Consider the following 56975-nt stretch of genomic DNA (forward strand, 5'->3'; position numbering starts at 1 on the left):
TGATCCAGCTTCCGGACCGCTTCTTCCGCGCGATCGTGGACTTCGAGTTGCCGCCGGAGGGCTCCTACGCCTCCGGTATCGCCTTCCTGCCGCAGGCCCGTCGCGAGGCCGCGCGCGCCGCGTACGGCGTGGAGAAGATCGTCAAGGAAGAGGGCCTAGAGGTCCTCGGCTGGCGTGAGGTGCCGATCGACGAGTCCTCGCTCGGCGCGCTCTCCCGTGACGCGATGCCGACCTTCCGACAGATCTTCATCGGCTCCCCGCGCGGTGCGGCCGAGCAGCTGTCCGGCATGGACCTGGAGCGTCGCGCCTACGTCATCCGCAAGCGGGTCGAGCACGAGCTCGGCAAGGCTGGCTCGGGTGCGGGCACGGTCGGCAAGGAGTCGGTGTACTTCCCGAGCCTGTCCGGCCAGACCTTCGTCTACAAGGGCATGTTCACCACGCCGCAGCTGCGCGCCTTCTACCTGGACCTGCAGGACGGCCGGGTGGAATCGGCCCTCGGCATCGTGCACTCGCGCTTCTCCACCAACACCTTCCCGTCGTGGCCGCTGGCGCACCCGTTCCGCCGCGTCGCGCACAACGGTGAGATCAACACCGTCACCGGCAACGAGAACTGGATGCGCGCGCGCGAGGCGCTGCTGCGTTCGGACATCTTCGGCATCGACTCGGCGGGCAACAACCGGCTGGAGAAGATCTTCCCGGTCTGTACGCCGGGGGCGAGCGATACCGCGCGCTTCGACGAGGTGCTGGAACTGCTGCACCTCGGCGGCCGCAGCCTGCCCCACGCGGTGCTGATGATGATTCCCGAGGCGTGGGAACGCAACGAGAAGATGGACGAGCGCCGCCGCGCGTTCTACGAGTACCACTCGATGCTGATGGAGCCGTGGGACGGCCCGGCGTCGGTGTGCTTCTCCGACGGCACCGTGGTCGGCGCCGTGCTCGACCGCAACGGCCTGCGTCCCAGCCGCATCTGGGTCACCGACGACGGCCTGGTCGTGATGGCCTCCGAGGTCGGCGTGCTCGACATCGACCCGTCCAAGGTGGTGCGCAAGGTTCGACTACAACCCGGCCGCATGTTCCTGGTCGACACCTCGCAGGGCCGCATCGTCGGCGACGAGGAGCTCAAGGACCAGCTTGCGGCCGAGCACCCGTACCAGCAGTGGCTGGACGAGGGCGTCACCAAGCTAGAGGACCTGCCCGACCGCCCGCACGTGCACATGTCGCACGACCGGGTGCTGATCCGGCAGCAGATCTTCGGATACACCAACGAAGAGCTGAACCTGCTGATCTCGCCGATGGCCAAGACCGGCGGCGAAGCGCTCGGCTCGATGGGCACCGACACCCCGATCGCGGTGCTCTCGGCGCGGCCCCGGCTGCTGTTCGACTACTTCTCTCAGCTGTTCGCGCAGGTCACCAACCCGCCGCTGGACGCGATCCGGGAAGAGGTGGTGACCAGCCTGCGCCGGGCGATCGGCCCCGAGGCCGACCTGATGCACCCCGGCCCGGAGTCGTGCAAGCAGATCGCGATCGAGTCGCCGATCATCGACAACGACCAGCTGGCCAAGCTGGTGCACATCAACGACGACGGCTCCCAGCCCGAGCTGCGTTCGGTGATCGTGCGCGGCCTGTACCCGGTCGCCAAGGGCGGCAAGGGACTTCGCAAGGCGCTCAAGGCGATCAACACCCAGGTGTCGGCCGCGATCGACGGCGGCGCGCGCATCGTCGTGCTCTCCGACCGCGAGTCGAACGAGAAGCTGGCGCCCATTCCGTCGCTGCTGCTCACCGCGTCGGTGCACCACCACCTGGTCCGCGAGCGCACCCGCACCATGGTCGGCCTGGTGGTCGAGGCCGGTGATGCCCGCGAGGTGCACCACATGGCGATGCTGGTCGGCTTCGGCGCGGCCGCGATCAACCCGTACATGGCCTTCGAGACCATCGAGGACATGCTCGAGCGCGGCGCGCTCGAAATGCCGGGCAGCACCGGCGATCTGGCCGCCGACTACGCCAAGGCGGTCGTCAACTACAACAAGGCCGCGAGCAAGGGCGTGCTGAAGGTGATGTCCAAGATGGGCATCTCCACGCTGGCGTCCTACACCGGCGCGCAGCTGTTCCAGGTGATCGGTCTCTCGCAGGCACTGGCCGACGAGTACTTCACCGGGATGCGCTCGCACCTGGACGGTATCGGCCTCGACGACATCGCGGCCGACGTCGCCGAGCGGCACCGGGTCGCGTTCCTGGAGAACCGCAACGAGCGCGCGCACCGCGAGCTCGAGGTCGGCGGCGAATACCAGTGGCGGCGCGAGGGTGAGTACCACCTGTTCAACCCGGACACCGTGTTCAAGCTGCAGCACGCGACCCGCACCGGTCAGTACTCGATCTTCAAGGAGTACACCAAGCTGGTCGACGACCAGTCCGAGCGGCTGGCCTCGCTGCGCGGCCTGTTCAAGTTCAAGAAGGAGCGTGCGTCGATCTCGATCGACGAGGTCGAGCCCGCCTCGGAGATCGTCAAGCGGTTCTCCACCGGCGCGATGAGCTACGGCTCCATCTCCGCCGAGGCGCACGAGACGCTCGCGATCGCGATGAACCGCCTCGGCGGACGGTCGAACTCGGGTGAGGGCGGCGAGTCGCCCGCGCGCTTCGAGCCGGAGGAGAACGGCGACTGGCGGCGCAGCGCGATCAAGCAGGTGGCCTCCGGCCGCTTCGGTGTGACCGCGCACTACCTGACCAACTGCACCGACATCCAGATCAAGATGGCGCAGGGCGCCAAGCCCGGTGAGGGCGGCCAGCTGCCCGCGCACAAGGTGTACCCGTGGGTCGCCGAGGTGCGCCACTCCACGCCGGGCGTCGGCCTGATCTCGCCGCCGCCGCACCACGACATCTACTCGATCGAGGATCTGGCGCAGCTGATCCACGACCTGAAGAACGCGAACCCGCAGGCGCGGATTCACGTGAAACTTGTTGCCGAGCCCGGTGTCGGCACGGTCGCGGCCGGTGTGTCCAAGGCGCACGCGGACGTCGTGCTGATCTCCGGTCACGACGGCGGCACCGGTGCGTCGCCGCTCACCTCGCTCAAGCACGCGGGCGGTCCCTGGGAGCTCGGCCTGGCCGAGACCCAGCAGACGTTGCTGCTCAACGGACTTCGCGACCGCATCGTCGTGCAGGTGGACGGGCAGATGAAGACCGGCCGCGACGTGATGATCGCCGCGCTGCTCGGTGCCGAGGAATTCGGTTTCGCCACAGCGCCTCTGGTGGTGTCGGGCTGCATCATGATGCGGGTCTGCCACCTCGACACCTGCCCGGTGGGTGTCGCCACGCAGAACCCGGTGCTGCGCGAACGCTTCACCGGCAAGCCGGAATTCGTCGAGAACTTCATGCTGTTCATCGCCGAAGAGGTCCGGGAACTGCTGGCGCAGTTGGGCTTCCGCACGCTGGACGAGGCCATCGGCCGGGTCGACCTGCTCGACACCGCCAAGGCCAAGCAGCACTTCAAGGCCAACAAGCTCGACCTCTCGCCGATCCTGGACAACGTCGAGACCGCGTTCATGTACCAGGACCGGCGCTGTACCAAGACCCAGGACCACGGCCTGGACAAGGCGCTGGACCAGCAGCTGATCACGCAGAGCCGGGACGCGCTCGAGCGTGGCAAGGCGGTGAAGTTCGAAACCAAGATCACGAACGTGAACCGCACCGTCGGCACCATGCTCGGCCACGAGGTGACCAAGCTCTACGGTGGCGCCGGCCTGCCCGACGACACCATCGACATCACCTTCACCGGCTCGGCGGGCAACAGCTTCGGCGCCTTCGTGCCCGCGGGCATCACGCTGCGCGTGCAGGGTGACGCCAACGACTATGTCGGCAAGGGACTTTCCGGTGGCCACCTGGTGGTGCGCCCGTCGCTCGACGCGCCGGAGGGCTTCAAGCCGGAAGAGAACATCATCGCGGGCAACGTGATCCTGTTCGGCGCGACCAACGGGCGCGCGTTCATCAGCGGTGTGGTCGGCGAGCGGTTCGCCGTGCGCAACTCCGGCGCCACCGCGGTGGTCGAGGGCGTCGGCGATCACGGCTGCGAGTACATGACCGGCGGCCGCGTGGTCATCCTCGGCGAGACCGGCCGCAACTTCGGCGCCGGTATGTCCGGCGGCGTCGCGTTCGTCTACAACCCGAACGGCACCTTCGAGGACAAGCTCAACCCCGAGCAGGCCGATGCTGTCGAGCAGCTCTCCGGTGACGACTTCACCTGGCTGCGCGACGTCATCACCGAGCACCGCGACCAGACCGGTTCGGCGGTCGCCGACCGCATCCTGGGCGACTGGTCGCAGCAGGTGAACCACTTCGTGAAGGTCATGCCGCGCGAGTACAAGAAGGTGTTGCTCGCCATCTCCGAGGCGGAGAAGGCAGGCAAGGACGTCGACGAAGCGATCATGGAGGCGGCGCGTGGCTGACGCACAAGGTTTTTTGAAGCACACCAAGCGGGAACTGCCGGCGCGTCGTCCCGTTCCGCTGCGGTTGATGGACTGGAAAGAGGTCTACGAGCAGGGTTTCGCGCACGAGACCCTGCAGCGTCAGGCCAGCCGGTGCATGGACTGCGGTATCCCGTTCTGCCACAACGGTTGTCCGCTGGGCAACCTGATCCCTGAGTGGAACGACCTGGTCTACAAGGGGCAGTGGCGCGAGGGCATCGATCGGCTGCACGCCACCAACAACTTCCCGGAGTTCACCGGGCGGCTGTGCCCCGCTCCGTGCGAGGCGTCCTGTGTCCTCGGCATCAACCAGGACCCGGTGACGATCAAGCAGGTCGAGGTCGAGCTCATCGAGAACGCCTTCGACGAGGGCTGGGTGACCCCGGTCTACCCGACCCGGCTGACCGGTAAGCGGGTCGCCGTCGTCGGCTCCGGCCCCGCGGGACTCGCCGCGGCACAGCAGCTCACCCGTGCGGGACACACCGTGACCGTGTTCGAGCGGGCCGACCGCATCGGCGGTCTGCTGCGCTACGGCATCCCGGAATTCAAGATGGAGAAGCGCTTCATCGACCGCAGGCTGGCGCAGATGGAGGCCGAAGGCACCATCTTCAAGACCGGCGTGAACGTCGGTGTCGACATCACCGCCGAGCAGCTGCGCGAGCAGTTCGACTCGATCGTGCTGGCCGGCGGCGCGACCATCGCGCGTGACCTGCCGATCCCGGGCCGCGAGCTGGACGGCATCCACCAGGCCATGGAGTTCCTGCCGTGGGCCAACCGGGTGCAGCTCGGCGACGCCGTCACCGACGCCGACGGCCTGCCGCCCATCCACGCGAAGGGCAAGAAGGTCGTCATCATCGGTGGCGGTGACACCGGTGCGGACTGCCTCGGCACCTCGCACCGGCAGGGCGCCGAGAGCATCCACCAGTTCGAGATCATGCCGCGTCCGCCGGAGGAACGCGCCGCCTCTACTCCGTGGCCGACCTACCCGCTGATGTACCGGGTCTCCTCGGCGCACGAGGAGGGCGGCGAGCGGGTGTTCTCCGTCAACACCGAGCGCTTCGTCGGCACCGACGGCAAGGTCACCGGCCTGCAGGCGCACGAGGTGACGATGGTCAACGGCCGGTTCGAGAAGGTCGACGGCACCGACTTCACCCTCGAGGCCGATCTCGTGCTGCTCGCGATGGGCTTCACCGGTCCCGAGAAGCGTGGCCTGCTCGAAGACCTCGGCGTCGGCTACGACCAGCGCGGCAATGTCCAGCGCGACAAGGGCTGGGCGACCAACATCCCCGGCGTCTTCGTCGCGGGCGATATGGGCCGCGGCCAGTCTCTCATCGTCTGGGCCATCGCGGAGGGTCGCGCCGCGGCCGCCGCGGTGGACCGCTTCCTGGAGGGCGAGACGGCGCTGCCCGCGCCGATCACCCCCACCATGGTCGCTCAGCGATGAACTGAACCCCTCTCTTACCGGAGCGGAAAAGGCGCCTGCGGACTTCGGTCCGCGGGCGCCTTTGTTCTTTCCGGTGGATTCGACCGCAATACGACACGCGCGAGTGACGCATTCGACCGGCTATGCCGTGCACGGCATAGCCGCGGGCGCGACGGGCGCGTTCTCCAGATGATTGCCTGTTCCTGCGCAACCGTCCTTGATTTGCGCTGATCGTCAAGGGCTTTGCGGGTTGTTCCATCGAAAGTCGCGCACGTCCGTTGATATTTGCTGAGTGATTGCGGATGGGTGCATTCGGGAGAACGAGCGTTGATCAGGGGACTGGTGTCGGGATGTGGTGTGGAACTGCGGCTTTGGGCACCGGACGAAAATCGGACATCGGGCGCGGGTTGGGATGGCGCCGGGCGCGCCCGCCCTTTATTGTGATCCCCGGCGTCTTGCTGATCTTGGGATGTGGGTTCGAGACGGCGGCGTCCGGATCGATGGGTGGCTCGGGTTAACCCAGCGTGCACTGGAGAGTCACTCCTGCGGTCCAGCATTGGTGCGCAACTTGTCGGGGATGCCCACGGCGGGCATTGGTTTGGACTGGAGCGGTATGCAGTTGAAGAAGGTTGTCGCGGCTCTCGGTGCATCCGCGACGGTGTTGTCCGGCTTGGTGTTCGGCAGCGGCTCGGCGAGCGCGGAACCGGGATGCCCCAGCCTGTACGTGGTGGCGATCCCCGGCACCTGGGAGACCGGCAAGGACAAGAAGCCACAGCCCGGCATGCTGGCCGGCGTCACGAACAATCTGCCGAGGTCGGCGGAGGTCGACTACGTGACCTACGCCGCGACCGCCTTCCCTTGGGAGGGTGAGGTTTACGGCAACTCGAAGAAGGAAGCCACGGATCGGGCGCGCGGCCTGATCGCCGATATGGCCAAGCAGTGCGGCGCCACCCGGATCGCGCTCGTCGGCTACAGCCAGGGCGCGGACGCGGCGGGCGACCTCGCCGCCGAGATCGGCACCGGGACCGGCGTCGTGCCCGCCGACCGGGTCGCGGGCGTCGGCCTGATCTCCGATCCGCGTCGCTCGCCCACCGACGTCCAGGTGGGCATCCCCGCGCCCGGCGCGGGCGCGGGTGGCCCCCGGGTCGGCGGCTTCGGCTGGCTCAGCGATCGCACCCGCACCATCTGCGCGGTCGACGACCTGTACTGCGCGACCGAGCCGGACGACTTCGTCACCCGGTTCGCCGGCTTCATGGCGCAGGCCTCGGACATGAACCCGGCCAACATGTGGCGCTACCAGATCGAGGCGGGCAACATCATGACCGATCTGTTCGCCCACGGCGGCGTGCCCGCGTTGCAGGCCCAGCTCACCGACTCGGCGAACGAGCAGCGGGCCAAGGATCTGGAGCGCTTCTACAAGTCGCAGGCGCACACGCTGTACGGCAGCTACCCGGTCGGTGGCGGTCAGACCGCCACGTCCTGGATGCACAACTGGATCGCGGGCATGGCCTGATCCACGGCAACCGACGAAGGCCCACCTCCGCCGCGGAGGTGGGCCTTCGTCGTCTGAGGGTTATCCACGAATCAGCTGCTGCCCGCGGAACCGCTCGGCGGGCGGACGTGCAGGGCCCGCGGTCCCGGTTCGTTCTTGTAGATGCGCGGACCGTCACCGGGACCGTGCCTGCCCGGTCCGTTCCGGTGCTCCACCCGTGGCCCGCCCTGGTCGCCACCGGGCAGCCAACGGCGTGGGGGTGCGCTGATCTCCGCGCCGTCCTGGGCGGGCTGGGCCAGCGGGATGGCGCCGGGCTCGGGCGTCTGCGCCACGGCGTTCGCGGCGAGCGCGCCGAGCGGCAGCGCGAGCAGCGCCCCCGTCACCGCGACGCGGGCAATTCGGCGACGCAGCGGCGTCGATGTGCTACTGAGCAACGGAATTCCTCTCTCTCGAAACGGGAACCGCTGGTGTAGCGGCTCACCGGTCCCATAGAAGGTTCCGTCGCTGGGGCGCCGGTGTGACGTCCCTGCCAATCGGCTGTGAACCAGACAATCAGGACTTGATGTTGCGCGGCAGCAGATCCCACACGTGCCCGTTCTCGTTGATCGTCGCGGCGGTGCGGCGGCCGGTGCGGGAGAACAGGATTCGGGTGATCGAGCAGTAGTCGATCGGAAAGGTCAGCGGTCGTTCCAAGCCGAGTATCTGCTGTAGCAGCACATTGATCACGCCGCCGTGGGTGAAGGCGAGCACGGTGTCGGCCGGATCGGTGGCCGCCGCGATCTCGGTGACGGTGTCGAGCACCCGGGACTTGAAGGCCGGTCCGTCGATCTGCGGCGGGAAGTACCCCGCCTTGATCTGCTCGTAGATCTCGCGGAACTCGACCTTGGCGTCCTCGATCGGAATGTAGGTGGGCAGGTCGCGATCGTATTCGGCCAGATCATCGAGGATCTCGACGTCGAGCCCGAGCTTGGCCGCCGTCGGCGCCGCGGTCGCGCGGGCCCGCCGCTGCGGGCTGCTCACCACCCGCGCGATCCGATGCTGGCTCAGCGCCGCGGGCACCCGCTCCGCCTGCTCCGCCCCGACCGGGGCCAACTCCGGATCAGCCGCCCCCGCGGTGCGCACGATCCGCATCGGCTGGGCATGACGAACAAGAATCAACTGCACAGCCCCACTCTGCCGCATGCATGCCGCGTTGGCATTCGGCAGGGCGCGCGTCGGGTTGGCAGTCCGATGGCAGTCCGTGATGCGCCTAGGACATCACAGTCGGTGCCAGACTGTCTGGCATGACCGGTGCCATACTCGGTGTCATGACCGAAAAACCGTTTCCGGAGTGGCTGCGCCCGCCGGCAGGCGGTTTCGTTGCCGAAGATCTGGACCGCCTGCCCGACCTGCCACCCCATACCGAGTTGATCGACGGGAGTCTGATCTTCGTGAGCCCGCAGGCCAAGTTCCATATGCAGGTCATCAATCTGCTCAACTTCGCGTTGTATGCGTTGGTGCCCGCGCATCTGCGGGTGCGGCGGGAAATGACCGTGACTCTCGGGCATGATCAACGCCCCGAACCCGACCTCATCGTGGTCCGCGCCGACCGCGACGGTGGCCCCGACCTGACCACCTACCGAGCCGAGGACGTACTGCTCGCCATCGAGGTGGTGTCGGCGGAGTCGCGCACCCGGGACCGCGAGCGCAAGCCTCAGCTCTACGCGCAGGCCGCGATCGCGCACTTCTGGCGGGTCGAGAATGTCGACGGCCGCCCGGTGGTCTATGTCTATGAACTCGATCCGGCGACAAAGGCATACGCGCTCACCGGAATTCACCACGACCAGCTGAAGCTCACCGTCCCGTTCGACATCGACATCGATCTGACCGACGTCGACCGACTTTGACGGGATCGCTACCGCCCGTCCGCTGGTCCAGACGAAGAACGGCCCGGTTCGCGCTCGCGAACCGGGCCGTACTTGTATCGGAAACCGTTACTGCTTCTTGCGTTTCATCAGCAGATAGACGCCTAGCACGATGAGGGCGACGACGAGCAGGCAGCAGATGCCGCCGAAGAGCAGGGCACCGCCGCCACGCTTGTTCTTGCGTGCCGCGAGCTCGAGCACTTCCGGGCTCGCCCAGACGCTGTGGTCCACCAGGGTCAGGTTGGTCAGCAGGTCAAGGTACATGGTTGGACCCCATTTCGTGTCGCGGTCCCCACCCGAGCCGACGGTGCTCGGCCGCTCCGGTTCGAATCCTCAAGGGTAGCTGGCCGATTCACCCGCAGAGCGGCGTTCGCCGGATCAGCGCGGTTTCACCAGCGGGAACGGGAGTGTCTCGCGGATGCTGCGCCCGGTGATCAGCATGACCACGCGATCGACGCCGAGCCCGAGCCCGCCGGTCGGCGGCATCGCGTGTTCCAGGGCCTGCAGGAAGTCCTCGTCGAGCTCCATCGCCTCCGGATCGCCGTTGGCCGCGAGCATGGACTGCTCGGTGAGCCTGCGCCGCTGCTCGACCGGATCGGTGAGCTCGCTGTAGGCGGTGCCGAGTTCGACACCCCAGGCGACCAGGTCCCAGCGTTCGGTGACACCGGCAATGCTGCGGTGCGCACGGGTCAGCGGCGACACCGAGGTGGGGAAGTCGATGTAGAACGTCGGCGCCTCGGTGCGGGCCTCGACCAGGTGCTCATACATTTCCAGCACCACCTGGCCCGCGTCCCAGCCGTGCTGGTACGGCACCGCTGCCTTGTCGCACAGTTCGCGCAGCAGTTCGACCTCGGTGTCCGGCGTGATCTCGGTGCCGATCGCCTCGGACACCGCGCCGTGCACCGTCTTGACCGCCCAGTCGCCGGAGATGTCGACCTGCTCGAACGAGCCGTCGTCCTGCGGGCGCAACGCGACCATCGCCCCGTTGGCCGCGACCGCGGCGTTCTGGATGAGTTCGCGGCAGGCGTGCATCATCCGCTCGTAGTCGCTGTGCGCCTCGTAGGCCTCGAGGATGGTGAATTCCGGATTGTGGCTGAAGTCGACGCCCTCGTTGCGGAAGGTCCGCCCGATCTCGAAGACCTTCTCCATGCCGCCGACGCAGAGCCGCTTCAGGTAGAGCTCCGGCGCGATCCGCAGGTAGAGGTCAAGGTCGTAGGCGTTGATGTGGGTCTGGAACGGGGTGGCGTTGGCGCCGCCGTGCACCTGCTGCAGGATCGGCGTCTCCACCTCGAGGTAGCCCCAGCCGTTGAACGTGTCGCGCAGCGAGCGGACCACCGCGCTGCGTTTGGCGAGCACCTCGCGGGTCTCGGCGTTGATCGCCATGTCGACGTAGCGCTGGCGCACCCGTGCCTCGGGATCGGACAGGCCTTTCCACTTGTCCGGTAACGGGTGCAGGCATTTACCGAGCATGCGCCAGTCCGCGGCGAGCAACGAGAGCTCGCCGCGGCGGCTGCGTCCGATCTGGCCGCTGACCTCGATCAGGTCGCCGAGGTCGAAGAATTCGGTGAACTCGGCGCTGCGTTCGGCGCCGACCCGGTCGCGGTCGATCACCAGCTGGATGTCCTCGGTCCAGTCGCGCAGCACCGCGAAGATGACCCCGCCGTAGTCCCTGATGCGCAGCAACCTGCCGCACACCCGGACCGTGGTGCCGCGCGGTGACTGCCTGGCCCGCGCGACGGTGTGGGTCGGCGGGTAGGCGACCGGGTAGGCCTCGACACCGGAGGCGGTGAGCCGGTCCAGCTTGTCCATCCGCACCCGCACCTGTTCGGGCCTGCGCGGCGACAGCTCCTGGCCGTCGACCGGCTCGAGGTCGGGCGGGCTGCCGTCGGCGTGCAGCCCGGTCATGGTCGCGGGCGCCGCGCGGTGCGAACCGGTGTGGGTGATCGTGTCCGGCTCTTTCCCGAATCGCGGCAGGAAGCCCTCGGCGAGCGCGCTCGCCACCGCGACCCGCGGCAGCTGCCTGCGCTCCTCGAACAGGAAAAACCTTGGTACCCAATGGGGTTGGTATTTCACGTTGGAGCGATACAGCGCCTCCAGCTGCCACCATCGGGAAAAGAACAGCAGCACACCGCGCCACATCCGCAGCACCGGCCCGGCGCCGATCCGCCCGCCCTCCTCGAACACCGAGCGGAACACGGCGAAGTTCAGCGAGATCTTGGTGACGCCATGCTGTTCGGAGTTCAGCGCGAGCTGGGAGATCATCAGCTCCATTACGCCGTTCGGGCCGTTCGGGTCGCGGCGCATCAACTCCAGCGAGACGCCGGTGCGGCCCCACGGAACCAGCGAGAGCATGCCGAGCACACGGTCCCCCGGTTCAGGCGAGCCGACCGCAGGCTGTCCGTTGCGGGCGGTGGTGGGCTGGCGGGCGGGCTTGATGGCCTCGACGAGCAGGCAGTCCGCGTCGAGCGGGTCGCCGAGCCTGCCGAGTGCCATCGAAAAGCCGCGCTCGGTCTCGGTGTCGCGCCAGGCGTCGGCGCGGGCGAGCACGGCGGGAAATTCCTCGGCCGGGATGTCGCGGTGGCGGCGGATCCGCACGGTGATGCCGTGCTTGCGTAATCGGTTCGCGGCCTGGCGCACCGGCTTCATCTCCGGGCCCGCCAGCGAGAAGCTCCTGGTGTCCAGGATGGCTTCGTCGCCGAGCCGCAGGGCCGAGAGCCCGGCGCGCCGATAGGCCGTCGCGCCGAGTTCGCTCGCGCCCATCACCGCGGGCGCCCAACCGAATTGGTCGGCCAGTCGCAGCCAGGCGTCGATCGCCTGCGGCCAGGCCTCGCGGATGCCGATGGGGTCGCCGCTGGCCAGGCAGACCCCGAGTTCCACGCGATAGGTGACGGCCGCCTTGCCGCTCGGCGCGAACACCACCGCCTTGTCGCGGCGGGTCGCGAAGTAGCCGAGCGAGTCCTCGACATCGGAGCGTTCCAGCAGGCCGCGAATCGCGGACTCGTCGGTGCCGGTCATCGCGTTCGCCGCGCGCTGGGAGCGCAGCAGGATGATCACCGCGGCCAGCAGCGCGATGGCGCCGAACAGGCCGAGCAGGAAGTTCACGAACGAGCGTGGATGCCCGTCGAAGTGTTCGTTGTCGACCAGCACCACGGCGGTCACCCGGTACACCGCCCAGCCGAGCCGCTGCGCGCCCGGCGGCAGCGAGCCGGGGAACAACTCGATCAGACCCCAACCGACCAGGCAACCGACCGTCAGGCCGCTGACGAGCACCCCGAGCGCTCGCCAGCCCGCGCCGCGGCGCACCTTGGTGTAGAACTCGCGCCACGCCGCGATCAGCACCCCGATGATCGCGAGGTGCACGATCATCGCGACCAGTGCGTTGATGTCGCCGGTGTCGGCGAACTCCAGCCCGTCGGCCAGCGCGAAGGGCACCAGATAGCCGAGCAGCAGCCACCACGCGATGCGTTTGCGGCTGGCGAGCGCGCCCGCGAGCAGCCCGACGACCAGCGCCCACATCAGGTTCGTGTCCGGTGCGTCGAAGTAGTACTCGTCGATGTAGCGCCGCGGCACCTGCGTGAGGTAGCGCAGCGCGGGCGAAAGGCTCCACAGGAAACACGCGACCGCGAACACCCCGAGCACGAGACCCGCGATATGCGGAACCTCGGCCAGCCTGCCGTGCCCCCGATGTGGCACGGGTGGGGTCGGTCTATCCGCTGGCGGTTCGATCAGGTGTTGCCGGGCTTGCGTGGTGGTCACTGAACCAGTGTGTACGGTGCCGCCGTCCGGGTGCTCGAAGACCTACCGGGCATGTCGGTTATCGGCGCGTCGCATACGCGTGTCCATGCCCCGCACGGGGGCTGGCGTTTACCGATTCCGGGTGCAAGGTAAGGATGTATCTCATGGCAGAACCAGTCGACGTACCGATCGAGGACGAAGTCATTCGGCTAGGTCAGTTCCTCAAGCTGGCCAATCTGATCGAATCCGGCTCCGAGGCGAAGACCGTGATCGCCTCCGGCCTGGTCCGGGTCAACGACGAGGTGGAACTGCGCCGGGGCCGCCAGCTACAGATCGGCGACGTCGTCGCGCTCGCCGGACACAAGGCCAGAGTGTCGATCTGAGCCGGGCTCAGTCCTCGGCGCGCACCACGACACCGTCGTGGTCGCTGTAGAGCATGTCGCCGGGAACGAAAGTGACACCGCCGAATTCCACGGGGACGTCACGATCGCCGGTACCGGTCTGCGTGCTCTTGCGCGGGTTGGTGCCGAGCGCCTTCACCCCGATGTCGAGGGTGCGCAGGATGGCCGAGTCGCGCACCGCGCCGTTGACGATCACCCCGGCCCAGCCGTTGTCCACGCCGCGCCCGGCGATGATGTCGCCGACCAGTGCGGTGTGCACGCTCGCACCGCCGTCGACCACCAGCACCTTGCCCTGCCCCGGCTCACCGAGGGTCTGCTTGACCAGCAGGTTGTCCTGGAAGCAGCGGATGGTGGTGATCCGGCCCGCGAACGCCGCGCGGCCGCCGAACTGGATGAACTGCGTGTCGCAGCTGCGGATCTCGGGGCCGATCTCGTCGGCCAGGTCGGCAGTGGCAACAAAGTCCTGTGATTCGGTCACCGGGTTGATTTTGCCGTGTCCGCGCCACGGCGTGGCCACGACCCCCTCGGAGTGGCCGGACCCCGCGTCGTGGTTTGCCTGCGGTTCGCGGGCGCCGGCTCAGCGCACCGGCTGATCCGGGTCGCCCGCGCGGGTGGCGTGGAAGGCGGTGATCTGGGTGATCAGGTTGTGCGTGGTGTGCTGCACCGCGATCTTCACGAACGGCTCGATGGTCTTGCCGAGCGCGCGTCCGGCCAACCCGCCGGGCACCCGGTATTCGACGATCGCGTCGACGGTGCACAGCGCCTCGTCCTTGGCGTGGAACAGGAAGGTCGATTCGATCTCGAAGCCCTTGATCGACTTCACCGCGATGACCGCGTTCTCTTCCCAGCGCACCACCTCGATGCGCGATTTCAGCGAGGCGGGCCCGAGCTTGATGTGCCCGTCGAAGGCCGCGCCTACCCCGACCGTCTGCGCGCCGACCGGGGTGAAGGACTGGATGCCGTGCAGAAAACGCGGCAGGTTCTGGTAGTCGTTGATGTACGCGAACGCGGATTCCGCCGACGCGGCACAGTCTTCGACGATCTTCACTTCGGTCATGCCCGAACAGTAACCGGTTCCGTGCCCGAACGCCCGGTCAGGACCTGGTCAGGCGGTCACCGCGAGGGTGGCGGCGAGCCCGAAGGCCAGCGCCATCACCACGACTTCGAGCACGGCGCGGCGCAGCGAGGACTCGGCGCTGACCCGGTGCTCGGCGGCGCGCCGGACCCAGCCGCGCCGCCACCACCAGCCCAGCCCGAGCAGACCGAGCAGGACAACGGTTTTCGCGACCAGGATGCGGCCGTACCCGGTGTCGAACAACGGCGCGAGCCCGCCGAGCTTGATCAGTCCGTTCAGCAGACCGGTCACCGCGACGGTGACGACCAGTGGCAGCGCGAGCGCCGAATAGCGCGGCAGCGCGAGGGCCCAGGTGCCCCGGGCCCGAACCACCAGCGCGAGCGCGACCAGCAGGCCGAACCAGGCCGCCGCCGCCAGCGCGTGCACCGCGGCCAGCACCGAACCGAACGCGTGCTGGGACATGTGCCCGGTGATCGGCCGCAGTGCCAGCGTGACCGCCGCGAAGACGAGCACCAGATCGGGCGCGGCGATCTCGGTGCGCCGGAAGGCCAGCGCCGCGTAACCGGCGATCGCGCCGGCGCCGATCAGGATCGCGATGCCGACCTGGCCGCCGCTCACCTCGACCAGATAGTCGCCGAACGAGCCCGCGCCGAGCCCGCCGAGCGGCACCCCGAGCACCTCGGCCGCCTCGCACACCAGCACCGCGAACTCGGCGCCGCACCAGAAACCGGCGAGCACCGCGAGCAGCCGCCACGGCGGCGACAACTTCGCGTGCACCCTGGGCAGCGCGGCGAGCCCGAGCACCGTGGCGCCCGCGCCGTCGGCGAGCACCCGAGCCACCGCCTGCGTGGTGAAGCCCGCGGGCAGACTCAGCGCCCACGCGAGCAGCACGCCGAGCAGCCCGGCGGGCACGATCGACAGCACCGCCCACGGCGCACCCGTGGCGCCCCGTCGCGCACCGCCGATCGTCTTACCGCTCACTGCCGTGGTTTCCGGCTCCTGCCGCCGAACAGGGCGAACGCGAGCCCGCCACCGAACAGCACGACGGCGCCTGCGACGAAGACCCACAACGGCACGCCGCCGGAATCCTCATCCTCCGAATTACCGTTCTTGGCACCGGGTTTGGGGCCGGGCACCCCGTTGCCCGCCTTGCTGAGGGTGAACTGCCGCTTGCCGCTGACCGGATGACCGTCCGCGGAGGTCACCCGGTAGGCGATGGTGTACACCCCGGCGGGTCCGAGTTCGCCCACCGGCACGCTCACGGTATTGCCCTCGACCGTCGGCTCGCCCCTGGACCAGAGGTTGCCGTCCGGGCCGACCACGGTCAGCGACGGGTAGTTCGGTTGCAGTGCCTCGTTGAAGGTGATGCTGGCCCGCTCCGGGCCTGCCTCGACCGTCGCGCCGTCCTCGGGCACGCTGCCGGTCGGCGCGGAATGCGCGGCCGCGATACCCGTTGCGGCCAAGCCGAATCCGAGCAGGAACAAGCCCGCGACGAGCGCGGTGAGCAGCCGGCGCGTCACGACTGCCGCGCCCGGATCACGTTGCCGAGGCCGAGCGCGACGCCGAGCAGGCCGAGCGCCAGCCCGATACCGCCGAGCCAGCGCGCGGTGTCGTCGGAGTCGTCGACGGCCCGATCGACGCTCGCGGTGTCCACACTGTGTTCGTCGGTCGCCTTGCCCTTGGCCAGGGTGAGCGCGGGCGCGGGATGCTCGGGCTCCGCGCCGTCCGCACCCTCGGGCTGATCCCACGCGACCACCTTGCCGTCACTGTAGGTCTGCTTGGTCGGGAAGCTCACGTGCTGCTGCTTCGGCAGCGGCCCGACCGACACCGCGAACCGCTGGAACTGGCCGGGGCCGACACCCGGGTTGCCCGGATCCGCGGTCCAGGTGATCGCGGTGATCTCCGACTTGTCGTTCTTCTCGACCTTGGCCGTCCAGCCCGGAATCGGCTCGGTCCGTGCGCTTTTCAGGTTGGGGACCGAGACGGTGAGCGCGGTGGTGCTCGCGGTGTCGGATTCGGTGGGCACCCGGAAGGTGGCCACCGCGTAACTGCCCTGCTGCGCGCCCGGCGCGTCGACGGTGACATGCGCGGCGGCGCTACCGCAGGCCAGCAGCGCGAACGTGGCTGCCGCCGCGGCCGTGCCGCAGGCGCGCGAAATCGAACGGTGCATGGAAAATCCTTCTGTCCGAGGGGAGATGGTGCTGCGGGGTCAGGCAGGCACCGGCGGCGCGCGCGGGCCGATCGCCCCGTTCGGCGCGCAGTGATAGTGCGGGAGACCAGGATTGGACCATCGCGCCAGGCCGGTGACGCGCACCGGGCGCGGCCGCGCGAGCACCGCGCGCACCGCACCGGAGACCGCGCCGAACAGCCGCTCGGCCATCGAGATCAACACGGCGCAACCGACCGTGGCCACCGCGTGCGCGACAAGCATCCACCCGGACGGCAGCACCGGGCCCCGAGCCGCTACCGCGCCCGCGTGCCCGTGACCGACCAAACCCGACAACGCGAGATGACTCGCGAGCTGACCGAGCCCGAGCAACGCGAACACCGCGCCCGGCCCCGCCGCGAAAAGCTCAGCCGCACAACCCGCCACCGCGGCCGCCAGCAATACCAACGCCGACTCCGCCGAACCGGGCACACCACCGCCCGCGGCACCGTGCGCGGCCACCGCGAGCACCCCGACCAGCACACCGACCAGGCCACCACGGAAGTGGCCGATCATCGGTGGCGCGGACATGACGAACGGAAATCAGCGCACGCCGAGGCGGGCCAGCACGTCGGACTCGACCTGAGAAAGCTCCTCCGAAATCGAGGCATGCACGGTGCGCCTGCGCGGCGCGGGCATCTGCTCGGCGGTCTGCACGGCGGTCGCCAAACTATCCAGACGAGCCTGCGTCGCGACGACGAACTTCTGCGTCTCGCCCTTCTCCTTGCCCTCCTGCGCGCCGACCTTGCCAAGCGCCGCTTCGGTATTCGCGATCCGCGCCTGCAACCGGGCGCCATGACCCGCGAAATCGCCGAGCTGCTCGATCCCGATACCCAGCTGCTGCGCCTTACGGACATCGAGCTGACCGCGTACGAACGTCGCGGCACGGTAAGCCAGCGGCGCCAGCACCGGGATCAACACCCGAGCCACACCCAGATACTTCCTTACCTGGCTCGCACTGAACAGCTCACGCTCCGCCCGCGCCGCCACCTTCAACGCGGCCTTCTCCTCCGCCTGCAACGCCGAAATCTGTGCCTTCGCCACCTTGCGCTGGGTACGAGCCTCCGCGCGACGAGCCCGCCGGTCGTTCCTGGCGACCAACTTGGCCTCCAAACCGGCCTTGTGCTTGAGGGCTTTCGCCTCAGCCCGCCGGCTCGGCCGCCGCTTGCGCTTCGTGAACAACCCCATCGAAGGCCCTCCGTCATGCTGGTTTGCCATGGCGAAACAGGCCAGGGGAAAGCCCGTCCGCCCATGTCACACGGTTTGGCGTTCACCCTACTGTGTTGGTTGGCCGCGCGGGCGCGGCGTGGTTCGCGGCCCCTTTTGTCTCGTGTCTCAGCGGTCGAGACTTGCGCCTGCGGCGCGTGCGCTTCGACCGCTGAGCCACGAGACGGCCGCGAACCGAGTCGCTCGTAAGACTCGCTCCGTGGTGGTTGCGTTGGGTGGGGAGTGGGCGTTTGGGTTTGCGGGGGTTGGTTGTCGCGTGGTGTGTCAACGGGGCTCGTGATTGCGGCGCCTCGTTTCGACCGCTGCGGCACGAGGTGGTTGTGCGCGGTTGTTCGTGGCTCGGTCGGGGTGGGGGCTCCGAAACGGGGCTGTGCGCATGGGGTTCGTGGGATTGTCGGGGGGAGGGACCATACTGCATTACGTGGATTCGGGCATCGGTGACCGGGAAGGTCGCAAGCACAACGGCGTGGCCGTGGAACGGCCGGCCGGTGTGGCGGATGCGCCGACGCCCTTCATCGACGCGCGGGCGTTGATCGGTTGCCGGCATCGGCTGCATCTGGACGCGGCTCATCCCGGGGCGCTCACCGGGGTCAGTGAGGACCCCGGGGTGCGGCAGCGCCGGGAGGCGGCGACGGCGCATCGGCTGCGGGTGCGGGACGCGTTGATCGCGGCGGATCCGGACGGCTGGGTGGTGATCGATCCGACGCTGCGGGCGTCCGAGCGGGCCGCGGCGACGATGCGGGCGTGCGCGGCGGGGGTGCGCCACATCTGGGGTGGACTGCTCCCGCAGGAACCGGAGACGGGCAGGCGGGGCGGCTCGGAGATCCTGCTGCGCGACACCGAGCGCGGCGGCTACATCCCGGTGATCGTGGTGAACCACAAGGTGACCGACCCGCGCCAACCCGAGCCCGCCGACTTCCACCCGACCACCTCGGACCCGTATCACTGGGATCCGCAACCGGATCGGCACCGCAAGCTGCGTCAGCAGCCGCGCGACCAGCAGCGGCTCGCCCACCTCTACCGGATGTTGCAGCGGCACGGCCTGGCCAGCCCCGCCCTGGTCGGCGGTGTGATCGGCTACCACTTCGACCGCATCCTGGTGCACGACCTCGGCCCCATCCTGGCCGACTACGACCAGCGCTATGCCGACCGGGTGGCGGTGGTCCGCGGCGAGCTGCCGACGGTGCCGTCCAAGGTGCCCGAGTGCAGGCAGTGCCCGTGGTGGACGCGCAGCATCGAGGGTCCGAGCTGCGAGGGCTGGCTGATCGAGCACCGCGATGTCAGCCTGGTCGCCCCGGGTTCGCGCGCCGAGGTGCTGCGCAGGCACGACGTGCACACCATCGACGACCTGGCGAGCTGGACCGGCGAGGACCCGGAGGACTGGCAGCACGGCCCGTTCGACGAGGCGGTGGTCACCGCCCGCGCCTGGATCGCTGGTGCGCCGCTGGTGCGCCGGGTGCCCTCGGTGCGGGTGCAGCGGGCCGACGTCGAGGTCGACGTGGACCTGGAGAGCTTCCAGGAGTACGGCGCGTACCTGTGGGGCACGCTGCTCGACGGGGTGTACCGCCCGTTCGTCACCTGGGATCCGCTGCCCACCGAGGACGAGGGGCGCTCCTTCGGCGAGTTCTGGACCTGGCTGATGGCGGTGCGCGCCGAGACCAGGGCACACGGGAAAACCTTTGCCGCCTACTGCTATTCGCGCACGGCCGAGGACAAGTGGCTCTACGAGTCGGCGCGCCGCTTCGCCGGCAGGCCCGGTGTGCCGACGGTGGATCAGGTGCGCGCGTTCGTGGACGGCCCGGAATGGGTGGACATGTTCCAGGCCGTGTCCGACCAGTTCATCTGTCCGAACGGCAAGGGGCTCAAGAAGATCGCGCCGGTTGCCGGGTTTGCCTGGCGCGACGCCGAGGCGGGCGGCGAGGCGTCGATGAGCTGGTACCGGCTGGCCGTCGGTTACGAGGGCGAGCCGGAGATGTCGCAGCGCACCCGTTTGCTGGAGTACAACGAGGACGACGTGCGCGCCACCCAGGTGCTGCGGGATTGGATGTCGGACCGGGCCGACCTGGAGGTTCCTGGCCTAGAGGATTTCGGGCGACGTACTATCGCGACGTGACAGAGCACGTCGAACAACTCGAGTTCCAGGCAGAAACCCATCAGCTGCTCGAGCTGATGATCCACTCGGTCTACTCCAACAAGGACACCTTCCTGCGGGAGCTGATCTCGAACTCCTCCGACGCGCTGGACAAGCTGCGGCTGGAGTCCTTCCGGGACAAGGATCTGCACGTCGACACGTCCGACCTCCACATCGAGCTGGCGGTGGACAAGGACAACCGGATCCTCACGGTTCGAGACAACGGCATCGGTATGTCCCGCGCCGAGGTGGTCGACCTGATCGGCACCCTGGCCAAATCCGGCACCGCCGAGCTGCGCAAGAAGCTCAACGAGGCGAAGTCCGAGGCCGCGGCCGAGGAGCTGATCGGCCAATTCGGCATCGGCTTCTACTCGACCTTCATGGTCGCCGACAAGGTCACCCTGACCACCCGGCGCGCGGGCGAGACCGAGGGCACCCGGTGGGAATCGGCCGCGGGCAGCTCGACCTACACCATCGAAACCCTCGACGAGGCGCCGCAGGGCACCGCGGTGTCGCTGCACCTCAAGCCGGCCGACGAGGAAGACCACCTTTTCGACTACACCCAGGAGTGGAAGCTCCGCGAGATCGTCAAGAAGTACTCCGACTTCATCGCGTGGCCGATCCGCATGCAGGTCGAGCGGACCGTCACCACAGAGGCGGCGGGTGAGGAAGGAGCGGAGCGACCCGACGGCGCCGAGAAGTCCGAGAAGACCATCCTCGAGGACCAGACCCTCAACTCCATGAAGGCGCTGTGGACCCGCCCGAAGAGCGAGGTCAGCGACGAGGAGTACAAGGAGTTCTACAAGCACGTCAGCCACGCCTGGGACGATCCGCTCGAGATCATCCCGCTGAAGGCGGAGGGCACCTTCGAATATCAGGCGCTGCTGTTCCTGCCCTCGCAGGCGCCGTTCGACCTGTTCACCCGCGAGCACAAGCGCGGCGTGCAACTCTACGTCAAGCGGGTGTTCATCATGGACAACTGCGAAGAGCTGATGCCGGAGTACCTGCGCTTCGTCAAGGGCGTGGTGGACGCACAGGACCTCTCGCTCAACGTCTCGCGCGAGATCCTGCAGCAGGACCGCCAGATCCAGATGATCCGCAAGCGTCTGGTCAAGAAGGTGCTCTCGACGGTCAAGGACCTGCAGGGCGCCGAGGATCAGGGCAAGTACCAGACCTTCTGGCGCGAGTTCGGCCGCGTGCTGAAGGAGGGCCTGCTCGGCGATTTCGACAACCGCGAGACCATCCTGCAGGTGTCTTCGTTCGCCTCGACCCATTCCGAGTCGGAGCTGACCACGCTCGCCCAGTACGTCGAGCGCATGCCGGAGGGCCAGGACGCGATCTACTACATGACCGGTGAATCCCGGCAGCAGGTCGAAAGTTCCCCGCACATGGAGGCTTTCAAGGCCAAGGGTCGCGAGGTGCTGATCCTGACCGACCCGGTCGACGAGATGTGGGTCGGCTCGGTGCCGGACTTCGACGGCAAGCCGTTCACCTCGATCGCCAAGGGCGAGGTCGATCTGGAGTCGGAGGAGGAGAAGAAGGCCTCCGAGGCACTGCGCGAACAGCAGGACAAGGACTTCGCCGAGGTGCTCACCTGGCTCGGCAAGACCCTGGACGAGAACATCAAGGAGGTGCGCCTCACCAACCGGCTCACCACCTCGCCCGCCTGCCTCGTCGGCGATGTCTTCGACTTCACCCCGATGCTGGAGCGGATGTATCGCGCGTCCGGGCAGGCGCTGCCGGAGTCCAAGCGGATTCTGGAGCTCAACCCGACCCATCCGCTGGTCACCGGCCTGCGCGACGCGTACGACACGCGCAAGGAGGACGCGGACGCCGGCAAGGTGCCCGAATTGACCGAAACTGCCGAGTTGCTGTACGGCACAGCGGTGCTCGCCGAGGGCGGTGAACTGAAGGACCCGGCGCGCTTCGCGCACATCCTCACCGATCGGCTCACCCGCACCCTCTGAGTTCGGCGCACGGTCGAAGGCCACTCGATCCGCGGATCGGGTGGCCTTCGTTGTTTGCTTCGCGCACAGCGATTTTCGCCGGAGTTGCCGCTGCGGCGCGCCCCGGGGCGGTTAAATTTGGACATTGGAAAGGATCGCCAGCCATGTCCGGAAACCCCCTCGCCGTCGCCGAGCCGTGGGACCTCGTCGCCGACGATTACGCGGAATTCGCCCCCGCGATCATGCAGTCGTTCTCCGATCGGGCCATCGAATTCGCCTCGCTGACACCGTCTTCGCAGGTGATCGACGTCGCGGCGGGCACGGGACTGCTGAGTCTGCGTGCCGCGCGGCAGGTGGCGCAGGTGCAGGCGATCGACTTCTCCGAGGCGATGCTGGCGCGGCTGCGAGCCGCGGCGCGCGCCGTCGGCCTGACGAACATCCAGACGCGAGTGGGCGACGGGCAGGACCTGCCGTACGAGAGCGACCGGTTCGACGCGGGGTTCTCCATGTTCGGGTTGATGTTCTTTCCGGAGCGGGCCAAGGGTTTCGGCGAGCTGTTCCGGGTGTTACGTCCCGGCGGCACCGCGGTGGTGTCCAGTTGGGCGCCGGTGGTCGAATCACCGTTGATGCGCATGATGTTCGGCGCGTTCGCGGCCGCCGACCCGAGCGTGCAGGAGCCCCAGCCGAACTATCTCAGCCTGGAGAACCCGGAGGTCTTCGAAACCGAGATGCGCCGCGCCGGCTTCGAAGCCGTGTCCATTCAACGGCATTCGACCACGCTGGCCTGCGCCGACGCCGATCAGCTCTGGGAGACCATGGTGCGCGGCAGCGCACCGCTGGTGCTCCTGCGGCGCGACCTCGGTGAGCGGGTGTGGGCCGAGCGGGTCACGCTGATGAAGTCCTACCTGGCCGCCAATTACCGGCCGAACCAACCGTTGTCGACCACGGCGTTCCTCGGCATCGGGCACAAGCCCGCGGCCTGAAAACGCGAAGCCGCCGCCGACCCGATCGGTCGGCAGCGGCTTACGTGCCTGCGTGCTGCGGTCAGCGCGGGGCCATGCGCAGGGCGCCGTCCATGCGGATGGTCTCACCGTTGAGGTAGTCGTGCTCGACGATGTACTGCGAGAGCTGCGCGTACTCGTCCGGGCGGCCCAGCCGCGACGGGAACGGCACGCCCGCCTCGAGGCCCTTGCGGTACTCCTCGGTGACACCGGCCAGCATCGGGGTGTCGATGATGCCGGGGGCGATGGTGTTCACCCGGATGCCGAACTGGGCCAGGTCGCGCGCGGCGGGCACGGTCATGCCGTGCACGCCACCCTTGGAGGCCGAGTAGGCGATCTGGCCGATCTGGCCCTCGAACGCGGCCACGGAGGCGGTGTTGATGATGACGCCGCGCTGACCGTATTCGTCGACGGCGTCGGTCTTGGAGATCGCGTCGGCGGCCAGGCGCATGACGTTGAAGGTGCCGAGCAGGTTCACGGTGATGACCGTGCGGAACAGCTCGAGGTCGTGCGGGCCGTTCTTGGACAGGATGCGCCCGGCCCAGCCGACACCGGCGCAGTTCACCACGATGCGCAGCGGCGCACCGGACTCGACGACCTTCGCGACCGCGGCGCCGACCTCGTCATTGCTGGTGACGTCGGCGGGAATGAGGGTGACTCCGGCGGGCACGTTGTCGCCCGCGCGCTCGATCGACTGTGGCACATCCAGGCCGAAAACGGTGGCCCCCAGCTCGGCGAAACGCTTGGCAGTGGCGGCGCCGAGGCCGGATGCGCCTCCGGTGACAATGGCGGCGGAACCCGAAATCTCCACGATGGTCCTCTCGTTCGTGACAGCCAGTTGGCCCTTCGTCAATTGCACCCTAACGGGTGTGTCCGCCGGGGCGGATGAGGCCTACCTCTCACCCCGACACCGTGCGCGGCCGGGCGACCGGCGCGGTCAGGCGGAGGCGGACGCCGAACGGCGGGCCCTCGCCCGCCGATTATTTGCGAACAGATGTGTTCTTAGCTGGTACCGTCGCTGGCATGAAGCTGTTTCCCGCGACGTCCGTGGCCGGTCGCAAGGTATTGATCACCGGGGCGGCGCGGGGGATCGGCGCCGCGCTGGCCAGGCAACTGCACGCGCACGGTGCCCGAGTCGCGCTGCTCGGGCTGGAGCCGGAACTGCTCGCCGAGGTGGCGGCCGACTGCGGGGACGCGCCGTGGCGCTACTGCGATGTCGGCGACGCCGATCAGGTCGAACGGGTGGTGCAGACCCTGGTCGGCGAGCTCGGCGGGCTGGACGTGGTGGTCGCCAACGCGGGCATCGCGCGCCAGCTACCGTTGCTCGGCGGCGACACCGCGGTAATGGAGCAGACGCTCGCGGTCAACGTCCTCGGCGTCTACTACACGGTGCGCGCGGCCGGACCGCACATCAGTCACGCCAACGGGTACGCGCTGGTGGTCTCCTCGCTCGCCGCGGCGGTGAATCTACCGCTGGTCGGCGCGTACAGCGCGGCGAAGGCGGCGGTGGAGGCGCTGGGCAACACGCTGCGCATCGAGGTCAAGCACACCGGGGCGAAGGTGGGCGTCGCCTACTTCGCCGAGTTGGACACCGACATGACCTCGCGCGGCTTCGGCACCGACGCGGCACGGGCCATCATCGGCCGGGCCACGGTCTCCGGTGTCGCGCCGCTCGGGCCCGCCATCGACGCGGTGGAAAAGGCCATCGCGCGCCGCAGCCGTCAGGTCGTGTCACCGTGGTGGGTGGCGTTCGTGCTGCCCGCCCGGCCGATCGCGCAGCGGGTCATCGACCTAGCCCTGCGGCGCGGGGTCGCCCGCGCCCTGGAGATCGCCAGGAAGGAAGCGGCACCCTTCACAACCGATCAACCGGACAGACCACGCAAAATGGAGCGGCCCGTCTAGACCGACCAACACCGGAGTTCCTGAATGACCGAATCGGCAACCAGCCCACGGCAACTCCCACGCGGCAGGCACGGACTGCCGCGGGAGCAGGTGGTCGCCTCGCAGCGCGAGCGCATCCTGATCGCGATGGCCGAGGCGATGGTCGAGAACGGTTACGTCGGTACCTCGGTCGCCGCGATCCTGAAGCGCGCCGGTGTGTCTCGGGAGACCTTCTACGAGCAGTTCCGTTCCAAGGAGGCCTGTTTCGAGGCGGCCTACGAGCGGGCCGCGCAGCACCTGCTCGAGCGCATCGCCGGCGCGTCACCGCCCGGGGACGGCGAGCACGCCGGTGCACCGGACCCGGTCGATCGAATGGACCGGATCTTCGTCGCCTACCTGCAACACCTGGTCGACGACCCGGCCAGCGCCCGCTTGTTCCTCGTCGAGGTGTACGCGGTGGGCTCGGCGGCACTCGCCCGGCGCGCACAACTGCAGGAGCTGTTCGTCGGCCTGATCGCCGACGTGCTCGACGCACGAACCGACGAACAGCGCTTCGCCTGCGTCACGCTGGCCGCCGCGATCAGCGCGATGGTCACCGGCCGCATCGCCGCCGAAGACCTCGACGGCCTGCTCGCCCTCCGCGCCCCCCTCCTCGACCTGGTCCGCCGCGGCGGCCGCCTCTACGGCGAGGCCCTGTCCGAGGCGTGAGCCGGCCGGGCCGCACCGTAGCCACCGCGCAAGTTCCATCTCGCGCGCGTTTCGGTCGAAAGACTCGCGCGGCGCAACTAGGTGTGCGCGGCGTGACGAGGGTGTGCGCACGGCGACAAGGTGTGCGCGGGGCGGTACCAGGGGACTTACCGGTGGACGCGGGGGAGCGGAGTCTCGCTCGCGCCTTCGACCGGTGCGCGCCGCGGGCGGCGGCCGAGCAGCAGCGCCGCGCCGCCGAGGGCCGGTGCGGTGCAGGCGAGCAGGGCGACCGCGAGCGTGCCGAGGCCGGGCGCGGCGGTCGAGATCAGCGTCAGCGCGCCGAAGTACAGGAACAGCAGGCCCGAGCCGATGCCGATGGCGTGCTCGGGCAGATGCTTGCCGACCAGGATGCCGATGCCGATGGCCAGTGCGTCGGCGGCGACCATGCCGATCGTCGAGCCGAGCCACACGCCGATCCAGTCGTAGTCGGTGGCCAGGGCGGCGGTCGCGAACATGGTCCGGTCGCCGAGCTCGGCGAGCAGGAACGCCGAGAGCACCACGAAGAACGGCGCGGTGCTCGCCCGCAGTGACTTCGGCGCCGGGTCGTCCTCGTCGGCGGCGCCGAAGTGCTCGCGCAAGGTCCACACGCCGACGGCCAGGAAGGTGAGCGCGGCGACCAGGGCGATGGCCCGGGTGGGCAGCGCGGAACCGAGGAAGTAGCCGACGCCCACCGAGAGCAGATGCACCGCGGCCGAGGCCGTCGCGATCCCGCCGAGCACCACCCACCAGCGGTAGCGCAGGGCGAACGTCAACGCCATCAGCTGGGATTTGTCGCCCAGCTCGGCGAGGAAGACGATGCCGATACTCAGCAAAACGGTGGCGATCATGATGTGTGCGGCTCCCGGGTCTCCGGCCTGCCGGTCGGAGTCTGGGTACGCCTCCGGCCGACAACGAATGTTGTCCTGGCCGAAGGTCTCGCCCACCGGAACGAACCGGTTCACCCAGCCGGACCCGATCCCTCGTGGGGCGGCGGGTCAGTATGTCGACTGTGTGATTGGGGGCTACTCCCCTTCGCTGCCGCCGACTCTACCCGCGGAATGTCGGGCATGCCAACCTGCTGTAATCGAAATCGCAATGCGCACAATAAGTTTGGCGATCCGTGCGCCGGGTTTCGGGTACCCTTACGCGGCAAGCAGCATAGCCAGAACCGCGGTGTCGGGATCACTGATCGGGTCCAGGCCGACCCGGCTGACCAGGGAGGTCACCGTGCCGTCGGACTCGGCCTCGGCCCACGCCGCGCGATGTTCCAGACCGAGATGCGGTACGCCGGGCAGCAGCACGCACCCGGAGGCGGCGCCCACGCATTCGGGCAGCGTCGGCTTGGTTTCCGAGGGCGGATGCAGCATCAGCAGCGCGGTCGGCACATGATCGGCAAACCGTCCCGGCGCCAGTGCCTCCTCGCCGAGCACCGTGCCCTCGGCCATCACCAACCCGACCGTGCCGGGCGCCGGGTCGTCGGGTAGATCCTCACGCACCCCGAACACCGTGGAGGTGGCCAGCAGTCCCGGCATGGAGGCCACCCGGACCGCGAGCACCAGTACCTGCGCCCACTCCTTGGTGGTGTCCGGCCAGCGGCCGGAGATGACGAAACCCCGCAGCGAGCCACGGGCTTGGAACGGCGTGATGCCGATCGGTTCATTCGTACGCATCGTGCCTCCCGTCATGGAACCGGGGGCGGCCTTGCCCGTCCTCCAACTGTGGATTCCGAGAATGACCGAACGAGCACCTGGCACACAAGTACCAAAGAGTGCCAATTGGTCGGCCGCGGCCCGTTGACCAGCCGTTCTCGCTGGGTGCCCGCCGATAGGAGCTGAACCGATATCCCGCTGAACCCCGGGCGTGTCTGAATTCCTCGCCCGGAGACGACTGAACCCGCGGACAGCGTGCTGTCCACGGGTTCGTTTGCCCCCCAACGCAACATCACCGGCTGGACCGCGAGTCACGAGCGAAGCGAGATCGAGCGTTGTCGTGCACCCCCGGTTCGGACCCGAGGAGCCGATGCGACAGCGACGGTCGCTCGGGTCCGAACCAGCAAGGGGCTGTGCACCCGCCGCGCGGGTGCGGCGATCGACGTCAGCCGAAGAACAGGCCCTTGCCCTGGGAGACGGCGCGGGCGAAGCGCTCCTGCACGTCCTCCCAGTTGACGACGTTCCAGAACGCGGTGACGTAGTCGGCCTTGACGTTCTTGTACTGCAGGTAGAAGGCGTGCTCCCACATGTCGACCTGGAGCAGCGGGATGATGCCCAGCGGGACGTTGGCCTGCTGGTCGTACAGCTGGAAGGTCAGCAGCTTCTGGCCGAGGGTGTCGTAGCCGAGCACCGCCCAGCCCGAGCCCTGCAGGCCGTTGGCGGCCGCGGTGAACTGGGCGCGGAACTTGTCGAACGAGCCGAACTGGTCGTCGATCGCGGCGGCGAGCTCGCCGACCGGCTTGTCGCCACCGTTGGGGGAGAGGTTCTTCCACCAGATGGAGTGGTTGACGTGGCCGCCGAGGTGGAAGGCCAGGTTCTTCTCGTACAGGAAAATGGCGCCGTGGTCGCCGCTCTCGCGGGCGGCTTCCAGCTTCTCCAGCGCGGTGTTCGCGCCTGCGACGTATGCGGCGTGGTGCTTGGAATGATGCAGCTCGTTGATCTGCCCGGAGATGTGGGGCTCCAGGGCGCTGTAGTCGTAATCCAGATCTGGCAGCGTGTACTCAGCCACGATGTCCCTTCCTATGTCGGGCTGGGCGCGCCGTTTCGCGGGCACGCCCAACCATCATTCGTACACCCGATCGGTTCCAACCGGGCCCGAGGCCTGCGCATTCCAGCGCTGACGTCCAGCGCGCGGGCTGGGCGCCGTCGTGTCCGCGGTCCGGGCACCTGGTCGAAACCTCACCCGTAGCATCGAACCACGTCGTGGTACGACGAACTAGTGGGGCGCTCGCGGCCCGCACGCGCCCGTCCCGGTCGCGCCGGGCGAACCCGGCCCGCACGTAAGGAACCGATCCTCGTGCCGGTTACCCACTGCGGCCTCGCTCATCCGTGTCCGGTCTGCTGCCGGGCACGGGTGGTCTCGACCTGGTGTTTTCGGTGCGGGGACCAGCGCGGTTCACCTCGGACGGCCACCCGCTCGGGACTCCTGCCGCTCGAACGGCCGCCAACGAAAAACCGCACACCCGGTCGACCGGATGTGCGGTAGGGGGTATTCGCGGCTCAGAGCGGCGGCGCGACACCGGGGCGGGTGGCCCGCGGATCGCCCGCGTCGTGCGCCGCCCACCAGCGCGTTGCGCCCGCGATGAACTGCGCCAGCGGGATCTCCTGGCCGTCCGCGTCGTGGACCAGCACGTTGTCGAACCACACGCGCACGTCGAGTTCGCGCGGGTCGATGCCCTCTTCCTGGGAGAACTCCAGCACGTGCGCGGACTCGTGATCATCGATGCGGGTGTCGAAGCTGAGCAGTTCTCCCCACAGGGCCCAGCCGCTGTCGTCGAGGTCGACGAACTCCCAGCCGTGCAGCCTGCCGCCGCCGAAGCTGCGGATCGCCTCGTCCAGCCCGTCCAGCTGCAGCGGCAGCACCTGCGGCTCGACGGCATCCCAGTTCTGCATCCGCAATGACGCGGCAACGCGGCCGACCCCGGTGAACGTCACCCGCACCCGGTAGTCCTCGGTGGGCGTTCCGTTCTCCGGAAGCGTCAGCACCTCTAAATCGAGTCGTAGTTGTCCGGCCGCCGCGTCGACCTGCAGGCCGAGGCACGTGGCCTCGGACAGGGCGACATTGAGTCCGGCCGTGTCCATTCCGTCGAGTAGCCCCCTGCTCACGTTCATGCGCACAGGCTACCGACAGCTACCGGTGCCGCCCAATATTTCATTTTTTCGCTAGCGTTCTCGTTTTTTATGGAACCGAACCGAGTCCCGCGCCGTCCAAGTAGTTATCGGAACAAGCTGCGCCGCGAGTTCCGAGGTCAGTGGCGGATGACCGCTCCGGGATGTACTTGGTGGAGGGGAGTCCCGGATCGGTCGTCCGCGGCCACGGCGGCCCGCCACCGCCATGCCGAGCGCGACACGTAGCGTCTGGATGGCGGTGAGCTGGGCCACGCGACGTTAACCGTGCGGTTGCTTTGATAGCCGAACCCTGGATTGATGCGCTGTCTGATAGCCACAGCCTGTGGATGAGGTTGTGGATTATGTGGATAACTCTGTCGGCGATCGACACATCTCGCCCCTGAGCGGGCGTCGTTCAGGGTTCCGGGACCGAGAACATACCTGAAGTATCGGCTTGCTGTCGAGATCGCCGACGGGGCCGGAACTGCGCGGTCCCCGCGCGCCCATGGCAGGATCGAAACTGTGACGAGTCCCCATGTTCCCGCTGTCCCGGTGGACGCCGTACCGAGCGATTTCGACCGCGCCGAAGCGGCCACCGCGGACGGCGCGCGGGCGGTCCTGCTCGACGTACGCGAAGAGGACGAATGGCAACTCGGGCACGCGCCGGGCGCGATCCACATCCCGATGGTGGACGTGCCTGCCCGGGTGGACGAGCTGGAGTTCGACGTCGACCTCTACGTCATCTGCCGGCAAGGCGGCCGTTCTCTCCAGGTGGTCGAATACCTCAACCACATCGGCTACGAGGCCATTCAGGTCCGCGGCGGCATGGTGGCCTGGCAGCAGGCCGGGCGCCCGCTGATCGCGGACGGCGACCACCAGGCGAAGATCTACTGAGGGAGAGCTGAGGTGCGATGAGTACGGTTGTCCAACCCTGTGCGCGTTGCGGTGCGCGATGGACCGTGCAGTCGACGCCGATGCACTGGTGCCCGCGGTGCCGGGGCGTGCTGCTCTCGCCCGCGCCGATCGGCGCCCCCGCCGAACGCCGCAATTACCGGTGGGTGGCGCGCCGCCCCGATCACCGCATCCGCAAGAGCGCCGGTGCGCGCCCGGCGCCCATCGCGACCCCGCGCTACACCGAGATCCCGCGCTGGGGTCTGCTCGACCAGCCGCCGCTCGAGCAGCCCGAGGCGGCGCTGCCGTTCGCGAAGCTGACCCGCCGCGTGTCGTCCCTGCTGATCACCACCGCGGTCCTGTTCGGTCTCGCCGCGCTCGGCGAATTGCTGCGCTACCTGGTGCTTTTGCGTAACCGGACCCGGCTGATCCATCCCGCGCTGCTGTTCGCCTCCGACGCGTTCGTCGTCGGCGCCGCCCTGCTCGCCCTGGCGTTCGCGCTGTTCAGCGCGCTCGCGATGGTCGGCTGGCTGATCCGGACCCGGCGCACCGTCTTCGCGTCGGCCGGGCGCGGCGAGCCGCGTTCGGTGCGGGCGCTCGTGCTCGGCTGCGTTGTCCCCGTGGTGAATCTGATCTGGCCGGGCGTCTTCCTGAGTGAGATCCTCGCCGAACACGACGATCCACGGGCGGTGCGCGCGGTCCGGATCTGGTGGGCGGCCTGGGTGGGCGGCGGCATCGTGGCGGCGGCCGCGCTGCTCTGGCGGACCGCGGACTCGTTGCAGGCCAAGGCCGACGGCGTGCTGTTCACCGCGTGCACCGACCTGGTCGCCGCCGCGGTAGCCCTGCTCACCCTCACCATGCTGCGGGCCATCGAGGAGCGAGACGCCTTCGGCCACAGCCGGATCGCGCGCCGCTGGGTGATCGCGGTCGACCCGCCGATTCCGGTGATCGAACCCGTGCAGCCGGGCGGTCGCGGCGCACACGCTACCGTCGAGCCGCCCGTCGCCGCGCTGGACGCCGCACCGCAGCACACGCCCGACGGCACACCGGACCGTGAGCAGGAGGAGGTTATGGCCAAGTGAGCCAGGGCAGTCGCGCGCCGTTCGTCGTGGCGCATCGGGGCGCCTCGGCGGCGCGTCCCGAACACACGCTCGCCGCATACGAATTGGCGCTGCAGGAAGGCGCGGACGGCGTCGAGTGCGACGTCCGGCTGACCAGGGACGGGCACCTGGTGTGCGTGCACGACCGCACCGTCGACCGGACCTCCTCCGGCACCGGCCTGGTCAGCGAGATGTCGCTGGACGAGCTGAAGGAACTCGACTTCGGCGCGGACGGCGCGCCGTCGCCGGTGCTCACGCTCAGCGAGCTGATCACCCTCGTGCTGGACTGGCGCAGCAGGCCGACCAAGCTGTTCATCGAGACCAAACATCCCGTGCGCTACGGCGCGCTGGTGGAGAACAAGCTGCTGGCCGAGTTGCAGCGGTTCGGCATCGCCACGCCCGCCTCCGCCGACCATTCACGCGCGGTGGTGATGTCGTTCGCCGCCACCGCGGTCTGGCGGATCCGCCGCGCCGCGCCGCTGCTGCCGACCGTGCTGCTCGGCGAATCCTCGCGCTACCTCGGCGGTTCCGCCGCGACGACGGTCGGCGCGACCGCCGTCGGGCCGTCGGTGAAGACGCTGCGCGAACACCCCGAACTGGTCGACAGGGCCGCCGCCGCGGGCCGCGCCACCTACTGCTGGACCGTCGACGACCCCGACGACGTCCGCCTCTGCGCCGACCTGGGCGTCAGCTGGGTCGCCACCAACCACCCCGGCCGCACCAAATCTCTCCTCGGCACCCCCTGAACGCAAGCCACCACGCACAACCGCAAGACCGACCCGCCTGCCGCGGCACCCGCCGGACTTCCCTGCGGATCGAATGGGCGGGCTGTCGCGCGCCGGAGTCCGCGGTGTGTGCACCTATCGGCGTAGATGTGCGGGATCAGATGGGTCCGTCGATCAGCCAACGGCGATGCCGATGCGTTCGATTCCACATGTGCACCGGTGCGGATCATTTGGGCGGTCCTGTCGTGCCGAAGTCGGCGTGCGGACCAATCGGCGTAGGTGCGGTGGATTTGTCGATGGGCCAGACGTGCCGATGCGCTGGGTGTCCTCACGCGTGGATTGCCGCGGACCGGGGGAGTGGTCCTGCCGCGTGTGGCTGACGTGCCGCCGGGAGCGCGGTACCGCGCCGGAGTCCGCACCGCGCCGATCGCGGAAATGGTGGACACCTGGGCACATTCCGCCGGGGCGTGCGGGGGTTGTATACCCCGGTGAACGGATCGTGCAGGGGGTGGTGATGAACGTGGTTGGGGGCGTGTGCTATTCGACGGGAGCGTGGGGTGGGGCGGGGTCGGTGGGGATTCGCTGCCGTGGCGCGCGGGGTGGCGGCGGGCACACCCTGTAGGTTGACCCCCCGTGGGTAAGAGCAAGCGCAACAGTCCTAAGCCCGGCGGGAACCGGGCCCAGCGTCTCGCCGAGCGGAAGGCCGCGCAGGAGCAGGCGGCGCAGTCCGTCACGCGTCCCTTCGAGGGGCTGGCCGCGGAGTGCGATCTGGTCGCGCTGCGCGAATTCGTGCCGTCGGCGACCGCCGAGCTGAAGCTGGTGTCGAGCGTCGCGGCCGAACGCCCGGTCGTGCTCGCCACCGTGCTCCCCGGCGCGGTCGCCGCGCTGGTGCGCGCGGGTGAGCCGCCGACCGGTTTCGTCGGCGCGCAGGTGCAGTTTCAGGGTGCCGACGCGGGCGCGGACCTGGCCGCCGCGATCCTGTGGACGCAGTCCGCCGAGCCGGGCGACTCGCTGTCGTCGGTGCAGAGCGTGGCGGGCGGCCCGCGGCTGGCCGACGTGATCGATCCGGGCGCCGCCCTGGATCTCACGGTGCACCAGGACTTCGACTGGTGGGTGCCCGAGGGCGTGCAGCCGGACGCGCAGGTGGCCGCGACCATCGAACAGGCCAAGCAGGCGATCATGCCCTCGGCGCGGATCGCGCTCGACCCGGGCACCGCTGGCGCGGCGTGGTGGGTGGATGCCGGCGAGAAGGCGCACATCCGCTGGGTCCGTCCGGAGAACGAGGACGAGCTGATGCTGGCGCTGGCGCGGCTGCATGCCGCGGGTGGACTGCAACTCGGCGAGGGTTCCCGGTTCGCGGGTTCGTTCCGGACGCACGGCGTGCTGGTCCCGGTGTTCGACCTGGACCGGGAGCGGCACGCGGACGAATGGACCAAGCCCGCCGAGGAATTCGGCGTCCGGCTGGCCGAGGCGCTCGCCGTCGACGCGCCGCTGAGCGCCGAGGAGCGTCGCTCGCGCGACGGGCTGCGTTCGCGCCAGGTCACCCTGCGCTGACCAAAATAAAGCGGATTGATTTCAGGCAAAATCCAGCCGAATGATCTTCGCTCCGTTAGTTTTTCCTCTGACACCGAAGGCTGGTGTGGGTGAGGGCAGTCTCACCGAACGATGAGGAATGAGGGCACACCAATGGAGCAGATCCTGAAGATCATCACGTCCCTGATCAGCACGCTGAGCGCCAGCTAGCGCTCGCGCGGGATACGGCGAAAGGCCCAGCTCGTCGCGAAGAGCTGGGCCTTTTTGCTCGAGTCGCCTCGGTCTAGACGGTGCCGCCCGCGGCCGACGGCGCGCCGGAAGCGTCACTCGGACCGCTCATTTCGCGGGCGATGAACTCTTCCAGGTCGAACAGGTTCGACCCGGCGCGATCGGCGATATTGAGCAGGGTGGTCATATTGGCGACCTCCTCGACCTGCTCCTTCAGGAACCACTGCATGAACTGCTCGCCGAGGTAGTCGCCCTCTTCGCGGGCCGTGCTCGCCAGCTGGATGATCTGGTCGGTGACCGTCTTCTCCTGGGCGAGGGCCAGCGCGATCGGCTCGCGCACATTCTCGAACTTGGATTTCGCGGCGTCGATTCCGGCGAGGTCGACGCTGATATCGCGATCGAGGAAGTACTGCACGATCATCATCGCGTGATTACGCTCTTCGACCGCCTGCGCGTAGAACCGTTTGGCCAACTGGGGCAGATCAGCATTGTCGAACCACACCGCGATAGCGATGTATTGATGTTCGGCATTGAATTCATGCCTGATCTGGTCGTGGAGCAGGCCGTGGAATTTGCTGCGAGGGGACTCCGGATGGCTGGACATAGTGGTGACATTAGCGCTGGTCAGGGCGCGTGTCATCCAAGTGCAACCTTATTGAGGCTAGTATTGCCTAATTAATTCTGTGCTGCGCCCGCCATTCTCGGGCCGGTGGTATCGATGCGTTGGGGTGCACGTAACTCGCGCGCAATGAACTGTTCGACATCGAACAGATCGTCCGCGCCGCGGTCGATCACGGTCAATAGCGTGCTCATCCGGGCGACGTCCTCGACCTGTTCCTTGAGGAACCATTGGATGAAACGCTCGCCGAGATAGTCGCCCGACTCGCGGGCCGCGCGGGCGAGCCCGGTGATCTGGGTGCCGCGCCGCTGCTCGTCCTCCAGCAGGAAAGCTATTGTGGCACGGGGGGATTCGAAGGCGGACCGGACCTCGTGCAGCCCGCCGATGCGGACCGGTACGTCGCGATCGAGCAGATACTGCACCATCCGCAGCGCGTGCCCGCGCTGCTGCTCGGACTTGGCGTAGCAGTGTTTCGCCAACTGCGGCAACCGATTCGAATCGAAGTACACCGCCGCGGCCAGATACTGCTGGGCGGCGGTGAAGCCGCGGTGCAGTTGCTCGTGCAGCAGACCAGGGAACGACTCGTCGGTGTCGGCCATGTGCTCGACGTTACCTGGTGAGCAGATCCTCCGGGATCGGTTGGTCCTTGGCCAGCGCGTCGAAGAATCCGCTCGCCTTGTTCTTGTCCCAGAGCAGCACGTTGCCGCTGGCGGTGTCGTCGAACCCACCGATCGGCACCGTGGTCGCCACGGTGTCGCCGCGCAGCGCCCAGCCTAGCTGCGCCAGGTTCCAGATGTGGTCGCCGTTGTCGACCTTCAGCGACTTGACCGTGTCCGAGGCCAACGGCCACAGCGTGAACGGATTGGCCAGTGTCGCAGCGCTTGTCGCCTTCTTCAGCAGCGCGGCCATGAAGATGCGCTGGTTGTTCATCCGGTCCAGGTCGGCCAGCGCGGTCGCGCGGCTGCGCACAAAACCGAGCGCTTCCGGTCCGGTCAGCTTCTGGCAGCCCGCGGGCAGGTTGATTCCCGCGAGCGGGTCGTCGATGGCGGCGGGCAGGCAGACATCGATGCCGCCGAGCGCGTCGACCACGCCGGCGAAACCGCTGAAGCCGATCTGCGCGTAGTGGTCGATGCGCAGGCCGGTGGCGATCTCCACGGTCTGCACCAGCAGCGGTGCGCCGCCGATGGCGAAGGCCGCGTTCAGCTTGTCCTTGCCGTTGCCTGGGATGCTGACATACGAGTCGCGCGGCAGGCTCACCAATGTCGCCTTACCCGACTTCGGCAGGTGCACCAGCATGATCGTGTCGGTGCGTTCCGGACCGACCTCGCCGCCGGTGGCGAGCTGCTGCTCCTGCTCGGCGGTCAGGCCGGCGCGGCCGTCGGAACCGACGAGCAACCAGTTGGTGCCCGGCGTGTCGGCGATGCGCTCGGCATAGTTCGCCAGCGCCGGAATCCGGGTCAGGGATCGATCGAGCTGCACGACGGCGCCGATCACGGCGAGCACGAGCACCAGCAGGAAGACGAGGAACCAGCGGAAATAGTGTCGTTTGCGGCGCGGGCGCGGGGCACGCTCCTGGCGTGGCGGGGCGGAAGGGGGCGGTGGCGGCGGTGCGCCGCGGAACTGTCGCGGCGGCGGGTCCTCGCGATAGGGGACCGGCTGCTGGGTCGGCGCGTGGGTCGGCGGGCGGCGCTTGTCCATCGGCGGTGGTATCCGCGTCGCGGCCTGCTCCGGCGGCACCTGCGAGTAGGCCAGCGGCGGCGCGTGCGGGCCGCCGCGCCGCATGACCTGCGTCGGTTCGACGTAGGGTGCACGGGGGTCACCAGGCGGCGGACCCGCCCGGTGCGGTCCGGGCCGTGGCATCGGCGCCCGGCCGGGCGGCGGCACCCGGCGCATCGGCGCGCGGTACTGGGGGTCGTCGCCATTCATCACAATGACTCTACTTATCGCTCGTCGCTCCGGGCGCTCGTGCGCCGGATGATCTCGGCCCGGCGTGCCGGTGCCAGCGCCCTTCCATCGGGAGCACTCTTTATGAATTCGCCTGGACCGGCGCGCTGTTATCGCTCGGCCAGGAACGGTTGGGTCACAGCTGGGTCGCCGGAGGTCACGCCCCTGGAAAAACTTTCGGCGCCGATGTCGAGAACGCGAGGACCGCTCCGTCCCAGGGACACAGCGGCCAGAATGGGCCGTACCGCACGAAGGAGATCATCATGGCGAAATACCTGCTGCTCAAGCACTATCGCGGCGGCCCGGCCCCGGTTGTGGACCACGGGCCGCTGGACCAATGGACACCGGCCGAGGTCGACGCGCACATCCGGTTCATGCGTGATTTCGCGGCCCGGTTGGAGCAGACGGGAGAGTTCGTCGACACCCAGGCACTCTCCCCGGAGGGCGCGTTCGTCCGATACGACGGGGAGGGACGGCCGCCGGTGACCGACGGGCCGTTCGCCGAGACCAAGGACCTGATCGCCGGGTGGTACATCATCGACGTCGAGTCCTGGGAGCGCGCGGTCGAGTTGGCCCGCGAGCTCTCCGCCGCGCCCGGCCCCGGCGGCAAGCCGATCTGCGAATGGCTCGAGGTGCGGCCGTTCTACGGCGTGCCCGCCACGGTCACGGAGTGACGTCGGTGGACGCGGCGGCGTTGCGCACTCTCACCCCCGCGGTGCTGGCGATACTCGTGCGCCGCGGCGCCGATTTCGCCGCCGCCGAGGACGCCGTGCAGGAGGCGCTGATCGAGGCGTTGCGTGCCTGGCCGGACGAGCCGCCGCGCGATCCCAAGGGCTGGCTCGTCGCGGTGGCCTGGCGCAAATTCCTCGACGCCGTCCGTGCCGAGACATCGCGGCGCAGGCGCGAAGAACTCGTCGAGGTCGAGCCGCCCCCTGGCCAGGCCGAGACCGCGGACGACACGCTGCAGCTCTACTTTCTGTGCGCGCATCCGTCCCTGACGCCCGCTTCGGCCGTCGCGCTCACCTTGCGCGCGGTCGGCGGCTTGACCACGCGGCAGATCGCGCAGGCGTACCTGGTGCCGGAAGCGACCATGGCGCAACGGATCAGCCGAGCCAAGCGGACGGTATCCGGCGTCCGGCTCAACCGGGCAGGCGATGTCTCGACCGTGCTGCGCGTGCTCTACCTGGTCTTCAACGAGGGCTACACCGGTGACGTCGACCTGGCGGGTGAGGCGATCCGGCTCACCCGCCAGCTGGCGGCGCTGACCAGGCACGAAGAGGTCGCGGGTCTGCTCGCGCTGATGCTGCTGCACCACGCCCGGCGCCCGGCGAGGACCCGCGCCGACGGCAGCCTCGTGCCGCTGGCCGAGCAGGACCGCGGTCGCTGGGATACCCGCCTGATCGCCGAGGGGGTCGACATCCTGCAGACCGCGCTGGCGCGCGAGCGGCTCGGGGAATTCCAGGCGCAAGCCGCCATCGCCGCACTGCACGCCGACGCCAGGACCGCCGCCGAGACCGACTGGGTGCAGATCGTCGAGTGGTACGACGAATTGGTCGCGCTCACCGACAGCCCGGTCGCGCGTCTCAACCGAGCGGTCGCAGTGGGTGAGGCGGACGGCCCACGCGCCGGCCTGCTCGCCCTGGCCGAACTCGAACCCACCCTGCCCCGCTACGCCGCGGTCGAGGCGTACCTCCGCGAACGTGACGGCGACCGGGAATCCGCCGCCCGCCTTTACCGCGCCGCCGCCGACGCCGCCACCACCCTCCCCGAACGCGAACACCTCACCCGGCAGGCGGCACGCCTCAACGCACTGCTGCGCGGGTGAGCGGGCGGTATCTGCTTGCCGGGCAGGTGTTCACGGCAACCAGGAGACGTGGCCGCGGAGGAAGGTGTAGCCGAGGTAGGCGACCGCGTCGATGGTGGCGTGCGCGAGGACCAGTGGCCACAGCCGGTTGGTGCGCTGCCAGTAGCGTCCGAACACCAAGCCCATCACCACGTTTCCGATGCCGCCGCCGAGTCCCTGGTACAGGTGGTAGCTGCCGCGCAGCAGCGCCGAGGCGAACAGCGCGGAATTCTCCGACCACCCCAGCTTGCGCAGCCGGGTGATCAGGAAGGCGACCACGATGATCTCCTCGGCCAGCGAGTTCGCGCACGCGGACAGGATCAGCGCGGGCAGTCGCCACCAGTGGTCGTCGATCGAGGCGGGCACGATCGTCACGCTCATCCCCAGCGCGTGCGCGACCAGATACAGACCGAGGCCCGGCAGGCCGATCACGGCGGCGAGCACCAGTCCGGGCAGGACATCGGCGCGAAAACGCAGGCGTGTCGCGAGCCCGATCAGCCGCGGCCCGATGCCGCTGCGCCACAACAGGTACAGGCCGAGCGCCGCCCACCCGAGCAGCCGCGCCACGCTCAGCAACTGGAACAGCAGATCGATCGCCGACTGCGTGGAGCGCGACGGATTCAACGCGACCGTGCGCCCACCCACCCCGCCCGGTGCGAGCGCGCTCTCCACCAGCGACAGGGCCGCATTGAGCCCGCTCAACCCGAAGGTGACCACGAGCACGACCGCGATCTCGAGTTTGATCCCGAGCCGTTCCCGCTCCGTCAGCTCCGCAGGCTCGTCACCAACCGCACCACGCATCCCTCGAATCTATTGCCCGGCACGCCGCGCGTCGCGTCACGCACCGCTGGCGGGTGACGCATCAGGTCCGGGTGGGGTCAGATCCGGCGCAGGCCGTTGAGGAACGGGCAGCCCGCGAGGGTGCGGACCGCGCGGCTGAGCGCCTCGATGTTGTCGGCGGGAGCGGTGAAGGGGAGTCGGAAGTCGTGGTCGCCGTCGCGGCCCTCGACGCGCAGGGTGAGCCCGTAGCGGTCGATCGCGAGCGGGTGCACGATGCCGTGCTGCAGGCGCGGCGGCAGGTGCCTGGCCAGTTGCGCGACCACGTCGGCATGGTCGGCGTCCAGGTGCTGCAACCACGCGGATTCCAAGGTGCAGAACGGATCCGGCTGCGCCAGCCGCAGTTCGTCGACGCTGACCGACTCGGCGCCGGTCGAGTCGGCGACCACCGCGGAATTGATCACCAGGCGCAGCAGTGTCGCGGTGTGGCCGACATCGAGCAGGCCGGGATCGGGGTGATCCTTGGCGACCTCGGTGGCCAGCGCGCGCTGCGCCTGCGTCGGCACCGCACGCACCCAGCCGCGCAGCCAGACCAGCGCGCGCACCGGTTCGCGCAACGGCAGCGGCGCGTGGTCGGTGAGCTCGAGTACCGCGGGCGCCCCCGCGTCCGGGGAGTTCCCGGCCAGCACCGCGGCCACCGAGGTGGTCGGCACCGCGATCACGGCGTCGCCGCATTCGCGCAGGTGATGCACCGAGACCGGCGTCGGATCGATGCCGGGCATGGCCAGCACGGCCTGCTCGGCGTGCGCGCAGGCGCTGCGCACCCGCTCGGCCGTGGACGGCGCGACGGTCGGTGTCGGACGCGGCATACAAACCTCCGTGGTCGTGCTCTGCTCGGCGCTCAATTAGGTTACCCTAAGCTAAGTGACGCGACGAACATCCGCAAGCGTTCCCGCCACCCTGATCCTGAGAATTCACCCGCGGTTCGGGACGCGAAGCCGGTTGTTACGGTGGATCGGTGGCGCACGGATCGGCATCAGGGAGCGAACCGGTACTCGTGGCATTGACCGCACCCGCGCGGCGCAGCCTGGTTGACGGCCTGGTGCGCGCGCCTCGGGCCGAGGCGACAGTGCCGGTGCTCGACGCCGATGCCAGCGATACCGCGGTCGCCGAGTTCCTGGCGGGCATCGTGCACACCGACACCGGCTTCATCGCTCGCACGTCCTCGGGTGAGCGTGCCCTGGCCATCGTCGCCGCCACCGCCGCCGCCCTCTGCGGCGAGGACATCCCGACCGCCATCGCCCGGCCCGACCTCGCCTTCCTGACCGGCCTGAAACCCCCTGCGGTAGAAGCACTCCGCTCGGTCCTGCTCGCCATCGAGGCCGACTCTCCGGACGCCTTGGCCGAGGCCCTGCGCCCCCTCGCCGGCAGCTGACCCGCGGCCGACGCTGACGAGTTGCCCGGGTCGACGCGTTGACGCGAGCGCGCGTCGAGCCTGTTGTCGACACGCGCGGTTTCCGCTCGTGCGCGGGGTGCTGCCCGGCCGATGGCGCTCGGAAGTAGCGGGGTGCGGGTGAATCTCGGGAGGGTCGGCCGCCGACGCAAGTAAGGTCGTAACCGTGCCGCGCATCGCGTACTTCGGGCCCTCCGGAACCTTCACCGAGATGGCCCTCGCCGACCTCGAGATCTCGGGAGCCTTCGAAGAGGCTGTCGAGCGTGTCGCCGCGCCCAGCCAAGGGGCCGCGTTAGAGCTGATCCGGAGCGGGGACGTCGACGGCGCGGTGGTGCCGATCGAGAGTTCGGTGGAGGGCTCGATCTCCGCGACGCTCGATTCGCTGGCGATCGGACCGCGGTTGCAGATCGTCGCGGAAACCGAGCTGGAGGTGACGTTCACGATCCTCGGCCGTCCCGGCTCGACCCTCGCCGAGGTGCGCACCCTCGCCGCCTATCCGGTGGCCGCCGCCCAGGTCCGCGAATGGGTCGCCCGCGAGTTGCCGCACGCGCGGCCCTACACCTCGGCGTCGAATGCCGCGGCCGCCGAGGACGTCGCGGCGGGCAAGGCCGATGCCGCCGTCTCCACCGCGCTGGCCGGGCAACGGCTCGGCCTGATCGCGCTCGCCTCCGGTGTCGCCGATGTCGAGCAGGCGATCACCCGATTCGTGCTGGTGACACCGCCTCGGGTGGCGCCGCCCGCGACCGGCGCGGACCGCACCTCGATCGTGCTCGAACTGCCCAACGAACCCGGGTCGCTGATGCGCGCGTTCGCCGAATTCGCCACTCGCGGTATCGATCTGACCAGAATCGAGTCCCGTCCGACGCGCACCGGGATGGGTACCTACCGCTTCTACCTCGACTGCGTCGGGCACATCGATGACATCGCGGTCGCCGAGGCGCTCAAGGCGTTGCATCGCACGGCCCGGATCCGGTTCCTCGGTTCCTGGCCCGCGACCTCGGCGACCGGCACGCCGCCGCCCTCCGACGAGTCCGCCGCGGCGTGGCTGACCCAGCTGCGAAAGGGGGTGGCGGATCTATGAGTACCGCACAGGATTCCGGCCGCACGATCGGTCCGGCCAAGCTGGTGCTGGTCCGGCACGGCGAGACCGAGGGCAACGTCGCGAAGCTGCTCGACACCGCGGTGCCCGGCTTGCCGCTCACCGAACGCGGTGCGGCACAGGCGAAGACGTTCGGCGAGACGCTGCTGACGCCGCCGCGCGTGCTGTTCTGCTCGACGGCGTTGCGGGCCAGACAGACCGCGGGCTACATCGAGGCCGCGACCGGGGTGTCCGCCACCGTCCTGGACAACCTGCAGGAGGTGCAGGCCGGCGACCTGGAAGGTCAGCACAGCGAGGAAGCGCACCTGTACTTCCAGCGCATCTACCGTGCCTGGCACGAAGGCGATCTGGATCAGCGCATCCCGGGCGGTGAATCCGGCACCGACATCCTGGCCCGGTTCATGCCGGCGATCGAGGACCTGCGCGAGCGCTACCTGACCGCCCCCGGCGCGGGCGACGTGCTGCTGGTGAACCACGGCGCCGCGATGCGTCTGGTCTCACGCTACCTAGCCGGCGTGCAGCCGCCGTTCACCACGAACAACCACCTCGACAACACCGAAACCATCGAGCTGGTCCCTCTCCCCGACGGCGGTTGGAGCTGCATCCGGTGGGGCCGCTTCACCCCGCCTTTCGGCTACGACGTGGCCCCCACCGCCGACGACCCCATGGGCTGACCCCGCCCCGGGCTCAGCCCTGTTGGGGTTTGGCGGGGAACTCTTCTCGCTCCGGTAGGCCGCTGATCAAGTCCTGCAAGGCGGTTCGGAGTCGGCCGGGGGTTCCCGAGCTGAGGGACGTCCACTTCACGCCGTCATCGGACTTGCTGGCGGTGGCGATGAAGCGGCCGGAGCGGGTGTTGAAGACGGCGATGTGGTTGTCGGTGACGTCGCGGGTGCCGTCGCCGTAGACAACGCCGACGATCTCCGCGTGCGAGTGGATCTGCACCATCGCGGAGGCGAGGGTCTGCGAGTCACGCGGCGGGGTGCCGACCTTCGCCAGCCGGTTGGCGGTGGCGGCCGCGTCGCCGGTGTCGTCGAAGATCGGGACGAGCTGCTCGGTCGGCGCGTTCATGCCGGTCAACTCGAGCGGCTCGGCCGGGCCGAGCGCCGCGATCACCGGGCCCGGCAGATCGTCTTCCACCTCGTCGATCACGTAGGACTGCGGCCCGCGCAGGGCGACGGCGACAAGGTCGTCACCCTTCGCGAGACACATGCGACTCATGGCACCGTCCACGTGCAGCCGCAGTGCGACCACCCAGTGCGGTCGGTACAGCGCCCGCAGCCGGTCTTCGAGTTCTTGATGCACCGCGTCATCGATCAGCAGTTCCCGGTCGATGAGCGACTGAGCGGCCGCGGCCATCGCTGCGTCGTGATCGGCCACGTTGTCGTACTGCCCGCGTGCGTCCAGCACGACGGGCACCTCGTCGATCTCCAGTTTCTCCAGGAGGAACTGCATCTCGTCGAGCGACAGCACAACCGACGCGAGCAGCGACGGGCCGCGGCCCGCACCCAGTACCGTCACTTAGTGGCCGTCCCGGCGGGTTCGGCGCCGATCACCCCGTCCGCGGCGTAGCGGCCGTCGTTGAAGTGCTCGGTCGAGCGCAGGTAGTCCTGACCCTTGTGCTCGGACTCGTCGTCCTCGTCCCGCACCTGGTTGCCCAGCAGCGGGCTGCCGTGCGCGGCGTTGTTGCCGCGCACCGGCGCGCCGGTGGGCTGGGCGACGGAGGAGTTCTCGACGACGGCGGCCGTGGCGGGTGCGCCGCCCGCCGCGCTGCCCGCACCCCAGCCTTCGGGGAGCTTCAGCGAACCGTTGCCGAACGACACCGTGCCGCCGCCGAGGGACGCGGACCGAGTCGCGGACGACGCGGCAGCCGCCAGGCCCGCGCCGCCGACCATCGAAGCCGGTGCCGCGGTGGCGATTCCGGGCGCGGCGACCGCGCTGGTGACGGCCGAGACCGCCTGCGAGCCGATGGTGCCCACGGTGGAAACGCCGGTGGTCGCCACCGAACCCGCGACGTTCGCCGCCTGGGTCGCGGCGCTCACCACGGCCGGGTTGTTGACCAGCGCGCCCGCCGCGGAGATCGCGGTCTGCACCGGGTCGGCGTTGGTGGTGCTCTGCGCGGCCTGCTCGGCGCCGCCCGCGTTCGCCTGGCCCGCGCCGTGCGCGATCGCGGGCGGGTTGACGAACTCACCGGGCGTCACGACCATCGCGGTGGTCGCCGCCTCGTAGGTCTCCATGGTCAGCGCGGCACGCAGGTCGAGCGCGGCCTTCGCCGCCTCGGCCGCCTCGGCGCTGCCGTTGAGCACGCCGCCGGTCGAGTAGGCGGCGACGCGCGCCGCGTCGACGGCCGCGATCTCCGGGATGCTCGGCATGGCCAGCGACGCCACGGTGTAGGCGATCGCGTTCGAGGCCGCCTTCGAGCTCATGGTGGCCGCCATGACACCCTGCTGCTCGGCCCAGCCGACGAATCCGGTCAGCTTGGACAGCGCCGAGATGCCGTTGAGGCCCTGCATGCCGACACCGAGCTCGGCCATCACCCGGGCGACGGTCGCGGTGGCATCGATCCAGGCGGCGGTCAGTCCACCCCACGCGGTGGCGGCGGCCGAGATCGGCACGGCGTGCGCGCCCGCGTTGAGCGCGATCGAGTTGCCTTCTGCCAGACGGGGCAGCCAGAACACCCCGGTGATTCCTGCGGTCATGCGTTTCTCCCCTTGCTTTGTTCTTTTGTGCTGTGCCCGCAGGCTTAGGCGATGGTGGAGCTGACGGCACCGATCGTGCCGGCCCGGACGACGTCCTCACCGATGTGCGTGACGAGCTGGGAACGCAGCGTCGCGGCCGCGTGGTGCAGCTCGAGGATGCCCTGGGCGACGGCCTGATCGTGCGTGGCGGCGCCCTTGTTGAGGTGGTTCGCGGCGTGCAGCGAGACCTCGTCCATACCGGAGGGGATGACATGCGTCGCGGGCGCGGTGAGCGCGGCAGCGGCGGCCAGCCGGTCGGCGAGCAGGTCAAGCTCGGCGGCGGCGGCGAGGACGACTTCGGGTGCGACTAGTACGTGGCCAACCATGACTCGACTCCTTCTAGTGGCGGCTATGGGGCGGAACCACGAGAATTCCCCCTTCGAGTGATAGGACGCGACAGCCAGGCAATCGGTTCCATCGAATCCCCTAAAGTTTCTTCCCTGCTCACCCCAACTGCAACCGCACTCATACAGCTGGGGTAAAGACTAGCCCCATCCCAGCTCATGCAGGCGGTCTTCGTCAATGCCGAAATAGTGTGCGATCTCATGGATCACCGTGATCGCCACCTCCTCGACCACCTCGTTCTCGTCCGCGCAGATCGCCAAGATCGAGTCGCGATAGATGGTCACCGTGTCGGGCAGCGAGCCGCCGTAATGGCTGTCTCGTTCGGTCAGCGCGATGCCTTGATACAAACCGAGCAGATGTGGGTCCTCCGGGTTGCGAGGTTCGATCAGTACGACCACATTATCGATGGCTCGGGCCAGCTCCGGCGGGATGCGATCGAGCGCGTCGCCGACCAACTCCTCGAACCGGTCCTCGGACATGGCGACCGACATCGGCGTGGACTACCTCGGCTGGGGTTGCGGCGGCAGCGGCGCTGCGCCGGGCAGCGGCGTCGGCGTGGACCGGCCGGTGTTCGGCGGCGGTTCCGGCGCCTGGCCGTTGATCAGGATGTCGCCCTTGGCCGAACCGGTGATCGGGGCGAACCCCTCGCGATCGGCCCCCTTGCCGACCATGCAGTCCAGCTTGCGGCTACCGGCCAGCCAGCTGCGCGCGTCGAGGAAATCGAAGAACAGCGTGAGGGTCTTGTTGCGGATCACGTCGGGTCCGCCGAGATAGTCCGAGGCGGTGCGGGCGCACTCGTCCTCGACGAACTTGTCCTGCTCCTCCTTGGCCGGCGGGCCGCCCTGGAAGCGCTGGCCGAGGTCGATGGTGGAGACCACCTCGACCGAGTGCACCTGGGCGCAGTCCACCGGATCGGTGGGCAGGTTCTGGTTGATGCCGAGGCAGACGCCCGGCCCGTAGACCTTCGATTGATCGTGCTGGGTGGCGCTGCCGGTGGAGGCCGGGGTGCCCGTGCTCGCCGCGTACTGCAACCCGCAGCGCAACGTGCGGTCCCCGCGCTGCCAGCCGTCCGGGCTGGGGTACATGAGCCCGACGATGTAGCGCCCGCGCGGATCGAAGCGCCCGCCCAGGTACTGCTGCACCGCGGGCACGCAGTGCTCCTCCTTCAGCTCGGTGAGCCGCAGTGAGTCGGGGAACCGGGCGCCGGGCGCGAATTCCTTGCCCGGGTACTTGCTCATGTCGACATCGGCCGCGACCTCGAACATGTGCTTGGCCTCGCAGCGCACCTTGACCAGGTCGGAGTGATCGGGCTTGGACCAGCTCAGGCAGTCGCCCTTGACGGCGGTGCCGAACTCCTTGTCCACCACCGGCTCGGCGGGCGAGCCAGGGGTGTGCGCCTCGAGCCCCTTGTTGTCGAAGCCGGTGACGAACAGCGTCACCAGCGCGGCGACGACCGCGCCCGCGGCGACCAGCAGCAGGCCCCAGCGCAGGGTGGGCGCGGGCAGGGCGGTCTCGCCGGTGAACACACCCCGCACCGAGCCGAACACGCGCCGCACCGCGGCGCCGCGCGACGGCTTGCCGCGGGTGGCGAACCGACTCGACGGGTCGGACTGGGGCACATGATCGGAAGGGGACATCGCGATCCATCATGGCAGTCTCCGGCGCGCGGTGCCACGACTGGTGTGATCAGCCGCTTCCCGGCTCAGCCACGCAGCGCGGACCAGAAGATGCCGGGGATCCGGGCCGGGTTGACGGTGGCGTAGAACTCGGTCAGCTTGCGCCCGGTCGCCGCCGCCGTCGTATTGCCGACGAACCACGGCGGCTTCGGCGACAACGCGAGCTCACCGTGCAGCAGCGAGCGCGGTGCGGGCCGGAACGGCCCGCGCATCACCGTGCGCTCCACGTCGTCGAGCAGGAACGCGTTGTGCACCACGCCGATTCCGCTCTGCACGTCGTCGAGGGTGTGCCCGGGGAACGCGCCCCACGAGGCGCGCGGCGCCAGGAACGCGAGCCCGGTCCAGGCGTTCACCGCGATCGTGCCGTAGCGCAGCCGCTCGAGCGCGCGGTCGAAGTCCGGGCCGAGCTCGCGGATGGTCCCGGGGTGGGCGAGCACATTGGCGCCCAGCGTGCCGGTGAGCTCGGTGTTGGCGAATTCGACCGCGCGCGTCAGGAATTCGGTGCCCGCGTAGGGCAGTTCGACCACCCCGAGCACCGGTGCGAAGTATTCGGTGCGCAGCAGCGGTGTCTCGGTGCGCGGCACCTGTTCGACCAGCACCCGCCCGCCCTCGACCGAGGTGGCCTTGGGGTAGGCGGCGAGCGCGTCGGCGACTCGGTCGTCGCTGCCGGGGTAGTACGGGGTTCGCCGCGGCGCCGCCGCGAGTGCCGTACGCAGCTCCGCCAGGAACTGCTCCCGCAGGTGCCAGCCCTTGCTCAGCACGAGCGCCTGGGCGGCGACACAGTTGTAGCCGCCGTTGTGCAGCCGCTGGGTGGCCACGTGCTCGGCCTGAAAGCGCAGGTCCGCCTCGGACCAGTCGCCCGGCACCACGATGGTCGGCGAGACGCCGCCGAGTTCGCTGGTGATCGGCTTGGCCAGCAGCGGGCGCTGCTCGCGCTTGCGGTCCAGCCCCGCCTGCCCCGGCCCCCACACGATCGCGTCGTGGGTGAGCGCGCTGCCGGTCATGTGCACGTGCGCGACGTCGTCGTGGTGCACCAGATAGCCGCCGGTCTCCGCGCCGCCGGTGACGATGCGCAGCACCCCCAGTTCGCAGAGCGGCGCGAACACCATCTCGTAGACCGTGTACAGCGGATCGGTGATCGGGTTCAGCTTCAGGATGACGACGCGGTTGTGCGCGTACAGCTCGTACAAGGCGTCCAGCGGCGGAATGGAGGTGATGTTGCCCGCGCCGAGCACAACTCCGATGCCGCCGGTCGCGCCAGGATCGAGTTGGGCGAGCCCGGCGCGCCGCCGGGCGGTATCGGCGTCGACCCCGGGACGCAACCACACCTCGCCGCGAAAACCGTTGAGCAGCAACCGGTCGTAGCCGCTGAGCGGCAGGATCGGCACCGCGACGCGATCGCCGGGCGCGGTCTGGAGCGTGACGCCGTCGAGCGGGCTGCGTCCCTGTTCCAGCGCGGCCAGCGTCGCGGAGAGGGCGGCGGTGGCCTGCAGCAGGGTGAGCGGGCCCGACATCCATTCCTCGCCGACCAGCGGCGAGTCCGCGGCCAGCCCCTTGATGGTCTGGGCGGCGCGCACCCAGTCGCCGGCGAAGCGGCCGGTTCTGGTGTGGATGTCGTCGAGGAGTTCGCGGCGCCTGCGCAGCGGGGTCGCGGCCCAGACCCGCTCGCCCGCGCTCAGCTCGGCCAGGGCCGCATCGATCGCCGCTTCGTCGAAAGTTGTCCCCATCCGGCAACTATGCCCGGGTCATGCGGCCGGTGTTCGCCATCCCGGGATATCGGCGTGAAACAACAATGCCCAGACCATTAGGCTCAATGCCCATGATCGACCTCCGATTCCTGCGGGACAACCCCGACGCGGTCCGTGCCTCCCAGCGCGCCCGCGGCGAAGACCCCGCCCTCGTCGACGCCCTGCTCGAGGCCGACGCGGCCCGCCGCGCGGCCGTCGCCACCGCCGACAACCTGCGTGCCGAGCACAAGGCGATGGGCAAGGTGATCGGTAAGGCGAGTAAAGAGGAACGGCCCGCCCTGCTTGCGCAGGCGCAGGAGATGTCGCAGAAGGTCAAGGACGCCGAGGCCGCGCAGAACGCGGCCGACGCCGACCTCGACGCCGCCCAGCGCGCGATCTCGAACGTCGTGCAGGAGGGTGCGCCGGCCGGCGGCGAGGACGACTACATCGTCCTGGAAACCGTCGGCACGCCACGGGAATTCGATTTCCAGCCGAAGGACCACGTCGAACTCGGCGATTCGCTCGGGCTGTTCGACATGGAACGCGGCGCGAAGGTCTCCGGCGCGCGCTTCTACTTCATGACCGGCTACGGCGCGCTGCTGCAGCTGGGGCTGTTGCAGCTGGCGACGCAGCGCGCGGTCGCCAACGGCTTCACCATGATGATCCCGCCGGTGCTGGTGCGCCCCGAGATCATGGCGGGCACCGGCTTCCTCGGTCAGCACTCGGCCGAGGTCTATCACCTCGAGGAGGACGACCTGTACCTGGTCGGCACCTCGGAGGTGCCGCTGGCCGGCTACCACTCCGACGAGATCCTCGACCTGAGCGCGGGCCCGAAGCGCTACGCGGGCTGGTCGACCTGCTTCCGCCGGGAGGCGGGCAGCTACGGCAAGGACACCCGCGGCATCATCCGGGTGCACCAGTTCGACAAGATCGAGATGTTCGTCTTCACCACCCCGGAGCAGGCCGACGCCGAGCACAAGCGGTTGCTCGCGTGGGAGCAGGACATGCTCGCCGCTGTCGAGGTTCCTTACCGGGTCATCGACGTTGCCGCAGGCGATCTCGGCAGCTCGGCCGCGCGCAAGTTCGACTGCGAGGCCTGGGTGCCGACCCAGCAGACCTACCGGGAACTCACCTCGACCTCGAACTGCACCACCTTCCAGGCCCGCCGCCTGGCCGTGCGCTACCGCGACGAGAACGGAAAGCCGCAGATCGCAGCCACTTTGAACGGCACGCTGGCGACCACGCGCTGGATCGTGGCGATCCTGGAGAACCATCAGCAGGCCGACGGCTCGGTGCGGGTGCCCGCCGCACTGGTTCCGTTCGTCGGCACCGAGGTGCTGACGCCGCCGCGCTGACGACGCCCAACGTTCGCTGCTGCCACCGGGTTTGGCCGCCGACGCGCCCGGCCGCGCGCTCCGCGTGACGCGGCCGTTCGGGCGGTGCCACGCGGCGGAGCCAGCCGCGTGTCCGTGAATAGCTATCGGTTCGCCATGCCGGATTCACGGGATGTGGCAACCGCCGGGATTCGTTATGTCTAGGCTATTGCCCGTGCGAGGAATCGGGGCGCGCGGCGATACCCGAACCCGGGTGCGGGCGGCATCGGCGCTGGCGACAGCTATGGTCATGGCTCGGACCACCGGGGCGTTCTACGTCATGGGTGGTGTACTGGGCCTGCTGATTACTGCGATCGCCCCGGGCGACGAGGGTAATCGGCCGTTGGTGGGCACGGCTGCGGCAATCGCGCTGACGCTGGGGCTCACCCTGCTCGCGTGGGGTCCGCGCCTGCCCCACTCGATCCACCACATGTACGTCGCGATCGCGACGGTGCTGGTGACGATCGCGGTGTACGCGTTCCCGAACACCGTCGGGGCGATCAGCCTCGCCGCGTTCTATGTCTTCATCGCCTGCGACGCCGCGCTGTTCTTCGCGTGGTCGTATGCCGCATCGCACATCGTCTTCGCGCTGGTGCTGTGCCTGTGGGTGCTGCCGGCGCGGCCGGTCGAGCCGGGCCTGCCGTGGTGGTCGGGGCTCATCCCGGCGGGCGTCACCCTCGGCGTCGGCATCGTGGTCGGCATTCTGACCAGGATGGCCTCGGAAGCCGACATCGACGTGCTCACCGGACTTTTGAACCGTCGCGGTTTCGATCGGGCGCTCAATTCCGCGATCGAGCAGGCCTCGCGCACCGGCCAGGGACTGGCCCTCGTGCTCGTCGACTTGGACCGGTTCCAGAAGATCAACGACCATCTCGGCCATCGCGCGGGCGACGCCGTGCTGCAACGGGTCGCCGACACCTGGTCGAAACTGCTTGCGCCGGACCAGCGTCTGGCTCGCTACGGCGGCGACGCGTTCGCGATGCTGCTGCCGAACACCACCGAGCAGGCGGCCATCCTGCTCACCGAACAGTTGCGTGCCGCCGTGACCACCGGCTGCTCGGCCGGCGTGACCTCCTGGCAGCCAGGCGAATCCGGTTCGCTGCTGGTCAGTCGCGCCGATGTCGGGCTGTACCGGGCCAAGCAGGCCGGTCGCAATCGCACGGTGCTCGAATCGTCGCGGCAGCTGCCGCTCGCGGTGGAGCTGCGCGAGGCGATCGACTGCGGCGCCCTCGACGTGCACTATCAACCGATCGTCAGCCTCACCGAGGGCGGCGGCAAGGCGGTCGGTGTCGAGGCGCTGCTGCGCTGGTCGTCCAGCGCCCAACCCGACGTCACCACCGAGGGCCTGATCCGCGTCGCCGAGGAATACGACCTCATCTCCGACCTGGACGAGCTGGTACTGCGCCGCGCCTGCGCCGATGCCGCCCGGCTGCAGGACACCTTCGCCCAGCTCGATCTCACGCTGAACGTCAACGTGAGCGGGCTCGAGCTGGCTGAGGCCGGGTACGCGGACCGGGTCGCCGACATCCTGGCGGGCACCGGCTGGCCCGCCGATCAGCTGGTGCTCGAGGTGACCGAGAGCGAACTCGCCGCCGAATCGCAGACCGCCATCGCGAACCTGCACACCCTGCGCGAGCGTGGCGTGCGGATCGCCATCGACGACTTCGGCACCGGGTACTCCTCGCTCAGTAGGCTCGCCACGCTGCCGAGCGACATCCTCAAGGTCGACCAGTCCTTCGTCGCCGCCATCCGTTCCGACTCGCCCGCGCCGCCGCTGCTCGGCGTGATCGCCGCGCTGAGCAGCGCGCTCGATCTGCAGGTCATCGCCGAGGGTGTGGAAACCGAATACCAGGCCGCGGTGCTCACCGAACTCGGCTTCGCGCTCGCCCAGGGCTACCACTACAGCGACTCGCATCCCGTCGCCGAGCTGATCAGCGACCTCAACGAGAACCAGGGCCGCGTCGGTCCCGGCACGCATGATCGGGAACTCGGCGACGGCGACTCCATGCACGCCGCCAACGGGTGGTTGCCGCTCGGCTGAGCCGCGGCGCCCGGTCGCGATAAACGGTTGACCTGCGCCGGGCGGGTGCGCATGCTGGCAGTATGCGTTTGCTCTTCTACGGCTGTTGATCCGTCGCAGCGGTGCGGGCCCGGCTGACGGGTAGCACCGGCACTATTCGTTCGCTCGCGGTTCGCGTCGTGCTCTTCAAGGGCACCGGCGACTTGATCCCGCTCTATGCGGTGTACGCCCTGCTGTTCGCCGAGCACGGGCTGAGCACGGGCCAGATCTCCTCGCTGTTCGCGATCTGGTCGATAACCGCGTTCCTGCTGGAGGTGCCGTCGGGCGCGTGGGCCGACACGGTTTCGCGCCGCGCGCTGCTCATCCTCAGCGGTGTCCTGCTGAGTGCCGGATTCCTGCTCTGGACGCTGGTTCCGGCCTATCTGGGCTTCGCTTCGGGATTCGTCTTATGGGGCGCGGCAGGCGCTTTGGCTTCCGGCACGTTCGAGGCGCTGCTGTACGACGATCTCGTCGCCCGCGATGCGCGGGCGGCTTACCCGCGCGTGCTCGGCTACACCCGGGCCGCGGCCGAAGCCGCCGTCGTCATCGGCATCGTCGCGGCCACACCGCTGTACCTCTGGGGTAGTTACGCTCTGATCGGCTGGGCCAGTGTGGGTTTCGCCGTTCTGCACACCATGTTCGCGTGCACGCTGCCGTCCGCTCCCCAATGCGTCTCGGCGGCCGCCGTCGAGGACCTGGAAGGCGAACCGGGCGAGGAGGTTTCAGGCCCGGCGTCGTGCGCTGGTGCGCGCATGTCGAGCACGGGTGCGGGCGATGATTCCGCGATGGCTCCCGTCGCGGTCGTGCGCGCGGCCGACGGGCCGGGGGATTGCCGAAGGGGACGTCCGGTGGCTGCGCCCGGCCCGTTCACCCGCTACCTCGACATGCTGAGAATCGGTGTCGGGGAGGCGGTTCGGGTGCGAGCGGTGTGCAACGGCGTGTTCCTCGGGGCACTGCTGTTCGGCGTAACGGCGTTCGACGAGTACTTCGCGTTGCTGGCCGAGGCTGTCGGTGTCGCGACGGCGGTGGTGCCGTTGCTCGTTGGGCTCACGGTCGTCGGCTCGCTGATCGGCTCGCTGCTGGCCGGACGCACCGAAGGGCTGTCGGCCCGCACCGTGGCCTGCGCCGTCGGCGTCGCGGGAGTCCTGTTCGTCGGCGGTGCGTTGGTCACCGGTCTCGCCGCGTACCACCCGCAGGCGGTGTATCTGCTTGCGGGCCTGGGTTTCACCGCCATCGGGCTTTCCTACGGCATCGTGTACAACGCGGGGATCATCGCCGCGGCCCGGCTCCAAGACGCCATCGACGGACCGGCCCGCGCCACCGTCACCTCGGTCTCCGGTCTGCTCGGGGAGGTGGTCGCGCTGGCGGTCTTCGCCTTCGCGGCCGTGGCCGCCGGCGTCTGGTCCCTTCCGGTAACCGTCGCCCTGCTTGGCGCCACGCTGCTCCCCATGGCCCTGGTCACCCCGGCCTGGCTGCCCCGAAGGCAGGTACCGAGCTCACTCGGTGAGTGAGGCGCCGATCAAATGGCCTGCGGTGAGCAGGAATTGGTCGGTGGAGCGGTCGATCAGCTCGGCGCGGGAGACGGGCAGGGTGCCCGCGAGCCAGCTGTTGGTGGTTTCCCAGAGGCCGCCGAGCAGGTGGGTGGCCGCGAATTCGGCGTGGTCCCCGGCACTTTCGACGATCTGCGCGCCGACCTCGGCGGCGCACACCGCCATCATGATGCCCGCGAAGGAACGCATCACCTCCGCGCGCCGCCGCAGCAGGGCCGGGTTCAGCTGGGCCTCGACCGTGACGATGCGCGCCTTGCGCGGGTCGTCGGCGATGAGGTCGACGGCCGCGGCGATGGCGGCCCTGGTCTTGGCGTGGATGTCGACCGGCGTGGTGACGAACGCGGTGACCACGGCCTGGCCGATCTCGTCCACGATGCGGTCGAACAGCTCGCTGAACACGGTGTCGAGGTCGGCGAAGCTCTCGTAGTAGTACCGCTCGGACAGCTTCGCGCGGGCACACAGCCCGGAGACGGTCAGTTTGGCGAAACCCGAGGTGCCGACGATCTCCTGCGCGGCGTCGAGCAGTGCCACGCGGCGACGCGCGCGCCGCTGTTCGATCGGCACGCCGCCATAGGACCGCGAGGTGGTAGCCACGGCCACCATTCTGGCATAGATCCTTGCCAGATATCTGATTCTGTGGGACGGTCTTGTCAGAATGTGCTCGACCCCGAGCCGAACCTCGACCTGACGGGTGAAGTGCAATGGCGCATGACAACCAGAAACTGCCGACTCCGCAGCTGTTCACGGAGTTCCCGTTCAAGTACGCGGTACCGGTGCTGGCCCCCGGCGACCTGAGCTGCACCGCCGCCCAGCGCGATTCGTTCCGGCGCTTCACCCAGGTCGGTGACCCGCTCGCGGACGACGTGGTGGCGATGTTCAAGCGGCTGCCTGTCGGTGAAGGCCGCCGGATGTTCGAGATCGCGGTGGAACGCGGCATCGACGCGGTGCCGAACCCGCCCGCGGAGCTGACGGCCTTCTTCGACCAGGTCGAGGCGGACCCGTACTGGCTGGACTGGGACAAGATCGACCGCGGTGCCCGGGTCGTCGGCCGCACCAGTGTCTGGGGCGGTATCGCCATGGGCATGTTCGCCCTGATGGGCGGCTACCTCGCCTCCCGCGCGGACAAAACCCTTGTCGGCACCGGCGACCTGGACGCGATGGCGCCGCGCAGGCTCGCCGAAACCACCCAGTGGTGGCTGGACGTGACGACGCCCGGCGGGCTGCGCCGCAATGCCGTCGGCTACAAGAGCGTGCTGCGGGTCCGGTTGATGCACGCGCTGGTGCGGGCGGGCATGAACCGCAGGCCCGACTGGGACTACGAGGCGTGGGATCACCCGGTCAACCAGGTGCTCACCGTCGGCACCCTCGGCCTGTTCTCGATGGCGAATCTGGTCGGTGCCCAAGCACTCGGACTGCGCTTCTCGGCCAAGGAGAAGGACGCGGTGTTCCAGCTCTGGCGCTACGTCGGGTTCCTGCTCGGCATCGACCAGGAGATCCTGCCGACCTGCGAGACCGATACGTGGCGCGCGTTCTGGATTCTCGCCGACACCGAATTCATCCCCGACGCCGATTCGCAGCGCCTGGCCCAGGCGCTCATTCCCGCCGCGGGTGGGCTGTTCATCGACAACACCACCGCGCCGCGCCGGGCGGTCCGTGCCCTGATCACCAGCTACATGGTCGCGTACAGCCGGATCATCCTCGGCCGCAGCAACGCCGACTTCCTCGGCCTGCCCGACAACCGGTTCTTCCAGGGCGCGGTGTTGGCCACCGCCGTCGTGAACGGCGCGCTCGAGGTGCCGCGGCGAATCCTGCCCGGTGCCACCCGGTTCAGCGAGAATCTCGGTGCCCGCGTGCGCACCCGCCTCGTCCGCGGTTCCATCGCCCGCAACGGCGGTGACCGTACCTACGCCCGTCACGACACCTACGCCCGCCCGGTACTGCGCGCGGGATAGTCGGACGCTCCTCCGGCGGCGCGGCGCTATGGCTGGCCGCACCAGGGCTGGGTGGGCGCGCTCGTCTGGCGGCGGGCCACTTTTTTCTGGTTGCGCGCGGTAGGCGGCGGCGCGCGTTATCTTGGCGGCGCGGCACATCGGCTGGCTGCTGTAGGGGTAGGCGGGGTGTTCTTCCGGCTGGCGCTACGGCCGCGCGCAGGACAGTCGGGCGCGCTCTTCTGACGGCGGGGCGTTCTGGCTGGTTACGCGAGGGGAGGCGCGCCTGCTTCCGGCGGCGCTACGGCTGTGCACGGGCCGCGATGGCTACTGCGAGCAGCGTGAGGCCGCCGCCGAGTACCACGGTGCCGGAAAGGCCTGCCGCGGTGGGGGATACGACGTCGAGGGCGATGGAGGTCACGAGCTGACCCGCCACGGAGGTGAGTCCGAGCAGCAGTACCCCGATCCAGCGCACGGTGACGGCGGCCAGCGCGATGAACGCGATGCCGATCACCCCACCCAGGTAAAGCCAAGGCTGCGTGGGGAATTCGGCGGGCGGGCCGGACGTGAGCAGCAGCGCGGCCTCGATCAGGACCAGCGCGACCAGGCCGATCCCGAAGTTGACCGCCGTCGCCGAGAACGGGCCGCCCACCGCGCCGACCCGCCCGTTGACCGCCTGCTGCCAGGCCAGGCCGATCCCGGCCAGCGCGGGCAGCACGACCAGCAGCACGGTCGGCGCGCCGCGCAACGCCTCCGGCACCGAGAGCGGGCCACCCGGTGTCGCGGCGCGGCCAAGCCCCGCGAGCAGAACCGCGACGATCCCGAGGGCCGCGGCCCCGAAGCGCAGCGGGGTGATCGAGGTGCGCCCGCTCGGCGCCACCCCGAGCCGATCGACGACCAGGCTGCTCAACAGCTGTCCCGCGACCGCGGCCACGGTGAACGCGGTGACCCCGATCGCCGCAACGGTCAGCCCCTGACACGCGACGAAGAACGCCCCGCACAGCCCACCGAGCAGCTGCCACGTCGGTAACCGCCCGGTCGTCACCGCGGCACGCACCCGCCCCAATCCGTCGCGCAGCCGCTTGTTCAGCACGAACACGACCGCCAAAACCAGCAACCCCGAACCGAAACTGATCGTCGCGGCCGCGATCCCGTCCTGCAGCCGCGCCCCCAACGCCCCATTGATCCGCCCCTGCACCGCGACCCCCGCCCCGATCGCGAAGGCACACCCCAACCCCACCCGCACCCGACCCGTCACCCCCGGCACGCTACCGCCGCCACCCACTCCCACCCCGAACCACCGCACCGCGTCACCAGTCGGCGCGTCCACCGTCCCGGTGCCTATCGGCAAGGCCTGAGGTATGTCGCAGGCCGTTCCCACACCGCGATCGGTCGGGGCCCAGCCGCTGTCCGTCGCGAGCAGGCGTGGATGTAACTCCGCAGCCCGCCCCCGGGTCCCCGGCTCAGAGCTTGCGCGAGCGCAGCTCGTGCCCCTTCGAGGTCTTGCACCGCCCCGATTCCAGGTCCCACTGCCAACCGTGCAGGTTGCAGGTCAGCGTGTTGCCTTCCACCACACCGAATTTGGAGAGATCCGCCTTCAGGTGCGGGCAGCGCCGCTGCACCTCCCAGCCGGCCAGTTCGGTGGACGCGGAATCGTCGTGCGCCTCGGCGAACCAGCCGTCGGCGTAGGCGATGCGCTCGTCGGTGAGGCATTTGAAGAAGGTGTAGAGGAATTCGTTGTAGCCGCCGATGCGCCACGCCTGGAAGCGGGTGGACAGGAAGATGGTGTTCACCCAGTCCGGTTCCTGGTCGCGCAGCACGGTGCGCACCAGGTCCGGCGCGATGCGGAAGCCGTAGCGGTACTTGCCTTCGCCCTCGATCGGCCCGCGCACCACCCGTTTCGGGAAGTCCAGCACCACTGTCTCGTCGCCGAGTACCAGCCCGACG

At 69.2% G+C, this 56975-nt stretch carries 53 protein-coding genes (2 of these 53 only partly in view); 23 read left to right on the forward strand and 30 right to left on the reverse strand.

Annotated features, from left to right (window positions below; all coding sequences use genetic code 11):
* From gltB to F5X71_RS00615, 3 genes are all read left to right on the forward strand, one after another.
* Positions 1–4439, forward strand: the 3' portion of a protein-coding gene (gene gltB, locus F5X71_RS00605; RefSeq protein ID WP_167460187.1) for a glutamate synthase large subunit. 211 nt of this gene lie to the left of the window's left edge; only the last 4439 of its 4650 coding nucleotides appear in the window; its start codon lies beyond the left edge, outside the window; its stop codon occupies positions 4437–4439.
* Positions 4432–5901 carry a glutamate synthase subunit beta gene (locus F5X71_RS00610; protein ID WP_167460188.1) on the forward strand — a complete coding sequence of 490 codons (1470 nt, stop codon included), beginning with the start codon at positions 4432–4434 and terminating at the stop codon, positions 5899–5901. The genes gltB and F5X71_RS00610 overlap by 8 nt, the downstream gene beginning before the upstream one ends.
* A gap of 592 nt (positions 5902–6493) precedes the next feature.
* Positions 6494–7393 (forward strand): cutinase family protein, encoded by a 900-nt coding sequence (locus F5X71_RS00615; RefSeq protein WP_174816994.1) that lies wholly within the window; start codon positions 6494–6496, stop codon positions 7391–7393.
* Positions 7394–7464: 71 nt separating this feature from the next.
* Here the strand turns inward: F5X71_RS00615 and F5X71_RS00620 are convergent, their stop codons facing one another.
* Complete coding sequence (locus F5X71_RS00620; RefSeq protein WP_167460189.1) at positions 7465–7806, reverse strand: hypothetical protein; 342 nt, start codon at positions 7804–7806, stop codon at positions 7465–7467.
* A gap of 118 nt (positions 7807–7924) precedes the next feature.
* Entirely contained in the window at positions 7925–8536 is a 612-nt protein-coding gene (locus F5X71_RS00625; protein WP_167460190.1) for a histidine phosphatase family protein, read from the reverse strand.
* A gap of 143 nt (positions 8537–8679) precedes the next feature.
* Between F5X71_RS00625 and F5X71_RS00630 the strand changes: the two genes are divergently transcribed.
* The gene (locus F5X71_RS00630) at positions 8680–9258 is read left to right on the forward strand and encodes a Uma2 family endonuclease (protein ID WP_167460191.1); all 579 of its coding nucleotides are present in this window, start codon (positions 8680–8682) and stop codon (positions 9256–9258) included.
* An 87-nt stretch (positions 9259–9345) separates the two neighbouring features.
* On the opposite strand, the gene F5X71_RS00635 is transcribed toward F5X71_RS00630, so the two are convergent.
* Entirely contained in the window at positions 9346–9540 is a 195-nt protein-coding gene (locus tag F5X71_RS00635; protein WP_167460192.1) for a hypothetical protein, read from the reverse strand.
* Between the two features lie 114 nt (positions 9541–9654).
* A complete protein-coding gene (gene lysX / locus F5X71_RS00640) occupies positions 9655–13032 on the reverse strand; it encodes a bifunctional lysylphosphatidylglycerol synthetase/lysine--tRNA ligase LysX (RefSeq protein WP_167460193.1) in 3378 nt (1125 codons plus the stop codon).
* A 143-nt stretch (positions 13033–13175) separates the two neighbouring features.
* On the opposite strand from lysX, the gene F5X71_RS00645 reads away from it, so the two are divergent.
* Positions 13176–13394 (forward strand): RNA-binding S4 domain-containing protein, encoded by a 219-nt coding sequence (locus tag F5X71_RS00645; RefSeq protein ID WP_167460194.1) that lies wholly within the window; start codon positions 13176–13178, stop codon positions 13392–13394.
* Positions 13395–13401: 7 nt separating this feature from the next.
* Here the strand turns inward: F5X71_RS00645 and rraA are convergent, their stop codons facing one another.
* The 7 genes from rraA to F5X71_RS00680 form a co-directional block, all read right to left on the reverse strand.
* Entirely contained in the window at positions 13402–13890 is a 489-nt protein-coding gene (gene rraA / locus F5X71_RS00650) for a ribonuclease E activity regulator RraA (protein WP_014980888.1), read from the reverse strand.
* A gap of 99 nt (positions 13891–13989) precedes the next feature.
* The gene (locus F5X71_RS00655; protein WP_167460195.1) at positions 13990–14469 is read right to left on the reverse strand and encodes an SRPBCC family protein; all 480 of its coding nucleotides are present in this window, start codon (positions 14467–14469) and stop codon (positions 13990–13992) included.
* A gap of 48 nt (positions 14470–14517) precedes the next feature.
* Positions 14518–15468: a CopD family protein gene (locus F5X71_RS00660; protein WP_167460196.1), complete on the reverse strand. Its 951-nt coding sequence runs from the start codon at positions 15466–15468 to the stop codon at positions 14518–14520.
* On the reverse strand, positions 15465–16007 hold the full coding sequence (locus F5X71_RS00665) for a copper resistance CopC family protein (protein WP_167460197.1): 543 nt from the start codon (positions 16005–16007) through the stop codon (positions 15465–15467). Before F5X71_RS00665 ends, F5X71_RS00660 begins: the two co-directional genes overlap by 4 nt.
* Positions 16004–16657 carry a YcnI family protein gene (locus F5X71_RS00670; protein WP_167460198.1) on the reverse strand — a complete coding sequence of 218 codons (654 nt, stop codon included), beginning with the start codon at positions 16655–16657 and terminating at the stop codon, positions 16004–16006. The genes F5X71_RS00665 and F5X71_RS00670 overlap by 4 nt, the downstream gene beginning before the upstream one ends.
* A 39-nt stretch (positions 16658–16696) precedes the next feature.
* Positions 16697–17224 (reverse strand): hypothetical protein, encoded by a 528-nt coding sequence (locus tag F5X71_RS00675; protein WP_167460199.1) that lies wholly within the window; start codon positions 17222–17224, stop codon positions 16697–16699.
* A gap of 12 nt (positions 17225–17236) precedes the next feature.
* Entirely contained in the window at positions 17237–17881 is a 645-nt protein-coding gene (locus F5X71_RS00680) for a DUF6474 family protein (RefSeq protein WP_167460200.1), read from the reverse strand.
* 415 nt (positions 17882–18296) lie between these two features.
* Here F5X71_RS00680 and F5X71_RS00685 point away from each other — a divergent pair, with 415 nt between their 5' ends.
* From F5X71_RS00685 to F5X71_RS00695, 3 genes are all read left to right on the forward strand, one after another.
* Positions 18297–20033: a TM0106 family RecB-like putative nuclease gene (locus F5X71_RS00685; RefSeq protein WP_238815652.1), complete on the forward strand. Its 1737-nt coding sequence runs from the start codon at positions 18297–18299 to the stop codon at positions 20031–20033.
* Positions 20030–22018 (forward strand): molecular chaperone HtpG, encoded by a 1989-nt coding sequence (gene htpG, locus F5X71_RS00690; protein WP_167460201.1) that lies wholly within the window; start codon positions 20030–20032, stop codon positions 22016–22018. The genes F5X71_RS00685 and htpG overlap by 4 nt, the downstream gene beginning before the upstream one ends.
* A gap of 143 nt (positions 22019–22161) precedes the next feature.
* Complete coding sequence (locus F5X71_RS00695) at positions 22162–22980, forward strand: class I SAM-dependent methyltransferase (RefSeq protein ID WP_167460202.1); 819 nt, start codon at positions 22162–22164, stop codon at positions 22978–22980.
* 61 nt (positions 22981–23041) lie between these two features.
* On the opposite strand, the gene F5X71_RS00700 is transcribed toward F5X71_RS00695, so the two are convergent.
* Entirely contained in the window at positions 23042–23809 is a 768-nt protein-coding gene (locus F5X71_RS00700) for an SDR family NAD(P)-dependent oxidoreductase (RefSeq protein WP_042262482.1), read from the reverse strand.
* Positions 23810–24021: 212 nt separating this feature from the next.
* On the opposite strand from F5X71_RS00700, the gene F5X71_RS00705 reads away from it, so the two are divergent.
* The gene (locus tag F5X71_RS00705; protein WP_167460203.1) at positions 24022–24900 is read left to right on the forward strand and encodes an SDR family NAD(P)-dependent oxidoreductase; all 879 of its coding nucleotides are present in this window, start codon (positions 24022–24024) and stop codon (positions 24898–24900) included.
* Positions 24901–24924: 24 nt separating this feature from the next.
* Entirely contained in the window at positions 24925–25587 is a 663-nt protein-coding gene (locus tag F5X71_RS00710; protein ID WP_167460204.1) for a TetR/AcrR family transcriptional regulator, read from the forward strand.
* Positions 25588–25733: 146 nt separating this feature from the next.
* Here F5X71_RS00710 and F5X71_RS00715 read toward each other — a convergent pair whose 3' ends face one another.
* From F5X71_RS00715 to F5X71_RS00730, 4 genes are all read right to left on the reverse strand, one after another.
* Positions 25734–26453, reverse strand: coding sequence for a TMEM165/GDT1 family protein (locus F5X71_RS00715; RefSeq protein WP_167460205.1), 720 nt, complete (start codon positions 26451–26453; stop codon positions 25734–25736).
* A 294-nt stretch (positions 26454–26747) separates the two neighbouring features.
* Positions 26748–27275: a peptidase gene (locus tag F5X71_RS00720; RefSeq protein WP_167460206.1), complete on the reverse strand. Its 528-nt coding sequence runs from the start codon at positions 27273–27275 to the stop codon at positions 26748–26750.
* Positions 27276–27699: 424 nt separating this feature from the next.
* Complete coding sequence (locus F5X71_RS00725; RefSeq protein WP_029892320.1) at positions 27700–28323, reverse strand: superoxide dismutase; 624 nt, start codon at positions 28321–28323, stop codon at positions 27700–27702.
* Positions 28324–28814: 491 nt separating this feature from the next.
* Positions 28815–29426, reverse strand: coding sequence for a hypothetical protein (locus tag F5X71_RS00730; RefSeq protein WP_238815653.1), 612 nt, complete (start codon positions 29424–29426; stop codon positions 28815–28817).
* Positions 29427–29945: 519 nt separating this feature from the next.
* Between F5X71_RS00730 and F5X71_RS00735 the strand changes: the two genes are divergently transcribed.
* The 4 genes from F5X71_RS00735 (at position 29946) to F5X71_RS00750 (ending at position 33693) form a co-directional block, all read left to right on the forward strand.
* The gene (locus F5X71_RS00735) at positions 29946–30317 is read left to right on the forward strand and encodes a rhodanese-like domain-containing protein (protein ID WP_174816995.1); all 372 of its coding nucleotides are present in this window, start codon (positions 29946–29948) and stop codon (positions 30315–30317) included.
* 107 nt (positions 30318–30424) lie between these two features.
* Entirely contained in the window at positions 30425–31396 is a 972-nt protein-coding gene (locus F5X71_RS00740) for a DUF4328 domain-containing protein (protein ID WP_167460207.1), read from the forward strand.
* Positions 31393–32160, forward strand: a complete 768-nt coding sequence (locus F5X71_RS00745; RefSeq protein WP_167460208.1) for a glycerophosphodiester phosphodiesterase — start codon at positions 31393–31395, stop codon at positions 32158–32160. The genes F5X71_RS00740 and F5X71_RS00745 overlap by 4 nt, the downstream gene beginning before the upstream one ends.
* A 612-nt stretch (positions 32161–32772) precedes the next feature.
* On the forward strand, positions 32773–33693 hold the full coding sequence (locus tag F5X71_RS00750; protein ID WP_167460209.1) for a DUF5926 family protein: 921 nt from the start codon (positions 32773–32775) through the stop codon (positions 33691–33693).
* A gap of 262 nt (positions 33694–33955) precedes the next feature.
* Here the strand turns inward: F5X71_RS00750 and F5X71_RS00755 are convergent, their stop codons facing one another.
* From F5X71_RS00755 to F5X71_RS00765, 3 genes are all read right to left on the reverse strand, one after another.
* Entirely contained in the window at positions 33956–34504 is a 549-nt protein-coding gene (locus F5X71_RS00755; protein ID WP_014980911.1) for a ferritin, read from the reverse strand.
* Between the two features lie 71 nt (positions 34505–34575).
* Positions 34576–35118, reverse strand: coding sequence for a ferritin (locus F5X71_RS00760; protein WP_167460210.1), 543 nt, complete (start codon positions 35116–35118; stop codon positions 34576–34578).
* 10 nt (positions 35119–35128) lie between these two features.
* The gene (locus F5X71_RS00765; RefSeq protein WP_167460211.1) at positions 35129–36445 is read right to left on the reverse strand and encodes an LCP family protein; all 1317 of its coding nucleotides are present in this window, start codon (positions 36443–36445) and stop codon (positions 35129–35131) included.
* Positions 36446–36726: 281 nt separating this feature from the next.
* Here F5X71_RS00765 and F5X71_RS00770 point away from each other — a divergent pair, with 281 nt between their 5' ends.
* Complete coding sequence (locus tag F5X71_RS00770) at positions 36727–37137, forward strand: YciI family protein (RefSeq protein WP_167460212.1); 411 nt, start codon at positions 36727–36729, stop codon at positions 37135–37137.
* A gap of 5 nt (positions 37138–37142) precedes the next feature.
* The gene (locus F5X71_RS00775) at positions 37143–38288 is read left to right on the forward strand and encodes an RNA polymerase sigma factor (RefSeq protein ID WP_167466078.1); all 1146 of its coding nucleotides are present in this window, start codon (positions 37143–37145) and stop codon (positions 38286–38288) included.
* 30 nt (positions 38289–38318) lie between these two features.
* On the opposite strand, the gene F5X71_RS00780 is transcribed toward F5X71_RS00775, so the two are convergent.
* Positions 38319–39107: a CPBP family intramembrane glutamic endopeptidase gene (locus tag F5X71_RS00780; protein ID WP_167460213.1), complete on the reverse strand. Its 789-nt coding sequence runs from the start codon at positions 39105–39107 to the stop codon at positions 38319–38321.
* Between the two features lie 77 nt (positions 39108–39184).
* Positions 39185–39952 carry a DUF2470 domain-containing protein gene (locus tag F5X71_RS00785; RefSeq protein ID WP_167460214.1) on the reverse strand — a complete coding sequence of 256 codons (768 nt, stop codon included), beginning with the start codon at positions 39950–39952 and terminating at the stop codon, positions 39185–39187.
* Between the two features lie 188 nt (positions 39953–40140).
* Here F5X71_RS00785 and F5X71_RS00790 point away from each other — a divergent pair, with 188 nt between their 5' ends.
* The 3 genes from F5X71_RS00790 (at position 40141) to F5X71_RS00800 (ending at position 42309) form a co-directional block, all read left to right on the forward strand.
* Positions 40141–40518 carry a hypothetical protein gene (locus F5X71_RS00790; RefSeq protein WP_238815654.1) on the forward strand — a complete coding sequence of 126 codons (378 nt, stop codon included), beginning with the start codon at positions 40141–40143 and terminating at the stop codon, positions 40516–40518.
* 184 nt (positions 40519–40702) lie between these two features.
* Complete coding sequence (gene pheA / locus F5X71_RS00795; protein ID WP_167460216.1) at positions 40703–41617, forward strand: prephenate dehydratase; 915 nt, start codon at positions 40703–40705, stop codon at positions 41615–41617.
* Positions 41614–42309 (forward strand): histidine phosphatase family protein, encoded by a 696-nt coding sequence (locus F5X71_RS00800; protein WP_167460217.1) that lies wholly within the window; start codon positions 41614–41616, stop codon positions 42307–42309. Before pheA ends, F5X71_RS00800 begins: the two co-directional genes overlap by 4 nt.
* A gap of 13 nt (positions 42310–42322) precedes the next feature.
* On the opposite strand, the gene F5X71_RS00805 is transcribed toward F5X71_RS00800, so the two are convergent.
* The 6 genes from F5X71_RS00805 to F5X71_RS00830 all read right to left on the reverse strand — a co-directional run bounded on the left by F5X71_RS00805 (position 42323) and on the right by F5X71_RS00830 (position 48118).
* Positions 42323–43153: an ESX secretion-associated protein EspG gene (locus F5X71_RS00805; RefSeq protein ID WP_167460218.1), complete on the reverse strand. Its 831-nt coding sequence runs from the start codon at positions 43151–43153 to the stop codon at positions 42323–42325.
* Positions 43150–44331 (reverse strand): PPE domain-containing protein, encoded by a 1182-nt coding sequence (locus tag F5X71_RS00810; RefSeq protein ID WP_167460219.1) that lies wholly within the window; start codon positions 44329–44331, stop codon positions 43150–43152. The genes F5X71_RS00805 and F5X71_RS00810 overlap by 4 nt, the downstream gene beginning before the upstream one ends.
* Positions 44332–44375: 44 nt before the next feature.
* On the reverse strand, positions 44376–44696 hold the full coding sequence (locus F5X71_RS00815; RefSeq protein ID WP_014980924.1) for a PE domain-containing protein: 321 nt from the start codon (positions 44694–44696) through the stop codon (positions 44376–44378).
* 159 nt (positions 44697–44855) lie between these two features.
* Entirely contained in the window at positions 44856–45206 is a 351-nt protein-coding gene (locus F5X71_RS00820; protein WP_167460220.1) for a metallopeptidase family protein, read from the reverse strand.
* A 9-nt stretch (positions 45207–45215) separates the two neighbouring features.
* A complete protein-coding gene (locus F5X71_RS00825; protein WP_238815655.1) occupies positions 45216–46352 on the reverse strand; it encodes a septum formation family protein in 1137 nt (378 codons plus the stop codon).
* Between the two features lie 65 nt (positions 46353–46417).
* Positions 46418–48118, reverse strand: a complete 1701-nt coding sequence (locus F5X71_RS00830) for an aldehyde dehydrogenase family protein (RefSeq protein ID WP_167460221.1) — start codon at positions 48116–48118, stop codon at positions 46418–46420.
* A 92-nt stretch (positions 48119–48210) separates the two neighbouring features.
* On the opposite strand from F5X71_RS00830, the gene serS reads away from it, so the two are divergent.
* The 3 genes from serS (at position 48211) to F5X71_RS00845 (ending at position 53061) form a co-directional block, all read left to right on the forward strand.
* Positions 48211–49473 (forward strand): serine--tRNA ligase, encoded by a 1263-nt coding sequence (gene serS / locus F5X71_RS00835; protein ID WP_167460222.1) that lies wholly within the window; start codon positions 48211–48213, stop codon positions 49471–49473.
* 268 nt (positions 49474–49741) lie between these two features.
* Positions 49742–51532 (forward strand): putative bifunctional diguanylate cyclase/phosphodiesterase, encoded by a 1791-nt coding sequence (locus F5X71_RS00840; protein WP_238815656.1) that lies wholly within the window; start codon positions 49742–49744, stop codon positions 51530–51532.
* A 158-nt stretch (positions 51533–51690) separates the two neighbouring features.
* Positions 51691–53061 carry an MFS transporter gene (locus F5X71_RS00845; protein WP_238815657.1) on the forward strand — a complete coding sequence of 457 codons (1371 nt, stop codon included), beginning with the start codon at positions 51691–51693 and terminating at the stop codon, positions 53059–53061.
* Here the strand turns inward: F5X71_RS00845 and F5X71_RS00850 are convergent.
* A complete protein-coding gene (locus tag F5X71_RS00850) occupies positions 53047–53694 on the reverse strand; it encodes a TetR/AcrR family transcriptional regulator (RefSeq protein ID WP_238815658.1) in 648 nt (215 codons plus the stop codon). The genes F5X71_RS00845 and F5X71_RS00850 overlap by 15 nt on opposite strands.
* Positions 53695–53801: 107 nt before the next feature.
* Between F5X71_RS00850 and F5X71_RS00855 the strand changes: the two genes are divergently transcribed.
* A complete protein-coding gene (locus tag F5X71_RS00855) occupies positions 53802–55052 on the forward strand; it encodes an oxygenase MpaB family protein (protein ID WP_167460224.1) in 1251 nt (416 codons plus the stop codon).
* A 277-nt stretch (positions 55053–55329) separates the two neighbouring features.
* Here F5X71_RS00855 and F5X71_RS00860 read toward each other — a convergent pair whose 3' ends face one another.
* Positions 55330–56286: a DMT family transporter gene (locus F5X71_RS00860; RefSeq protein ID WP_167460225.1), complete on the reverse strand. Its 957-nt coding sequence runs from the start codon at positions 56284–56286 to the stop codon at positions 55330–55332.
* Positions 56287–56491: 205 nt separating this feature from the next.
* Positions 56492–56975: the 3' portion of a Rieske 2Fe-2S domain-containing protein gene (locus F5X71_RS00865; RefSeq protein ID WP_167460226.1), read on the reverse strand. The gene runs 1052 nt beyond the window's last position; 484 of the gene's 1536 nt are visible here — the last part of the coding sequence; the start codon falls outside the window, past its right edge; its stop codon occupies positions 56492–56494.

The sequence above is a fragment of the Nocardia brasiliensis genome (assembly GCF_011801125.1).
GTDB classification, from domain to species: domain Bacteria; phylum Actinomycetota; class Actinomycetes; order Mycobacteriales; family Mycobacteriaceae; genus Nocardia; species Nocardia brasiliensis_C.

What these genes read in the sequence shown, in the direction of transcription:
- F5X71_RS00615 (WP_174816994.1), top strand. Translation starts at nt 6,494, where the DNA reads ATGCAGTTGAAGAAGGTTGTCGCGGCTCTCGGTGCATCCGCGACGGTG.
- F5X71_RS00630 (WP_167460191.1), top strand. Translation starts at nt 8,680, where the DNA reads ATGACCGAAAAACCGTTTCCGGAGTGGCTGCGCCCGCCGGCAGGCGGT.
- F5X71_RS00635 (WP_167460192.1), bottom strand. Translation starts at nt 9,540, where the DNA reads ATGTACCTTGACCTGCTGACCAACCTGACCCTGGTGGACCACAGCGTC.
- F5X71_RS00645 (WP_167460194.1), top strand. Translation starts at nt 13,176, where the DNA reads ATGGCAGAACCAGTCGACGTACCGATCGAGGACGAAGTCATTCGGCTA.
- F5X71_RS00655 (WP_167460195.1), bottom strand. Translation starts at nt 14,469, where the DNA reads ATGACCGAAGTGAAGATCGTCGAAGACTGTGCCGCGTCGGCGGAATCC.
- F5X71_RS00670 (WP_167460198.1), bottom strand. Translation starts at nt 16,657, where the DNA reads ATGCACCGTTCGATTTCGCGCGCCTGCGGCACGGCCGCGGCGGCAGCC.
- F5X71_RS00675 (WP_167460199.1), bottom strand. Translation starts at nt 17,224, where the DNA reads ATGTCCGCGCCACCGATGATCGGCCACTTCCGTGGTGGCCTGGTCGGT.
- F5X71_RS00680 (WP_167460200.1), bottom strand. Translation starts at nt 17,881, where the DNA reads ATGGGGTTGTTCACGAAGCGCAAGCGGCGGCCGAGCCGGCGGGCTGAG.
- F5X71_RS00685 (WP_238815652.1), top strand. Translation starts at nt 18,297, where the DNA reads ATGGGGTTCGTGGGATTGTCGGGGGGAGGGACCATACTGCATTACGTG.
- F5X71_RS00695 (WP_167460202.1), top strand. Translation starts at nt 22,162, where the DNA reads ATGTCCGGAAACCCCCTCGCCGTCGCCGAGCCGTGGGACCTCGTCGCC.
- F5X71_RS00705 (WP_167460203.1), top strand. Translation starts at nt 24,022, where the DNA reads ATGAAGCTGTTTCCCGCGACGTCCGTGGCCGGTCGCAAGGTATTGATC.
- F5X71_RS00710 (WP_167460204.1), top strand. Translation starts at nt 24,925, where the DNA reads ATGACCGAATCGGCAACCAGCCCACGGCAACTCCCACGCGGCAGGCAC.
- F5X71_RS00715 (WP_167460205.1), bottom strand. Translation starts at nt 26,453, where the DNA reads ATGATCGCCACCGTTTTGCTGAGTATCGGCATCGTCTTCCTCGCCGAG.
- F5X71_RS00720 (WP_167460206.1), bottom strand. Translation starts at nt 27,275, where the DNA reads ATGCGTACGAATGAACCGATCGGCATCACGCCGTTCCAAGCCCGTGGC.
- F5X71_RS00730 (WP_238815653.1), bottom strand. Translation starts at nt 29,426, where the DNA reads ATGAACGTGAGCAGGGGGCTACTCGACGGAATGGACACGGCCGGACTC.
- F5X71_RS00755 (WP_014980911.1), bottom strand. Translation starts at nt 34,504, where the DNA reads ATGTCCAGCCATCCGGAGTCCCCTCGCAGCAAATTCCACGGCCTGCTC.
- F5X71_RS00760 (WP_167460210.1), bottom strand. Translation starts at nt 35,118, where the DNA reads ATGGCCGACACCGACGAGTCGTTCCCTGGTCTGCTGCACGAGCAACTG.
- F5X71_RS00765 (WP_167460211.1), bottom strand. Translation starts at nt 36,445, where the DNA reads ATGAATGGCGACGACCCCCAGTACCGCGCGCCGATGCGCCGGGTGCCG.
- F5X71_RS00770 (WP_167460212.1), top strand. Translation starts at nt 36,727, where the DNA reads ATGGCGAAATACCTGCTGCTCAAGCACTATCGCGGCGGCCCGGCCCCG.
- F5X71_RS00780 (WP_167460213.1), bottom strand. Translation starts at nt 39,107, where the DNA reads ATGCGTGGTGCGGTTGGTGACGAGCCTGCGGAGCTGACGGAGCGGGAA.
- F5X71_RS00785 (WP_167460214.1), bottom strand. Translation starts at nt 39,952, where the DNA reads ATGCCGCGTCCGACACCGACCGTCGCGCCGTCCACGGCCGAGCGGGTG.
- F5X71_RS00800 (WP_167460217.1), top strand. Translation starts at nt 41,614, where the DNA reads ATGAGTACCGCACAGGATTCCGGCCGCACGATCGGTCCGGCCAAGCTG.
- F5X71_RS00810 (WP_167460219.1), bottom strand. Translation starts at nt 44,331, where the DNA reads ATGACCGCAGGAATCACCGGGGTGTTCTGGCTGCCCCGTCTGGCAGAA.
- F5X71_RS00815 (WP_014980924.1), bottom strand. Translation starts at nt 44,696, where the DNA reads ATGGTTGGCCACGTACTAGTCGCACCCGAAGTCGTCCTCGCCGCCGCC.
- F5X71_RS00820 (WP_167460220.1), bottom strand. Translation starts at nt 45,206, where the DNA reads ATGTCGGTCGCCATGTCCGAGGACCGGTTCGAGGAGTTGGTCGGCGAC.
- F5X71_RS00825 (WP_238815655.1), bottom strand. Translation starts at nt 46,352, where the DNA reads ATGTCCCCTTCCGATCATGTGCCCCAGTCCGACCCGTCGAGTCGGTTC.
- F5X71_RS00830 (WP_167460221.1), bottom strand. Translation starts at nt 48,118, where the DNA reads ATGGGGACAACTTTCGACGAAGCGGCGATCGATGCGGCCCTGGCCGAG.
- serS (WP_167460222.1), top strand. Translation starts at nt 48,211, where the DNA reads ATGATCGACCTCCGATTCCTGCGGGACAACCCCGACGCGGTCCGTGCC.
- F5X71_RS00840 (WP_238815656.1), top strand. Translation starts at nt 49,742, where the DNA reads ATGGCTCGGACCACCGGGGCGTTCTACGTCATGGGTGGTGTACTGGGC.
- F5X71_RS00855 (WP_167460224.1), top strand. Translation starts at nt 53,802, where the DNA reads ATGGCGCATGACAACCAGAAACTGCCGACTCCGCAGCTGTTCACGGAG.